The organism is Streptomyces daghestanicus, from assembly GCF_020521275.1.
Taxonomy (GTDB): domain Bacteria; phylum Actinomycetota; class Actinomycetes; order Streptomycetales; family Streptomycetaceae; genus Streptomyces; species Streptomyces griseoviridis.
Genome location: NZ_BNDX01000016.1, coordinates 173,015 through 230,685 on the forward strand (window position 1 = coordinate 173,015; position 57,671 = coordinate 230,685).

39 protein-coding genes and 2 rRNA genes (2 of these 41 running past the window's edge) are annotated in these 57,671 nt (G+C 72.8%); 17 read left to right on the forward strand and 24 right to left on the reverse strand.

Translation table 11 applies throughout. The annotated features are described in order from the left end of the window. Both Sdagh_RS27620 and rrf read left to right on the forward strand, forming a co-directional pair. Positions 1-2,601 (forward strand): 23S ribosomal RNA (locus tag Sdagh_RS27620) (it extends 520 nt beyond the left edge of the window). Positions 2,602-2,678: 77 nt separating this feature from the next. After that, positions 2,679-2,795 (forward strand): 5S ribosomal RNA (gene rrf / locus Sdagh_RS27625). Positions 2,796-2,890: 95 nt separating this feature from the next. Here the strand turns inward: rrf and Sdagh_RS27630 are convergent. The 5 genes from Sdagh_RS27630 to Sdagh_RS27650 are packed head-to-tail and all read right to left on the reverse strand — an operon-like array spanning position 2,891 to position 8,618. After that, entirely contained in the window at positions 2,891-4,201 is a 1,311-nt protein-coding gene (locus Sdagh_RS27630; RefSeq protein ID WP_190078460.1) for a DUF58 domain-containing protein, read from the reverse strand. Next, positions 4,201-5,190, reverse strand: a complete 990-nt coding sequence (locus Sdagh_RS27635) for an AAA family ATPase (RefSeq protein ID WP_190011999.1) — start codon at positions 5,188-5,190, stop codon at positions 4,201-4,203. The genes Sdagh_RS27630 and Sdagh_RS27635 overlap by 1 nt, the downstream gene beginning before the upstream one ends. After that, positions 5,190-6,446 (reverse strand): DUF4350 domain-containing protein, encoded by a 1,257-nt coding sequence (locus tag Sdagh_RS27640; RefSeq protein WP_190078459.1) that lies wholly within the window; start codon positions 6,444-6,446, stop codon positions 5,190-5,192. Before Sdagh_RS27640 ends, Sdagh_RS27635 begins: the two co-directional genes overlap by 1 nt. After that, positions 6,443-7,219: a DUF4129 domain-containing protein gene (locus Sdagh_RS27645; RefSeq protein WP_190078458.1), complete on the reverse strand. Its 777-nt coding sequence runs from the start codon at positions 7,217-7,219 to the stop codon at positions 6,443-6,445. Before Sdagh_RS27645 ends, Sdagh_RS27640 begins: the two co-directional genes overlap by 4 nt. A 4-nt stretch (positions 7,220-7,223) precedes the next feature. Continuing rightward, positions 7,224-8,618, reverse strand: coding sequence for a DUF7847 domain-containing protein (locus Sdagh_RS27650; RefSeq protein ID WP_189423199.1), 1,395 nt, complete (start codon positions 8,616-8,618; stop codon positions 7,224-7,226). A gap of 140 nt (positions 8,619-8,758) precedes the next feature. Here Sdagh_RS27650 and mtnA point away from each other — a divergent pair, with 140 nt between their 5' ends. From mtnA to Sdagh_RS27690, 8 genes are all read left to right on the forward strand, one after another. Continuing rightward, positions 8,759-9,904, forward strand: coding sequence for an S-methyl-5-thioribose-1-phosphate isomerase (gene mtnA, locus Sdagh_RS27655; RefSeq protein ID WP_189423202.1), 1,146 nt, complete (start codon positions 8,759-8,761; stop codon positions 9,902-9,904). Between the two features lie 458 nt (positions 9,905-10,362). After that, positions 10,363-10,746, forward strand: a complete 384-nt coding sequence (locus Sdagh_RS27660; RefSeq protein ID WP_226535890.1) for a DUF6083 domain-containing protein — start codon at positions 10,363-10,365, stop codon at positions 10,744-10,746. A gap of 117 nt (positions 10,747-10,863) precedes the next feature. After that, on the forward strand, positions 10,864-11,553 hold the full coding sequence (gene mtrA / locus Sdagh_RS27665) for a two-component system response regulator MtrA (RefSeq protein ID WP_003975799.1): 690 nt from the start codon (positions 10,864-10,866) through the stop codon (positions 11,551-11,553). Position 11,554: 1 nt separating this feature from the next. Next, positions 11,555-13,630 carry an MtrAB system histidine kinase MtrB gene (gene mtrB, locus Sdagh_RS27670; RefSeq protein WP_190078457.1) on the forward strand — a complete coding sequence of 692 codons (2,076 nt, stop codon included), beginning with the start codon at positions 11,555-11,557 and terminating at the stop codon, positions 13,628-13,630. Beyond that, positions 13,620-15,455: an LpqB family beta-propeller domain-containing protein gene (locus tag Sdagh_RS27675; RefSeq protein WP_190078456.1), complete on the forward strand. Its 1,836-nt coding sequence runs from the start codon at positions 13,620-13,622 to the stop codon at positions 15,453-15,455. The genes mtrB and Sdagh_RS27675 overlap by 11 nt, the downstream gene beginning before the upstream one ends. A 148-nt stretch (positions 15,456-15,603) precedes the next feature. Next, a complete protein-coding gene (locus Sdagh_RS27680) occupies positions 15,604-16,572 on the forward strand; it encodes a ComF family protein (protein WP_190078455.1) in 969 nt (322 codons plus the stop codon). 314 nt (positions 16,573-16,886) lie between these two features. Next, complete coding sequence (hpf, locus tag Sdagh_RS27685; protein WP_226535892.1) at positions 16,887-17,576, forward strand: ribosome hibernation-promoting factor, HPF/YfiA family; 690 nt, start codon at positions 16,887-16,889, stop codon at positions 17,574-17,576. A 204-nt stretch (positions 17,577-17,780) separates the two neighbouring features. Beyond that, positions 17,781-18,527 (forward strand): response regulator, encoded by a 747-nt coding sequence (locus Sdagh_RS27690; RefSeq protein WP_190078454.1) that lies wholly within the window; start codon positions 17,781-17,783, stop codon positions 18,525-18,527. Between the two features lie 34 nt (positions 18,528-18,561). On the opposite strand, the gene Sdagh_RS27695 is transcribed toward Sdagh_RS27690, so the two are convergent. Together Sdagh_RS27695 and Sdagh_RS27700 are read right to left on the reverse strand one after the other, a co-directional pair. Next, entirely contained in the window at positions 18,562-19,752 is a 1,191-nt protein-coding gene (locus Sdagh_RS27695) for a winged helix-turn-helix domain-containing protein (protein ID WP_190078453.1), read from the reverse strand. A gap of 45 nt (positions 19,753-19,797) precedes the next feature. Further along, complete coding sequence (locus tag Sdagh_RS27700; RefSeq protein WP_190078452.1) at positions 19,798-20,367, reverse strand: GNAT family N-acetyltransferase; 570 nt, start codon at positions 20,365-20,367, stop codon at positions 19,798-19,800. A 288-nt stretch (positions 20,368-20,655) separates the two neighbouring features. On the opposite strand from Sdagh_RS27700, the gene secA reads away from it, so the two are divergent. Further along, on the forward strand, positions 20,656-23,505 hold the full coding sequence (gene secA / locus Sdagh_RS27705; protein ID WP_190078451.1) for a preprotein translocase subunit SecA: 2,850 nt from the start codon (positions 20,656-20,658) through the stop codon (positions 23,503-23,505). Positions 23,506-23,612: 107 nt separating this feature from the next. On the opposite strand, the gene Sdagh_RS27710 is transcribed toward secA, so the two are convergent. Then, the gene (locus tag Sdagh_RS27710) at positions 23,613-24,233 is read right to left on the reverse strand and encodes an Rv3235 family protein (RefSeq protein ID WP_190078450.1); all 621 of its coding nucleotides are present in this window, start codon (positions 24,231-24,233) and stop codon (positions 23,613-23,615) included. 332 nt (positions 24,234-24,565) lie between these two features. On the opposite strand from Sdagh_RS27710, the gene Sdagh_RS27715 reads away from it, so the two are divergent. The 4 genes from Sdagh_RS27715 (at position 24,566) to Sdagh_RS27730 (ending at position 32,794) form a co-directional block, all read left to right on the forward strand. Further along, positions 24,566-25,081 carry a DUF6912 family protein gene (locus Sdagh_RS27715; protein WP_190078449.1) on the forward strand — a complete coding sequence of 172 codons (516 nt, stop codon included), beginning with the start codon at positions 24,566-24,568 and terminating at the stop codon, positions 25,079-25,081. An 82-nt stretch (positions 25,082-25,163) separates the two neighbouring features. Further along, positions 25,164-25,829, forward strand: coding sequence for an HAD family hydrolase (locus Sdagh_RS27720; RefSeq protein WP_190078462.1), 666 nt, complete (start codon positions 25,164-25,166; stop codon positions 25,827-25,829). 474 nt (positions 25,830-26,303) lie between these two features. Then, a complete protein-coding gene (locus Sdagh_RS27725) occupies positions 26,304-31,244 on the forward strand; it encodes an NAD-glutamate dehydrogenase (RefSeq protein ID WP_190078448.1) in 4,941 nt (1,646 codons plus the stop codon). A 56-nt stretch (positions 31,245-31,300) separates the two neighbouring features. After that, on the forward strand, positions 31,301-32,794 hold the full coding sequence (locus tag Sdagh_RS27730) for a hypothetical protein (protein WP_190078447.1): 1,494 nt from the start codon (positions 31,301-31,303) through the stop codon (positions 32,792-32,794). A gap of 193 nt (positions 32,795-32,987) precedes the next feature. On the opposite strand, the gene Sdagh_RS27735 is transcribed toward Sdagh_RS27730, so the two are convergent. The 4 genes from Sdagh_RS27735 to Sdagh_RS27750 all read right to left on the reverse strand — a co-directional run bounded on the left by Sdagh_RS27735 (position 32,988) and on the right by Sdagh_RS27750 (position 38,791). After that, complete coding sequence (locus Sdagh_RS27735) at positions 32,988-34,637, reverse strand: glycosyltransferase family 2 protein (protein WP_190078446.1); 1,650 nt, start codon at positions 34,635-34,637, stop codon at positions 32,988-32,990. Next, complete coding sequence (locus tag Sdagh_RS27740) at positions 34,634-36,832, reverse strand: CDP-glycerol glycerophosphotransferase family protein (RefSeq protein WP_190078445.1); 2,199 nt, start codon at positions 36,830-36,832, stop codon at positions 34,634-34,636. Before Sdagh_RS27740 ends, Sdagh_RS27735 begins: the two co-directional genes overlap by 4 nt. A gap of 92 nt (positions 36,833-36,924) precedes the next feature. After that, entirely contained in the window at positions 36,925-37,893 is a 969-nt protein-coding gene (locus tag Sdagh_RS27745; RefSeq protein WP_372478488.1) for an ABC transporter ATP-binding protein, read from the reverse strand. Next, positions 37,868-38,791 (reverse strand): ABC transporter permease, encoded by a 924-nt coding sequence (locus Sdagh_RS27750; RefSeq protein ID WP_189423255.1) that lies wholly within the window; start codon positions 38,789-38,791, stop codon positions 37,868-37,870. The genes Sdagh_RS27745 and Sdagh_RS27750 overlap by 26 nt, the downstream gene beginning before the upstream one ends. A gap of 422 nt (positions 38,792-39,213) precedes the next feature. On the opposite strand from Sdagh_RS27750, the gene Sdagh_RS27755 reads away from it, so the two are divergent. Next, positions 39,214-39,840 (forward strand): TetR/AcrR family transcriptional regulator, encoded by a 627-nt coding sequence (locus tag Sdagh_RS27755; protein ID WP_189423258.1) that lies wholly within the window; start codon positions 39,214-39,216, stop codon positions 39,838-39,840. Between the two features lie 29 nt (positions 39,841-39,869). Here the strand turns inward: Sdagh_RS27755 and galE are convergent, their stop codons facing one another. The 3 genes from galE to Sdagh_RS27770 form a co-directional block, all read right to left on the reverse strand. Then, a complete protein-coding gene (galE, locus tag Sdagh_RS27760) occupies positions 39,870-40,853 on the reverse strand; it encodes a UDP-glucose 4-epimerase GalE (protein WP_190078444.1) in 984 nt (327 codons plus the stop codon). Between the two features lie 60 nt (positions 40,854-40,913). Beyond that, on the reverse strand, positions 40,914-42,578 hold the full coding sequence (locus Sdagh_RS27765) for a glycosyltransferase family A protein (RefSeq protein ID WP_190078443.1): 1,665 nt from the start codon (positions 42,576-42,578) through the stop codon (positions 40,914-40,916). 119 nt (positions 42,579-42,697) lie between these two features. Further along, on the reverse strand, positions 42,698-43,153 hold the full coding sequence (locus Sdagh_RS27770) for a MarR family winged helix-turn-helix transcriptional regulator (protein ID WP_189423266.1): 456 nt from the start codon (positions 43,151-43,153) through the stop codon (positions 42,698-42,700). Between the two features lie 102 nt (positions 43,154-43,255). Here Sdagh_RS27770 and Sdagh_RS27775 point away from each other — a divergent pair, with 102 nt between their 5' ends. After that, on the forward strand, positions 43,256-43,669 hold the full coding sequence (locus Sdagh_RS27775) for an organic hydroperoxide resistance protein (RefSeq protein WP_189423269.1): 414 nt from the start codon (positions 43,256-43,258) through the stop codon (positions 43,667-43,669). Here Sdagh_RS27775 and Sdagh_RS27780 read toward each other — a convergent pair. The 9 genes from Sdagh_RS27780 to Sdagh_RS27820 all read right to left on the reverse strand — a co-directional run. Continuing rightward, positions 43,659-45,221, reverse strand: a complete 1,563-nt coding sequence (locus Sdagh_RS27780) for a hypothetical protein (RefSeq protein WP_190078442.1) — start codon at positions 45,219-45,221, stop codon at positions 43,659-43,661. The genes Sdagh_RS27775 and Sdagh_RS27780 overlap by 11 nt on opposite strands. Positions 45,222-45,406: 185 nt before the next feature. Beyond that, positions 45,407-46,699: a hypothetical protein gene (locus tag Sdagh_RS27785; RefSeq protein WP_190012015.1), complete on the reverse strand. Its 1,293-nt coding sequence runs from the start codon at positions 46,697-46,699 to the stop codon at positions 45,407-45,409. After that, positions 46,696-48,918 (reverse strand): bifunctional glycosyltransferase/CDP-glycerol:glycerophosphate glycerophosphotransferase, encoded by a 2,223-nt coding sequence (locus Sdagh_RS27790; protein WP_190078441.1) that lies wholly within the window; start codon positions 48,916-48,918, stop codon positions 46,696-46,698. Before Sdagh_RS27790 ends, Sdagh_RS27785 begins: the two co-directional genes overlap by 4 nt. A 2-nt stretch (positions 48,919-48,920) precedes the next feature. Beyond that, a complete protein-coding gene (locus Sdagh_RS27795) occupies positions 48,921-51,158 on the reverse strand; it encodes a bifunctional glycosyltransferase family 2 protein/CDP-glycerol:glycerophosphate glycerophosphotransferase (protein ID WP_190078440.1) in 2,238 nt (745 codons plus the stop codon). Positions 51,159-51,223: 65 nt separating this feature from the next. After that, positions 51,224-53,599: a bifunctional glycosyltransferase/CDP-glycerol:glycerophosphate glycerophosphotransferase gene (locus Sdagh_RS27800; RefSeq protein WP_190012018.1), complete on the reverse strand. Its 2,376-nt coding sequence runs from the start codon at positions 53,597-53,599 to the stop codon at positions 51,224-51,226. Between the two features lie 145 nt (positions 53,600-53,744). After that, complete coding sequence (locus Sdagh_RS27805; RefSeq protein ID WP_190012019.1) at positions 53,745-54,629, reverse strand: carbohydrate ABC transporter permease; 885 nt, start codon at positions 54,627-54,629, stop codon at positions 53,745-53,747. Beyond that, positions 54,626-55,972, reverse strand: coding sequence for a carbohydrate ABC transporter permease (locus Sdagh_RS27810; RefSeq protein ID WP_189423290.1), 1,347 nt, complete (start codon positions 55,970-55,972; stop codon positions 54,626-54,628). Before Sdagh_RS27810 ends, Sdagh_RS27805 begins: the two co-directional genes overlap by 4 nt. Before the next feature lie 4 nt (positions 55,973-55,976). Continuing rightward, a complete protein-coding gene (locus Sdagh_RS27815) occupies positions 55,977-57,356 on the reverse strand; it encodes an ABC transporter substrate-binding protein (RefSeq protein ID WP_190078439.1) in 1,380 nt (459 codons plus the stop codon). Positions 57,357-57,528: 172 nt separating this feature from the next. Continuing rightward, on the reverse strand, positions 57,529-57,671 hold the final stretch of the coding sequence (locus Sdagh_RS27820) for an FHA domain-containing protein (protein WP_190078461.1). 3,655 nt of this gene lie beyond the right edge of the window; the window shows 143 of its 3,798 coding nt (coding positions 3,656-3,798); the start codon falls outside the window, past its right edge; it ends in the stop codon at positions 57,529-57,531.

The window sequence follows — 57,671 nt, forward strand, 5'->3', positions numbered from 1 at the left end:
TTCCCTGGTGACCGATAGCGGATAGTACCGTGAGGGAATGGTGAAAAGTACCGCGGGAGCGGAGTGAAATAGTACCTGAAACCGTGTGCCTACAAGCCGTGGGAGCGTCGGGTGAGCACTTGTGCTTGCCTCGTGACTGCGTGCCTTTTGAAGAATGAGCCTGCGAGTTTGCGGTGTGTTGCGAGGTTAACCCGGGTGGGGTAGCCGTAGCGAAAGCGAGTCCGAACAGGGCGTTTGAGTAGCACGCTCAAGACCCGAAGCGGAGTGATCTAGCCATGGGCAGGTTGAAGCGGAGGTAAGACTTCGTGGAGGACCGAACCCACCAGGGTTGAAAACCTGGGGGATGACCTGTGGTTAGGGGTGAAAGGCCAATCAAACTCCGTGATAGCTGGTTCTCCCCGAAATGCATTTAGGTGCAGCGTCGTGTGTTTCTTGCCGGAGGTAGAGCACTGGATAGGCGATGGGCCCTACCGGGTTACTGACCTTAGCCAAACTCCGAATGCCGGTAAGTGAGAGCGCGGCAGTGAGACTGTGGGGGATAAGCTCCATGGTCGAGAGGGAAACAGCCCAGAGCATCGACTAAGGCCCCTAAGCGTACGCTAAGTGGGAAAGGATGTGGAGTCGCAGAGACAACCAGGAGGTTGGCTTAGAAGCAGCCACCCTTGAAAGAGTGCGTAATAGCTCACTGGTCTAGTGATTCCGCGCCGACAATGTAGCGGGGCTCAAGCGTACCGCCGAAGTCGTGTCATTGCAGCTATAGGGCCAACGCCTGCTGTGATGGGTAGGGGAGCGTCGTCTGCCGGGTGAAGCAGCCGTGTAAGCGAGTTGTGGACGGTTGACGAGTGAGAATGCAGGCATGAGTAGCGATACACACGTGGGAAACGTGTGCGCCGATTGACTAAGGGTTCCTGGGTCAAGCTGATCTGCCCAGGGTAAGTCGGGACCTAAGGCGAGGCCGACAGGCGTAGTCGATGGATAACCGGTTGATATTCCGGTACCCGCTGTGAAGCGTCAAACATCGAGCATCGTGATGCTAAGGCCGTGAAGCCGTTCCGGACCCTTCGGGGGATGGAAAGTGGTGGAGCCGCCGGCCCAAGCGGTTAGTAGGTGAGTGATGGGGTGACGCAGGAAGGTAGTCCATCCCGGGCGGTGGTTGTCCCGGGGTAAGGGTGTAGGACGTCAGGTAGGTAAATCCGCCTGGCAATAGTCTGAGACCTGATGCCGAGCCGATTGTGGTGAAGTGGATGATCCTATGCTGTCGAGAAAAGCCTCTAGCGAGTTTCATGGCGGCCCGTACCCTAAACCGACTCAGGTGGTCAGGTAGAGAATACCGAGGCGTTCGGGTGAACTATGGTTAAGGAACTCGGCAAAATGCCCCCGTAACTTCGGGAGAAGGGGGGCCACGTCTGGTGATGATCTTTACGGTCTGAGCTGGGTGTGGCCGCAGAGACCAGCGAGAAGCGACTGTTTACTAAAAACACAGGTCCGTGCGAAGCCGTAAGGCGATGTATACGGACTGACGCCTGCCCGGTGCTGGAACGTTAAGGGGACCGGTTAGCTCCATTTCGGTGGGGCGAAGCTGAGAACTTAAGCGCCAGTAAACGGCGGTGGTAACTATAACCATCCTAAGGTAGCGAAATTCCTTGTCGGGTAAGTTCCGACCTGCACGAATGGCGTAACGACTTCTCGACTGTCTCAACCATAGGCCCGGTGAAATTGCACTACGAGTAAAGATGCTCGTTTCGCGCAGCAGGACGGAAAGACCCCGGGACCTTTACTACAGTTTGATATTGGTGTTCGGTTCGGCTTGTGTAGGATAGCTGGGAGACTGTGAACTCTGGACGCCAGTTCAGGGGGAGTCGTCGTTGAAATACCAGTCTGGTCGTGCTGGATGTCTAACCTGGGTCCGTGATCCGGATCAGGGACAGTGTCTGATGGGTAGTTTAACTGGGGCGGTTGCCTCCTAAAGAGTAACGGAGGCGCCCAAAGGTTCCCTCAGCCTGGTTGGTAATCAGGTGTTGAGTGTAAGTGCACAAGGGAGCTTGACTGTGAGACCGACGGGTCGAGCAGGGACGAAAGTCGGGACTAGTGATCCGGCGGTGGCTTGTGGAAGCGCCGTCGCTCAACGGATAAAAGGTACCCCGGGGATAACAGGCTGATCTTCCCCAAGAGTCCATATCGACGGGATGGTTTGGCACCTCGATGTCGGCTCGTCGCATCCTGGGGCTGGAGTCGGTCCCAAGGGTTGGGCTGTTCGCCCATTAAAGCGGTACGCGAGCTGGGTTTAGAACGTCGTGAGACAGTTCGGTCCCTATCCGCTGTGCGCGTAGGAGTCTTGAGAAGGGCTGTCCCTAGTACGAGAGGACCGGGACGGACGAACCTCTGGTGTGCCAGTTGTTCTGCCAAGGGCATGGCTGGTTGGCTACGTTCGGGAGGGATAACCGCTGAAAGCATCTAAGCGGGAAGCCTGCTTCGAGATGAGGACTCCCACCCCCTTTGAGGGGTTAAGGCTCCCAGTAGACGACTGGGTTGATAGGCCAGATCTGGAAGCACCGTGAGGTGTGGAGGTGACTGGTACTAATAGGCCGAGGGCTTGTCCTCAGTTGCTCGCGTCCACTGTGTTGGTTCTGAAACCACGAACAGCCATGTAGTGCTGGTTGTTGTTTGTTTCATAGTGTTTCGGTGGTCATAGCGTTAGGGAAACGCCCGGTTACATTCCGAACCCGGAAGCTAAGCCTTTCAGCGCCGATGGTACTGCAGGGGGGACCCTGTGGGAGAGTAGGACACCGCCGAACAGTTTTTGTCGGGGAACCCCGCACCTTATGGTGCGGGGTTTTCTGCGTTCAGTGACGTGCGAAAGGAGGGGCCGTGAAGGCCCCTTTTTTGTTTTCTAGAGACGTCCCGCTGACTTCAGTGTGAGGTAGGCGTCGGAGAGGACCGGTGCGAGGCCCTCCGGGGTGGCATCCACGACAGTGACACCGTGGTGGCGGAGTCGGTCCGCGGTGCGCTCGCGTTCTTCCTGGGCCTGGGCTGCGGCTGCCGCCTCGTAGACGGAGTCGGTGGTGCCGCGAGAGGCGGACATTCGGGCGACGTGCGGGTCGGCAACGGCGGCCACGAGGACCGTATGACGCTGGGTGAGCTGGGGGAGTACGGGGAGCAGGCCCTCCTCGATGGGGGCCGCGTCGAGCGTGGTCAGCAGGACGACCAGGGAGCGGCGGGGGGCCGTACGGAGGACTGTGGCGGTCAGACCGCGCGCGTCGGTCTCCACGAGTTCGGGTTCCAGCGGTGCCATCGCGTTGACCAGGGAGGGGAGGAGGTCGACGGAAGTGCGGCCCTGGACCGAGGCGCGTACGCGACGGTCGTAGGCGAGGAGGTCCACGCGGTCGCCGGCGCGGGAGGCCAGGGCGGCGAGAAGCAGGGCCGCGTCCATGGCGGAATCCAGGCGGGGGGCGTCGCCCACGCGGCCGGCGGAGGTGCGGCCGGTGTCGAGGACGATCAGGATGTGACGGTCCCGTTCGGGGCGCCAGGTGCGTACCGCGACCGTGGTCTGGCGGGCGGTGGCGCGCCAGTCGATGGAACGGGTGTCGTCGCCGGGAACGTACTCGCGCAGGCTGTCGAATTCGGTGCCTTCGCCACGGGTGAGGACACTGGTGCGGCCGTCGAGTTCGCGCAGGCGGGCCAGCTTCGAGGGGAGGTGCTTACGGCTGGTGAACGGGGGGAGGACGCGCACCGTCCAGGGGACCTGGTGCGTCGCTTGGCGGGCGGCGAGGCCCAGAGGACCGTAGGAGCGGATCGTGACGCGGTCGGCCCGGCGGTCGCCGCGACGAGTGGGGCGGATGCGGGTGATGAGGCGTCGGCGTTCGCCGGGCGGGACGGTCAGCGAGTGGCGGGATGCCGTGGCTTCCGTGCCCGGCTGCCAGCTGCTGGGAGGCCAGGCGTCACGGAGGCGGGCACGCAGGGGACGGCGGGAAGGATTGGTGACCGTGAGGGTGACGTCCGCGGTTTCTCCCAGGCGTACGGAGGTGTCTCCGGAGCGGGAGAGGCGCAGACGGCGCACGGGAGCGGCCAGGGCGTAGTCGCAGGCGCAGGCGACGGCCAGGGCGCCGTCGACCGCGAGGACGCCGGTCCAGTCGGGGGCCCAGATGCCGACGGGGAGGGAGCCGAGGGCCGCGAGGAGCGCGGCGCGTCCGGTGAGTGCCATCAGCGGGGAACGGGGACGTGGGCGAGGATCGCGTTGATGACGGAGTCGGTGGTCACGCCCTCCATCTCGGCCTCCGGACGGAGCTGGACCCGGTGGCGGAGGGTGGGCAGGGCGAGGGCCTTCACGTCGTCCGGGGTGACGTAGTCGCGGCCGGTCAGCCAGGCCCAGGCGCGGGCCGTGGAAAGGAGGGCCGTGGCGCCACGCGGGGACACGCCGAGGTTGAGGGACGGGGACTCGCGGGTGGCGCGGCAGATGTCGACGACGTAGGCCGTGATCTCGGAGGAGACGGTGGTCCTGGCGACGGCGGAGCGGGCCGCTTCTATGTCGGCGGCGCTCGCGACCGGGCGGAGGCCGGCGGCGTGCAGGTCGCGCGGGTCGAAGCCCGCGGCGTGGCGGGTGAGGACGTCGATCTCGTCTTGGCGGCTGGGGAGGGGGACCGTCAGTTTCAGGAGGAAACGGTCCAGCTGGGCCTCGGGGAGAGGGTAGGTGCCCTCGTACTCGACCGGGTTCTGGGTGGCGGCGACCAGGAAGGGCTCGGGGAGGGGGCGGGGGGTGCCGTCGACGGTGACCTGGCGTTCCTCCATCGCCTCCAGGAGGGAGGACTGGGTCTTCGGCGGGGTGCGGTTGATCTCGTCGGCGAGCAGGAGGTGGGTGAAGACCGGGCCGGGCTGGAAGGAGAACTCGGCGGTGCGGGCGTCGTAGACGAGGGAGCCGGTGACGTCGCTCGGCATCAGGTCGGGGGTGAACTGCACGCGCTTCGTCTCCAGCCGGAGGCCGGCGGCGAGGGCGCGGACGAGGAGGGTCTTGGCGACTCCGGGGACGCCTTCGAGGAGGACGTGGCCGCGGCAGAGCAGGGCCACGACGAGGCCGGTCACGGCGGCGTCCTGGCCGACCACGGCCTTGGCGATCTCGGCGCGCAGGGCCTCCAGCGACGCGCGGGCGCCGCCCGGGCCCCCGGCCGGCCCGGCGTTGTCAGTGGTCGGGTCCATCATGGACGGCGTACCTGCCTTTCGAGTTGATCGAGGTGATCGGCGAGGGAGACGAGGGCCGCGTCGTCGCCGGGCGGCGGGCCGAAGAGGAGGGTGTGCAGGGACTGTCCGGTCTCGTGTCCGCCGGAAGCGTCGTGGAGGCGGGCGGACAGGGCGGGGAGCAGGGCCTCGGGCGTGTGGGCCTGGGGTACGGGGATGCCGACCACGGGGGCGAGGCGCGTGCGAGTGGTGGAGCGGAGAGCGGCGGCCGCGCGGTCGCGGGCGTTCGCCTTGCGGTAGAGGCGGGCGCGGCCTTCGACGGTCTCGGAGGCGCGGACGGCCACGGGGAGGTTCTCGGGCACCAGGGGGCCGAGTCGGCGTGCCCTCCACAGGGCGGTGACGGCTGCGGCGACGAAGAGCTGCAGGGTGCCCCAGAGCCAGCCGGAGGGGAGCAGGTCGAAGAGGGTGCGTTGGCCGTCGTCCGTCGTGGCGGTGTCGGAGAGCGAGGGGAGGTACCAGACCAGATGCGGGCGGGAACCGAGGAGTTGGAGGGCGAGCGAGGCGTTGCCGTGCTCGTCGAGGCGGTTGTTGAGGAGGATGTCGGGGGCGCCGAGGACGATCGTGTCGCCCGTCGGGGTCTGCGCGGACGGCGTTCCGGGGCGTTCCGCGGAAGGCTCGCCGGGCGCCTCCGGGATGCGCAGCAAGGTGGCCAGGCGCTGGCTGCGGTAGCAGGCGTCGGCGTCGGGGCGGAGGGCGGTGTAGCGCAGGCCGCCGGTGTCGGCGGTGCCCGCGCGCCGGGCGGCGGGGAGGGCGCAGCCGGGGGAGAGAGTGGAGTCGGCGCTGATCGCGGGGTCGGCGATGACGCCGGGGGCGAGGCCCTCGACGGAGGCGCTGCCGGGTGCCACGAGGACGGTGCGTCCGCCGGAGCCGGAGGTGGCCGCGTGCAGGCGGCGCTGCTGGGGCTCCGTCAGGAGATCGGGGACGGCGACCAGAAGGGTGGCGTCGGGACCGGTCGCGGCGCGGGCCTCGGCCAGGGTGGTGACCACGCGGGTGGACACCCCGCGGTCGGCGAGGAGTTCGGCGACGGCCCGGCTGCCGTAGGGGTCGGCCGAGCGCGGGTCGAGTTCGCCGTGCCGGGCGTCCGAGCGGACGACGGCGATCGCGACGGCTCCCGCGAGGAGCAGCAGCAGCGCGAGGGCGATGCCGCGCGTGCGGGACCACAGCCGGCGGACGGTGGGGGAGACCGAGGTGGACGGGAGCGTGGCCTCGGTGGTCATCCGGCGGCTCCCTGGCGGGTGTGGTCGTCCGCGCCGGCCGCCGCGATGCTGCTCGCCGTCGTCACGGGCCTGGTGCGGTCCAGGTCGCGGTCGAGGCCGGCGACGCGCCGGTACGACTCCCCGGTCGCCGTCCGGCCGCCGTATGTGACGTCGTCGAAGTCGCGGGCCGCGGCGCGCAGCCGGTCGCCGTGGGCGGGGAGGGCGCGGCTGGCCTCGATGGCCGCCTCGTCGGCGGTGCGGCCGGGACGGAGGTCGAGGAGAGCGCGTTCCTCCAGGGCCCGGACGATGGCGCGCATGCGTTCCTGGACGGCCTGGTTCCAGTGGCCCTGGGCGGCGTGCGCCTCCGCCGCCGAGCGGTGCTCGGCGGCGCTGCGGGGGCGGTCGTCGAACAGGGCGGCGGCGGTGGCGGGGTCCCGGCGGGGGGCGCCCAGCCGCCACCAGAGCGCGGCGACGACCAGCACGACGGCGACGATGACGACGACCAGGCCGAGCGTGCCTCCGGGAGTCGCCGTGGCGGCGGCGCCGAACAGGTCGGCGATCCAGTCCCAGAAGGCGTTCAGGGCACGCTGGTACCAGCTGGGGTCGTTCTCGTGGTACATCCCCTTGGTCAGTTCGCGCCGGGCCGCCTCCCGGGCGGGGTCGCGCGGGGTCGTCAGCGGCGGCTCCTCGCCGGAGTCCGCCAGCACCGGTGCCAGGTGGTGCCCGGCGCGCAGCAGTGACCGTACGGCGGTGTGCGGCAGCGCCTCGCAGAGCACTCCCCCCGTGCCTCTCACCGCATCAGCTCCCCGGGGTCGCGCCGGGGGCGCCGTAGCCCTGGACGCCGGCGGCGCGGGCCAGTTCGAGGTCGAGGGCCTCGCGGCGGATGCGCTGGTCGATGTAGAGGAGCACGGTGACGCCCGCGGTGATCGGGAAGGTGATCATGGAGCCGATCACCGAGCCGACGCCGCTGATGATCAGGAAGGTCCAGCCCAGGTCACCGCCGGCGTCGACCAGGCCGCTGACTCCGCCGCCGCTGAGGGCCGCGGCGAGGAACGTGAAGGGGATGACGACGATCGACGCGACGACGTTCGCGATGATCGTGGCCAGCAGCTGGATGCCGAAGACCCGCCACCAGGAGCCCTGGACGAGCTTGGTGGAGCGGCTCATCGCCTTCACGATGCCCTGCTTCTCCAGCATCAGCGCGGGAGAGGCCAGGGAGAAGCGGTTCATGAGCCACGCGGCGACGACGCCCGCGCCCAGGATGCCGAGGACGGTGAGCGCGACGGCCGCTCCGCCGCCCGCCGTGACGGCGACGACGATGCCGGGCAGGGCGCCGACCGCGACGATGCCGACGGCGATGAGCAGCAGCAGGAGGATCAGGCCGAAGAGTCTCAGCACCTGGGGGCGGGCGTCCCGCCACGCCTCCGAGGTGGTCACCGGCCGGCCGAGGACGGCACGGCTGGTGACGGTCGTGAGCAGGGCGGTCGCCATGACCGTGCCGACCAGGGAGACCACGAAGACGACACCCGAGCTGATCATGGTGCTCGCCATGGCGTCGCCCAGCTCGCTGAGGGTCGCGCTGGGGTCGCTGAGGGCGTCGGTGCTCGAGTCCAGGACGAGGCCCTGGAGGAGGACGACGATGATCTCCGTGACCACCGCGACGGTGAGCGAGATGCCGAGGACGGTGCGCCAGTAGGAGCGCATGGTCGAGACCGCGCCGTCGAGGATCTCGCCGATGCCGAGCGGGCGCAGCGGGATCACACCGGGCTTGGCGGCGGGCGGGGGGCCGCCCCAGCCGGCGCCCCAGCCGCCGTATCCCCCGGGGCCGCCGTAGCCGCGGGGACCTCCGGGGCCGCCGTGACCGGGTCCGCCCGGACCTGCCGGGCCGGTGCCCCAGCCGCCGGGGCCGCCTGGGCCCTGGGGGCCGCCGCCGGGAGGCGGGGTGCCCCAGCCGGGGCCGGGCGGAGGCGGGGGCGGCGGGGCCTGGCCGGGGCCCGCGGGGCCGGTGGGCGCGGACCACTGGCCGGGGGGCGGCTGCTCCTTGGACCACTTCGCGCCGGGGTCTGCCGGATCCGCGCCTGGCCGGTCCGCCGGCTGGTCGGTGCCGGGGCGGTCGGCGGGGCCGGACGCGCCGGGCCGCTGCCCGTCGGACGGGGCGGATCCGGGCGTGGCCCAGCCCGGAGTGTCGTTCATCGTCGCTCCTTCACGGTGCCCGTCCGCGGTCGCGGCGGCAGGTTGGCAGCCATCGTGCCATGGGGTGGTCGGACGGTGACCGGCCGCGGTAGGTGCTGCGCACCTTCAATTGTCCGGTGGACACGGGGCAGACTGAACGCATGGCTGATCAGTACGCGCAGACCGGCGAGGACAAGCGGCCGACGGACATACCGGCCCTCCGCTGGGAGGAACCCCCCGAAGGACCGGTCCTGGTCCTCCTGGACCAGACGAGGCTGCCGGCCGAGGAGGTCGAACTGGTCTGCACGGACGCGCCCGCGCTCGTGGAGGCGATCCGCTCGCTGGCCGTGCGCGGGGCACCGTTGCTCGGCATCGCGGGCGCGTACGGCGTCGCGCTCGCCGCCGTACGCGGCTACGACGTGGACGACGCCGCGAACGCGCTGGCGGGTGCCCGTCCCACCGCGGTGAACCTCGCCGTCGGCGTGCGCCGGGCGCACGCCGCCTATCGGGCCGCGCTCGCCGACGGCGGCGGGGCACCGCGGGCCGCCGAGGCGGCGCTGGCCGCGGCGCGGGCACTGCACCGGGAGGACGCCGAGGCCAGCGCCCGGATGGCGGCGCACGGGCTGGCACTGCTGGACGAACTGCTCCCCGGCGGCGGGCACCGCGTCCTCACCCACTGCAACACCGGGTCGCTGGTGTCCGGCGGGGAGGGGACGGCGTTCGCGGTGGCGCTCGCGGCGCACCGGGCGGGACGGTTGCGGCGGCTCTGGGTGGACGAGACGCGTCCGCTGCTGCAGGGCGCCCGGCTCACGGCGTACGAGGCGGCCCGCAACGGGATGGCGTACACCCTGCTCGCCGACAACGCGGCCGGGTCGCTGTTCGCGGCCGGTGAGGTGGACGCGGTGCTGATCGGGGCGGACCGGATCGCGGCCGACGGGTCGGTGGCGAACAAGGTGGGCAGCTATCCGCTGGCGGTGCTCGCCCGGTACCACCACGTGCCGTTCATCGTGGTGGCCCCGGTGACGACACTGGACCCGGACACCCCGGACGGGGCGGCCATCGAGGTCGAGCAGCGGCCCGGGTACGAGGTGACCGAGATCTCGGTGCCCCAGGTTCCCGTGACGGGTGCGGGCGGCGGGGTGCCGATCGCGCCGCTGGGCACGCAGGCGTACAACCCGGCGTTCGACGTGACGCCGCCCGAGCTGGTGACGGCGATCGTCACCGAGGAAGGCGTGGTCTCGCCCGTGACGGCGCAAGCGCTGGCCGGGCTCGGCGCGGGAGCGCCGCGCCGGGGCGCGGCCGGCTGAGAGGAGGCGGCCGCGGCCGCGGGGCGGGTGGCGGCTGGTCGCCCGGCGGGCTGCGGCTGCGGCTGCGGCCGCGTGGCTCGGGGCGGGGACGTTCCGTATGGCCACGTGGCCGCGTAGCTCCGGGAGGGGGGGGCGGTGCGTTCCGCGTGGCCGCGTGGCTCGGCGGCGGTGACGGTGCGCGAGGTCGTGGGGGCCGCGTGGTTCCGGGGTGGCTGTGATGCCGTGTGGTTCCGGGGTGGCTGGTGATGCCGTGCGGTCGCGCTGGGGCGGTCGTCGCCGTGGTGGGGGTGGCGCGGGTGAGATGAGAGGGGCGGATACGTAGGGGGCTGTCTTGTCCGAAAAGGGCGGTAAGGCCGGTTGGCGCTCTGTCGGAGGGCGGTCGGGGCATTCACCATCGGCGTATGGCGGTCGTGAGTGATCGATGCCTGTGCCGGCTCTGCCGGCGGTGGGACCCCACCGTGCGCAGTCGCGGTCATGTCGACCTCATGGCCGAGATGTGCGAGGAGTGCTGGCAGCGGCTCGCCAACGGTCTCGCGACGGTCGAGGGGGCGACGGCCCCGCCGCAGGACCCGGCGGGGAACGGGCCGCCGAGGTGCCGTGCGTGCCGCGGGGTGGTGCGCAGGTATCCGACGTACTACGAGCGGTGGGTGGATCTGGCGACCGTGGAGCTGCCGGCCGAAGAGGTCCCGCAGCGGTACCGCTGGCGGTTGATCAAGGCGCCGGCACCGCGCGCCCCGGTCGTCCTCGCCGTGCACATCCGCGTCGTCGATCCGCTGCCGCGCGACCCCGTCCTGCCCGCACACGCGTTCCTGTGTCCGGCCGGGCGGGCGGCGGACGCCTGAGATCCGGCCCTGACCGCGGCGCCGGGGACGGGGGCAGACAGTGACGGTTCCCTGCCACTAGGGTCACAGGGCAGTGACCTGCCTCACCTGCGCCTCTGTGTCCGTTATGAGAATGGGATGATGTCGTTTATGAAGGGACGAGTCCTTGTCGTCGACGACGACACCGCACTGGCCGAGATGCTCGGCATTGTGCTGCGTGGTGAGGGTTTTGAGCCGTCTTTCGTAGCCGACGGCGACAAGGCGCTGGCCGCCTTCCGGGAGACCAAGCCCGACCTGGTGCTGCTGGATCTGATGCTGCCGGGCCGGGACGGTATCGAGGTGTGCCGTCTGATCAGGGCGGAGTCCGGGGTGCCGATCGTGATGCTGACGGCCAAGAGCGACACCGTCGACGTGGTCGTGGGCCTGGAGTCCGGGGCCGACGACTACATCGTGAAGCCGTTCAAGCCCAAGGAGCTGGTGGCCCGTATCCGGGCACGGCTGCGCAGGTCGGAGGAGCCGGCGCCGGAGCAGCTCGCCATAGGTGACCTGGTCATCGATGTGGCCGGGCACTCCGTGAAGCGGGACGGGCAGTCGATCGCGCTGACGCCGCTGGAGTTCGACCTGCTGGTGGCGCTGGCCCGCAAGCCGTGGCAGGTGTTCACCCGCGAGGTGCTCCTGGAGCAGGTGTGGGGCTACCGGCACGCGGCGGACACCCGGCTGGTCAACGTGCATGTGCAGCGGCTGCGCAGCAAGGTCGAGAAGGACCCCGAGAAGCCGGAGATCGTGGTGACCGTCCGGGGCGTCGGTTACAAGGCGGGGCCGAGCTGACATGTCCGGGGACAGTGCCGCTTCGGCGCCCGGACGGTCCGGGGAGCCCGCCGGGCGGCCTGTCGGCCGGGAACCGGCGCGCTCCCGGTGGGGACGCCTGCTGGAGGACGGGCTGCTGCACGGCGGTGTGCAGGGCAGTCCCGTGCTCCGTCTGTTCATGCGCTGGGTACGGCGGCCGCTGCTGCCCGTGATGCGGCTGTGGCGGCGCAACATCCAGCTCAAGGTCGTCGTCACCACCCTGCTGATGTCGCTGGGCGTGGTCCTGCTGCTCGGTTTCGTCGTCATCGGGCAGGTCCGCAACGGCCTGCTGGACGCGAAGGTCAGGGCCTCGCAGTCGCAGGCCACCGGCGGGTTCGCGGTGGCCAAGCAGAAGGCCGAGGAGTCGGCGACCGTGACGGGCGACGACGTCACCGCGACGGACGGGCGGCCCGCGCAGAACGTCATCCAGTGGATGAGCGACCTGGTGAAGTCGCTCTCCAGCGGTGGCCAGGGCGCCTTCGACGTGGTCACGCTGCCGGTGGGCGGCGAGAGCGGCGGCGGACGCGGACCGCGTGCCTCCGGTCTGGTCGACCCGTCGTCCAGCGTGCCGGAGGAACTGCGCGAGCGGGTCGACGCCAGTACGGTCGCCGCGCAGAGCTACACCCGCATCGTCTACAACTCCGCCCAGGAGTCCCAGCCCGCGCTGGTCATCGGCAAGCAGGTCAACGACCCCAACGGTGCCCCGTACCAGCTGTACTACCTCTTCCCGCTGACGCAGGAGGAGAAGTCGCTGAGCCTGGTCAAGGGCACCCTGGCGACGGCGGGGCTGTTCGTCGTCGTGCTGCTCGGGGCGATCGCCTGGCTGGTCGTGCGGCAGGTGGTGACGCCCGTACGGATGGCGGCGAGCATCGCCGAGCGGCTGTCCGCCGGGAAGCTCCAGGAACGGATGAAGGTCACCGGCGAGGACGACATCGCGCGGCTCGGCGAGGCCTTCAACAAGATGGCGCAGAACCTCCAGCAGAAGATCAGCCAGCTGGAGGACCTGTCGCGGATGCAGCGGCGGTTCGTGTCCGACGTGTCGCACGAGCTGCGGACGCCGCTGACGACCGTACGGATGGCGGCCGACGTCATCCACGACGCGCGCGTGGACTTCGATCCGGTGACCGCGCGGTCGGCGGAACTGCTCGCCGACCAGCTGGACCGGTTCGAGACGCTGCTCGCGGATCTCCTGGAGATCAGCCGGTTCGACGCGGGCGCCGCGGCGCTGGAGGCGGAGCCGATCGACCTCCGGGAGGTCGTGCGGCGGGTGGTCAGCGGGGCCGAGCCGCTGGCGGAGCGCAAGGGGACGCGGATCCGCGTGGTCGGTGATCAGCAGCCCGTCGTCGCCGAGGCCGACGGCCGGCGGGTGGAGCGGGTGCTGCGCAACCTCGTGGTCAACGCCGTCGAACACGGCGAGGGCAGGGACGTGGTGGTGAGGCTCGCCGCCGCGGGCGGGGCCGTGGCGGTGGCGGTCCGCGACTACGGCGTCGGACTCAAGCCCGGCGAGGCGACCCGCGTCTTCAGCCGTTTCTGGCGGGCGGACCCGGCACGCGCGCGTACCACCGGCGGCACCGGCCTCGGGCTGTCCATCGCCCTGGAGGACGCGCGGCTGCACGGCGGCTGGCTCCAGGCGTGGGGCGAGCCGGGCGGCGGGTCGCAGTTCCGGCTGACGCTGCCCAGGACCGCCGACGAGCCGTTGCGGGGGTCGCCGATCCCGCTGGAACCCGGTGACTCACGGCGCAACCGCGGACCCGGCGGGACCGGCCCGGCACGGGCCGCGCTGCGCGGGGACGGCACGGGGCGCGCCGAGGGCGCGGACCGGGCGGTCACCGTACCGGCGCAGACGGCCGCCGCCACGGCCCGGGACGCCATACCGGCCCGGCCGGGTACGGCGGCTCCCACGGCCGATCCGACGGCGCTGCCCACGAGCGGCGCGCGGGTGGTGCCCCGGCCGGTGCCGGGCGCCCGGCAGGACGATCAGCCCGGCGCGGGGACGGGCCGTACGGCCGGCGGGCCCGAGGACGTGAACAGGCAAGGGGAGGGCAGGCGTGGGCACTGACCGCGAGGGGGGCCACCGGGTGCGGCCGGTGCGCGCGGTGGCGTACGCCGCCTGCGGTGTCGTACTGCTGGCCGGGTGCGCGTCGATGCCCGACCGCGGGGACCTGCGGGACGTGGCGTCGACGCCGCGGCAGGACACGCAGGTGCGGGTGTTCGCGATGCCGCCCGCGAAGGACGCCTCCGCCACGGACGTCGTGCAGGGCTTCCTGGAGGCGCTGACCAGCGACGACCCGGACTACGAGACGGCCCGCAAGTACCTGACCGCCAAGGCGGCCGAGAAGTGGCGTCCGGAGCGGTCCACGACGGTGCTCGCGGGCGGGCCGGGCACGGTGGTCGACCCCGCGCGCGGCCGTGACGAGGCCGGCGACTACTCCGTCACCCTCACCGGCACCAAGGTCGCCACCGTGGACGCGCAGCAGTCCTACGAGCCCGCCGAGGGGGAGTACCAGCAGCCGGTGCACCTGACGCGGAACAGCGAGACGGGGCAGTGGCGCATCGACGCCCCGCCGAACGGCGTCGTCATGGGCAAGTCGGACTTCCAGCGCAACTACGTGTCCGTCAACAAGTACTACTTCGCCTCGGACGGCGGCGCGGCCGAGGCGGCCGACGGGGCGGCGGAAGCCACCGCCGTCGCCGACCCGGTCTATGTGCGGCGGCGCGTGGAACCCCTGGCACAGGCCGTGCGTTCCCTCATCGACGGTCCGACGAGCCTGCTCGGGCCCGCCGTCAGGTCGAGCTTCCCCGCCGGCACGGCCCTGGCGAAGCACACCACGTCCCTGACCCCCGACGAACACAGCAAGCTGACGGTGCCGTTGAACGGCCGGGCCGCTCGCGCCGGTGCACAGGGGTGCGCCGAGATGGCGGCCCAGTTGCTCTACACGCTCCAGAGCCTCACGCCCGCCGTGGACGAGGTCGAACTGCGCTCCGGCGGCGAGCGGCTGTGCACGCTCACCGACGACGGGGCCGAGGCGATCGCGACCCGCGGCTCGGCCGAGCGCCCGGACTACCTGTACTTCGTGGACGGGAAGAAGCGGCTGGTACGGCTGCCCTCCGGAGGCAGCTCCACGGCCGTGGAGCCCGTCCCCGGGGCACTGGGCGAGGGCGGCACGGCGCTGCGGTCGGTGGCGGTCTCGCGCGACGAGCACACCGCCGCCGGGGTCGGCCTCGACGCCAGGTCGCTGTACGTCGGGTCGCTGGTGTCGAGCGGTTCGCTCGGAGACCCGGTGCTGGTCAGCGAGGGTGCCACGGAGGAGGAGCGGCTGACGCCGCCGAGCTGGGACACCCGGGGCGACCTGTGGATCGCCGACCGGAATCCCGACGATCCGCGGCTGCTGGTGCTGCGGGAGGGGTCCGGGGAGCCGGTCCAGGTGGGTACGCCGGGACTGGACGGGCGGGTCCAGGCGGTGCGGGTGGCCGCCGACGGGGTGCGGATCGCGCTGATCGTGGAGAAGGACGGCGACCGGTCGCTGCTCATCGGGCGGATCGATCGGGGCGCGAAGGCCGGCGACCCGCCGGCGGTACGGGACCTGCGGTCGGCGACGCCCGAGCTGGAGGAGGTCACGGCGATGTCCTGGGCCGGTGACAGCCGCCTGGTCGTCGTCGGCCGCGAACGCGGGGGCGTGCAGCAGGTCGGCTACGTCCAGGTCGACGGCTCCGCGCCGGAGGCCGCGGTGCCGGCCGCGCTCACCGGCGTCAAGGACATCGCCGCGTCCGAGGACGACCGGGTGCCGCTGGTGGCGTACTCGGAGGACGGGATCGTACGGCTGCCGTCCGGGACGCAGTGGCAGAAGGTCAGCACGGGGATGGCGCCGGTCTATCCGGGGTGAGGCGGCGGCCCTCGTCGGCGGCCCGCGCGGGCCGGGGCGCCGGGCGGTTCTCCACAGGCGGCCGGCCCGGGGGAGGGCGGGTTCTCCACAGGCCCGCTCTGTCCACAGGGCCCGGCAGGACCGTGCGCGGACCGGCACAGTGGTGGCCGTGCGGGGCTGGTGGCAGGACCTCACCGACCTGGTGCTGCCGACCGAGTGCGGGGGATGCGGCAGGCCGCGCTCGGTGCTGTGCCGGACGTGCCGGGCCGCTCTCGACGGGGACGGGCCGCGCCGGGTGCGGCCGGTGCCGGAGCCGGCCGGGCTGCCGGTGGTGTACGCGGCGGCGGCGTACGCCGACGAAGTACGGGCGGTGCTGCTCGCCCACAAGGAGCGCGGCGCGCTCGCACTGGCGGGGCCGCTCGGCGCGTCCCTGGCGGGCGCGGTGCGGGCGGCGCTGGGGCATGCGGAGGGGGCGGCAGCGGGGGCCCGGTGCGGGGCGGTGGACCGGGTGACGCCGGGGGCTGTGGACGGCGTGCCGGGTGGACCGGGCGGGGCGCGGCCCGTACTGCTGGTGCCGGTGCCGTCCGCGCGGCGGGCGGTGCGGGCCCGCGGGCACGATCCGGCGCGGCGGATCGCGCTGGCGGCGGCGGGCGAACTGCGGCGCGCCGGGGTGCCGGCCCGGGTGGCCGCCGTACTGCGGCAGCGGCGTGTTGTGGCCGACCAGTCGGGGCTCGGCTCCCGGCAGCGGTCGGCCAACCTCGCCGGGGCACTGGCCGTGGTCCCCGGCGCCGTGCGGCTGCTGGGCGGGGGCGGTCCGGTGGTGCTCGTGGACGACCTGGTGACGACCGGGGCGTCCCTCGCGGAGGCGGCGCGCGCGGTGCGGGAGGCGCCGGCCGTCACGGCTGAGCGCGGGACGGGGTCCCGTCCGGACAGAACGGTGCGGACGGCCGTGTATCCCGCAGCGGTGTGGGAAGGCAGAGAGGAACGGAGAGCCGGAGCGACGGAAGTGAGGGCGGACAAGGCGCCCGCCGGGCCGGGAACGACGGGCGGAATGGAAAGAGATGACGCCGTCCGCGGCGTGATCCGGGCGGCGGTGATCGCCGCACCACCAGACTCTTTCGAAATAAACCGGAACTGACTGAGGACTTACGTCGTTGCAGAGAATAAGCCGATCAATTCGTTTGAACGGAGGTACGCCGCAGTAGAGGGTGACGACATCCGTCCGGGCGAGATATGTTCGGTCGTGAGGGAAAGCCGCAGGCCACACCCCTCTTGTCCGAACGCCGCGGCGCGGGTCCCCGTCGACCATCACCCGCGCCGGTGGAGTGGATATCCCGCCCTCCGGGGAGGAGGTGGACGTCACCGAGTCCGAGGTTCCGGAGTTCACCGGAACCTGGTGCGAAAGGGAGATGCTCCGCGATCGAGCGGAGTGATCCGGGAACGGAGTTCTGCGTGGACATCGTCGTCAAGGGCCGCAAGACCGAGGTGCCCGAGCGGTTCCGGAAGCACGTGGCCGAGAAGCTGAAGCTGGAGAAGATCCAGAAGCTCGACGGCAAGGTGATCAGCCTCGACGTCGAGGTGTCCAAGGAGCCCAATCCCCGGCAGGCCGACCGCTGTGACCGAGTGGAGATCACGCTCCGCTCACGCGGTCCGGTGATCCGGGCGGAGGCGGCGGCGAGCGACCCGTACGCGGCGCTCGACCTCGCGGCGGAGAAGCTCGACGCCCGGCTGCGCAAGCAGCACGACAAGCGGTACTCGCGGCGCGGAGCGCGCCGCATCTCGGCCGCCGAGGTCCCGAACCACGTCCCGGGCGTGGCGACGCTCAACGGAAACGGCGCCGCGGGGGACCACGACCAGGACGGCGTGCCCACCAAGAAGGTCGGCTCGCTGGAGGTGCAGGGCGACGGGCCGCTCGTCGTGCGCGAGAAGACGCACGTGGCCGCCCCGATGAGCCTCGACCAGGCGCTCTACGAGATGGAGCTGGTCGGGCACGACTTCTACCTCTTCGTCGACGCCGAGACCAAGGAGCCCAGTGTCGTCTACCGGCGGCACGCGTACGACTACGGCGTGATCCACCTCCAGACGGACACCATGGTCACCCAGACGCCCTCTCCCGACGCGGGGGGCGCGCTCGGCGGCTGACCGGGCCCGCGCACGGCATGGCCGGTGCCCCTGGAGCGCGTGTGCGCCCCCAGGGGCACCGGTGTGCGACCCCGTTCGCGCCCCGCGCCGTCATCTCGATGTCGGCCGAGCATGGAATCATGGCCGCAACGGCCCAACAGGTGGGTCGTTGCCTTGGGTTGGCGCTGGCCGGGTTCCATGGCCACAGCCTTCAGGGGAGGAACGATGGCGGACAGCTTCGGACCGATGCGGGACGGGGATGCCCATGGCGGCGTCGTCGGCATGGGCCCGGAGGCGGGCACTTCACGCACGGAGCCGATCAGAGTCCTGGTCGTGGACGATCACGCCCTGTTCCGCCGCGGCCTGGAGATCGTGCTCGCCGCCGAGGAGGACATCCAGGTCGTCGGCGAGGCCGGGGACGGCGCCGAGGCCGTCGAGAAGGCCGCGGACCTGCTCCCCGACATCGTGCTGATGGATGTGCGGATGCCCAGGCGGGGCGGTATCGAGGCGTGCACCTCCATCAAGGAGGTCGCCCCCAGCGCCAAGATCATCATGCTGACGATAAGCGACGAGGAAGCCGACCTCTACGACGCGATCAAGGCGGGCGCGACCGGTTACCTCCTCAAGGAGATCTCCACGGACGAGGTGGCCACCGCCATCCGCGCGGTGGCCGACGGCCAGTCGCAGATCAGCCCGTCCATGGCGTCCAAGCTGCTCACCGAGTTCAAGTCGATGATCCAGCGGACCGACGAGCGCCAGCTGGTGCCCGCGCCCCGGCTCACCGACCGGGAACTGGAAGTCCTCAAGCTCGTCGCCACGGGGATGAACAACCGCGACATCGCCAAGGAACTGTTCATCTCCGAGAACACCGTGAAGAACCACGTGCGCAACATCCTGGAGAAGCTGCAACTGCACTCCCGGATGGAAGCGGTGGTCTACGCGATGCGGGAGAAGATCCTCGAGATCCGCTGACCGACGCTGCGGCCGGCGCCCGCCGCCGGGCGGCTCAGGCCAGCAGCCGGGCCAGTTCCCCGGCCAGGAGCGCCCGCATCTCCGGGGCGTCCACCCGCTCCACTCGTACGTCCGTGCAGTCCACCCAGCTCGCCGCCTCCACCAGCGCCTGGGCCACCGCCGGGACCGCCTTGGGGCCGTCCAGCGTGACCTGCCGGGCCACCAGCGTGCGGCCCTCCCGCCCCGGGTCCACCCGGCCGACCAGCCGGCCGCCGGCGAGGACGGGCATCGCGTAGTACCCGTGCACCCGCTTCGGCCGGGGGACGTACGCCTCCAGACGGTGGGTGAAGCCGAAGATCCGCTCCGTGCGCGCCCGCTCCCAGACCAGCGAGTCGAAGGGGGACAGCAGTGTCGTGCGGTGACGGCCGCGCGGCGGTGTCTCCAGCGCGGCCGGGTCGGCCCAGGCCGGCCGGCCCCAGCCCGCCACCGTCACCGGCACCAGACCCGAGTCGGCGATCACCGCGTCGACCTGCTCGGCCTTGAGGCGGTGGTAGTCGGCGAGGTCCGCGCGGGTGCCGACCCCCAGCGCCCGGCCGGCCAGGCGGACCAGGCGGCGCAGGCACTCGGTGTCGTCCAGCCGGTCGTGCAGCAGCGCCTCCGGGACGGCGCGCTCGGCCAGGTCGTAGACCCGCTTCCAGCCGCGCCGCTCGACGCACACCACCTCCCCGTACATCAGCGCCCGCTCCACGGCGACCTTGGTGCTCGACCAGTCCCACCACTCGCTGGTCCGCTTGGCGCCGCCCAGCTCGGTGGCGGTCAGCGGGCCCTCGGCGCGGAGCTGCTTGATCACCTGCTCGTAGGTGCCCTCGGGCAGCTCGTGATTCCAGTGCGGGCGGTCGCGGTAGGCGCGGCGGCGGAAGGCGAAGTGGGGCCACTCCTCGATGGGGAGGATGCAGGCCGCGTGCGACCAGTACTCGAAGGCGTGCGGCGCGCCGGTGCGGCCGGGTTTCCAGTAGGCGTCCTCGACCGTGTCGCGGCCCGTGGCGCCCAGCCGGGCGTACGGCACCAGCTCGTGGGAACGGGCGAGGACCGAGATGGTGTCCAGCTGGACCGCGCCCAGCCGACGCAGGACGCCGCGGACACCGGCGCGGCGGTCGGGGGCGCCCAGGAGACCCTGGGCCCGCAGGGCGATGCGGCGGGCCTCGTCCGCCGACAGTTCCGTCGCGGGGCGCGGGAAGCTCGTCATACGTCCGCACGATAGAGGGTGGCACTGACAACGGACCGGGCCGGGCTACGGCCGGGCGGGTATGTAGGGGGCCGTCGACGGCAGGCCCAGGTCGGAGGGGAGCAGGGAGCCGACCCAGCCGTCACGGCGGACGCCCTTGTTGTTGATCGAGGACCGCAGGGTGCCCTCCAGGGTGAAACCCGCGCGCCGCGCCACCGAGCGGGAGGCCGCGTTGCCGACCTCGGCGCGCCACTCCACGCGGTCGACCGACAGCCGGGTGAACGCCCACCGCGCGACGGCCACGGACGCCTCGGTGACGTAACCGTTGCCGCGGTGCTCCTCGGTGCCCCAGAAGCCGATCTCCGCCACGCCCGGGGACATCATCGTGAGCGCGACCATGCCGGTCAGGTCCCCGGCGGGCAGGAAGACGCCGAAGGTGAACATGGTGCCGTTCGCCCAGCCCGCCGGCACCACCTGCTCGGTGAAACTCCGCGCGTGTTCCGGCAGGTAGGGGGAGGGGACCGTGGTCCAGCGCTGGATGTCGGGGTCCTGGCAGGCGGCGAGGACGGCGTCGGCGTCCCGCGGGCCGACCGTCCGCAGCAGGAGACGGCCGGTGGTGAGCGTGTGGGGTTCCATCGGCCGATTCTGCTCCCCGCGCGCGCGGGCGCGCCATGCCTTTGCCGCGCGTACGCGGCCGGTCACGTTTCGCGCACATCGCCGGCGGCGCGCGGCACCATCCGCGGGGCCCGCACGTTGTCACGGGTGAGAACGGATCGGAGCGGACCCGGAGCGGACCGGAGGCGGGCGGCCGTCGTCGCGGCAGGCCTCCCGGCGTGACGGTGTCCTCGCTTACGATGGCCGTTGCTCAGTCACATCAACGGAAACCGACCGTCCCAGGCCCGACCGGCAAGGAGACCAACCCCCGTGTCCGTCCTCTCGAAGATCATGCGTGCAGGCGAAGGCAAGATCCTGCGCAAGCTGCACCGCATCGCGGACCAGGTCAACTCCATCGAAGAGGACTTCGTCGACCTCTCCGACGCCGAGCTGCGGGCCCTCACCGATGAGTACAAGCAGCGCTACGCCGACGGCGAGAGCCTCGACGACCTGCTGCCCGAGGCGTTCGCCACCGTCCGCGAGGCCGCCAAGCGCGTCCTCGGCCAGCGCCACTACGACGTGCAGATCATGGGCGGCGCCGCGCTGCACATGGGGTATGTGGCCGAGATGAAGACCGGTGAGGGCAAGACCCTCGTCGGCACCCTGCCCGCGTACCTCAACGCCCTGTCCGGCGACGGCGTCCACATCGTCACGGTCAACGACTACCTGGCCGAGCGCGACTCCGAGATGATGGGCCGCGTCCACAAGTTCCTCGGCCTCGAGGTCGGCTGCATCCTCGCCAACCAGACGCCGGCCCAGCGCCGCGAGATGTACGCCTGCGACATCACCTACGGCACGAACAACGAGTTCGGCTTCGACTACCTGCGCGACAACATGGCGTGGTCCAAGGACGAACTCGTCCAGCGCGGTCACAACTTCGCCATCGTCGACGAGGTCGACTCCATCCTCGTCGACGAGGCCCGTACGCCGCTGATCATCTCCGGTCCGGCCGACCAGGCCACCAAGTGGTACGGCGACTTCGCCAAGCTGGTCACCCGCCTGAAGAAGGGCGAGGCCGGCAACCCCCTCAAGGGCATCGAGGAGACCGGCGACTACGAGGTCGACGAGAAGAAGCGCACGGTCGCCATCCACGAGTCCGGCGTCGCCAAGGTCGAGGACTGGCTGGGCATCGACAACCTCTACGAGTCGGTCAACACCCCGCTCGTCGGTTATCTGAACAACGCCATCAAGGCGAAGGAACTGTTCAAGAAGGACAAGGACTACGTCGTCATCGACGGCGAGGTCATGATCGTCGACGAGCACACCGGCCGTATCCTCGCCGGCCGCCGCTACAACGAGGGCATGCACCAGGCGATCGAGGCGAAGGAAGGGGTGAAGATCAAGGACGAGAACCAGACCCTCGCCACGATCACCCTGCAGAACTTCTTCCGCCTCTACAAGCGCCACGGCCACGACGGCAAGGAACTGCCCGGCCTGTGCGGCATGACCGGTACGGCGATGACCGAGGCCGCCGAGTTCCACCAGATCTACAAGCTCGGTGTGGTCCCGATCCCCACCAACCGGCCGATGGTCCGCAAGGACCAGTCGGACCTGATCTACCGCACCGAGGTCGCCAAGTTCGAGGCGGTCGTCGACGACATCGCCGAGAAGCACGAGAAGGGCCAGCCGATCCTGGTCGGCACCACCTCGGTCGAGAAGTCCGAGTACCTCTCGCAGCAGCTCGCCAAGCGCGGCATCCAGCACGAGGTGCTCAACGCCAAGCAGCACGACCGGGAGGCGACGATCGTCGCCCAGGCCGGCCGGAAGGGCGCCGTCACGGTGGCCACCAACATGGCCGGCCGCGGTACGGACATCAAGCTCGGCGGCAACCCCGAGGACCTCGCGGAGGCGGAGCTGCGCCAGCGCGGCCTCGACCCCGAGGAGCACATCGAGGAGTGGGCCGCGGCCCTCCCCGCCGCCCTGGAGCGCGCCGAGCTGGCCGTCAAGGCGGAGAAGGAGGAGGTCGAGGCGCTCGGCGGTCTCTACGTCCTCGGCACCGAGCGGCACGAGTCGCGGCGCATCGACAACCAGCTGCGCGGTCGTTCCGGCCGTCAGGGCGACCCCGGCGAGTCCCGCTTCTACCTCTCCCTCGGCGACGACCTGATGCGCCTGTTCAAGGCCCAGATGGTCGAGCGCGTGATGTCCATGGCCAACGTGCCGGACGACGTGCCGATCGAGAACAAGATGGTCACCCGCGCGATCGCGTCCGCCCAGTCGCAGGTCGAGCAGCAGAACTTCGAGACGCGCAAGAACGTCCTGAAGTACGACGAGGTCCTCAACCGCCAGCGCGAGGTCATCTACGGCGAGCGCCGCCGCGTCCTGGAGGGCGAGGACCTGCACGAGCAGGTGCAGCACTTCATGGACGACACGATCGACGCCTACGTGCAGGCGGAGACCGCCGACGGCTTCCCGGAGGACTGGGACCTGGACCGGCTGTGGGGCGCCTTCCGGCAGCTCTACCCGGTGAAGGTCACCATCGAGGAGCTGGAGGAGGCGGCCGGCGACCGGGCCGGGCTGACCGCGGAGTACATCGCGGAGTCCGTCAAGGACGACATCCGCGAGCAGTACGAGGCGCGGGAGGCGCAGCTCGGCTCCGAGATCATGCGTGAGCTGGAGCGCCGGGTCGTCCTCTCCGTCCTGGACCGCAAGTGGCGCGAGCACCTCTACGAGATGGACTACCTCCAGGAGGGCATCGGCCTGCGCGCCATGGCGCAGAAGGACCCGCTGGTCGAGTACCAGCGCGAGGGCTTCGACATGTTCACCGCCATGATGGAGGGCATCAAGGAGGAGTCCGTCGGCTACCTGTTCAACCTGGAGGTCCAGGTCGAGCAGCAGGTCGAGGAGGTCCCGGTCGAGGACGCGAAGCCGTCCCTGGACAAGGGCGCGCAGGACGCGGTGCCCGCCCAGGCCGGTGCCTCGCGGCCCGAGATCCGCGCCAAGGGGCTGGACGCCCCCCAGCGGCGCAACCTCCACCTCTCCGCGCCGACCGTGGACGGCGAGGGCGGTGTCGTCGAGCGCGAGGAGCGCGCCGAGGACGAGGCGGTGAGTGCCGGGGGCGACGGCCTGACCCGCGCCGAGCGCCGCAAGCAGGCGAAGGGCGGGCGGCGCCGCAAGAAGTGACCGCGGCGGTCTCCGGGGCGGCGGCGAGCCCGTCTCCCCGGGGCCGGGCGGGGGCACGGGGCCGGGGCACCTGAGGGTGGCCCGGCCCCGCCGCGTTCCGGGCCGGTTCAGTCGTCGTCCCCGCGGGGCGGGCGCGGGCCGCCCAGTTCCACGGCGGTGCAGCGCCAGCGCAGGTCCGTCCCGTACTCCAGGCGGAACGCCATCGCGCGCAACTGCTCGCCCGCGCCGATGCGGGCGAAGACCTCCACGGCGCCGGGACGCGGTTCGAACCAGCCGATGTCGCGGACGACCGGGCGGGTGCCGCGGGCGCGCAGGGGGCCGTGCTCGGCCAGCCGGGCCAGGTCGTCGTAGGCCCGGCCGACGGTGTGGCGGAGCATGAAGTGCACCGGCCGCCGCCCGCTGAGCACCGCGAGGAGCCGCTCGGCGAACAGGTCGGTGAGCCGGGGCCGGGGTTCGGCACGGCGGGCCGGGACCGTCCGGGCGGCGGCGGACGCGGGGGTGCCGGCGGGGGCGCCGGACGGGCGGGTGTCCAGCGGGCGCGTACGGCGCTGCGCGGGGCGCGCGGGGGTGGCCGGGGGCCGGTCCCCGGGCACCGGTGTCCGCACGGCGGGGAAGGCCCCGGGACCGCGGGGCGGCGCCGCGGAAGGGCGGCGGGAGTCGTGGCGGCCGGGCGGGCGGGAGCCGGGGTGGCGGTGGCGGCGCTGTGCCCTGTTCATGACCTTGTTCATGGGGTCCCCGTTCGGCGGGCCCGAGCGATACCGGGCAGTAACTTGCTGTTGCGGACCTTGTACGGGGTGTGGCGGGCCGCTGGCAAGGGGGCGCGGACGGCCGGTCACGGCCTGGGCAATTCACCTATCCGGGGGACGGAATGGCGGCGGGGCCCGGTGCCGTGGGGCCGCGCCGGGTGAATATCCGGCGCGCGGTGGACGCCTCGGCCGGTGGACGGGAAACCCGATGGGGGAGTCCCGCGCGTATCCTGATGACTTCCCGACGACCTCCGACAAGCCCCCCGACTCCCCTCGCCGGCGGACCCCCGACCCGACCACGAAAGCGGCCAGCCATGCGCGTCTACGTTCCCCTGACCCTCCCCGGTCTCGCCGAGGCGCACCGGTCGGGACACCTGGGGAGCGGGCCGTTCACCGCCTACGCCGTCACGCCGGCGCTGCGCGAGTGGTACCTCTCGGACGACATCGAGGAACTGGAGTACGCCGCCCTCGGCCGGGCCGCCCTCGCGTCGCTGCGCCTGCTCGCCGGGGATCCCGGGGCCGCCCGCCGCCGGGTCGTGGTCGCCGTCGACGTGCCCGACGGCACCACCCAGGGCGACCCCGGCCGGGGCCTGGACCCGGCCGCGCTCGGCCAGGTCCGGGTGGCCGGGAGCGTGCCGCTGGCCAAGGCCGCGGCGGTGCACGTCGACTCCTCCGACGCGGAGGCCGACGTGGCCGCCGCGGCCGACGCGCTCGCGGCGGCGGACGGCGGGGACGACGACGCCCGGTTCGTGGTGGACGGCGCCGAGGACCACGAACTGCTGTGGTACGCGACGCAGGAGGTCCCCCACCTGGTCGGACCCGGGGACTGACCCGCGCTCCCGCCCCTGACCTGCACCGGAAGTGATCGGGACGTGACTGTCGGTGGTGGCGGGTACGTTTGTCGGCATGGGGATGCGAATGCGGACAGGGGCGCACATCGTCTGGGACTGGAACGGGACGCTGTTCCACGACAACGACGCGATCATCGAGGCGACGAACGCGGCCTTCGCCGAACTGGGCCTGGCCCCGATCACGCTGGAGCGGTACCGGGCGCTGTACTGCGTGCCGGTGCCGAAGTTCTACGAGCGGCTGCTGGGCAGGCTGCCCACCGACGCCGAGTGGCAGGTCATGGACGAGACCTTCCACCGCCACTACACCGAGCGCAGGGTGCGGTGCGGGCTCGCCGAGGGAGTGGCGGAGCTGCTCGCCGGGTGGCGGTCGGCGGGGCGCAGTCAGTCGATCCTCAGCATGTACGGCCATGAGGAACTGGTGCCGCTGGTGCGCCAATTCGGGATCGAGACGCACTTCATACGCGTCGACGGGCGGACCGGCCCCTCGGGCGGCGGCAAGGCCGAGCACATGGTCCGGCACCTGGGGGCGCTGACCGGCGTGGAGCCCGCCCGGACCGTCGTCATCGGGGACGCCGTCGACGACGCGACGGCCGCCCGGCACGCGGGAGCACGGGCGGTGCTGTACACGGGCGGCTCGCACAGCCGGAGCAGCCTGGAGCAGGCGGGCGTGCCCGTGGTGGACACGCTGGCGGAGGCGGTCGAGGAGGCCGAGCGCCTGGCGGCGTGAGGGGCCGGCACCGCCCGTCCCGTCCCCGCGTCCCGCCGGGCGCCCGTGGCTGTGCGGAACGGCGAAGTCACCTCCCGCTTTTGTACACCTACGGCTCATGACGGGTTCGGGGAGAGGAGCGATAGCCTTATGGCGTGATCAGCGCGATAGCTCGCGGGGACCTCCGTGTCCCTGCCCTGCGCCCGGAGAGCACGGACCACATCCGTGACCGGGCGGCGGTCGCTGGTCCTCGCGGGCGGGACGGGGCGTCGAGGAGCCCCGGTACGCCGGGCCTCCCCCGGACGATGACACCGACGAGAGCGGTATCACACCCGGCGGGCGCGTCCGACATGGCTGATATGCCCCCGCTCATCTCACCTTGCGGCATAGCGTCGGAACAGAACGGACACCCCGCGTCTGGGCGTTGCGTCGGAAGGCAGGAGACCGTACTTCCTTCTACGTCACGCAACGGCGCGCGACAGGAGCCAGAGGACAATGCAGACCAAGCTGGACGAAGCAAAGGCCGAGCTGCTCGACAGGGCCGCACGGGTAGCTGAGAACAGCCCGGTCGGGGGGTATCTACCGACTGGGACGACGGACGAGGACTCCCCGGACACCCCGGACCGTGAATCCGTGTTCGCGTTCCTCCGGCGCTACTACCGGCACACCGCCCCGGAGGACCTGAGCGACCGCGAACCGGTCGACGTCTTCGGCGCGGCCGTCTCGCACCACCGGCTGGCGGAGAACCGCCCGCAGGGCACGGCCAACGTCCGGGTGCACACCCCGACGGTCGAGGAGAACGGCTGGACGTGCAGCCACACCGTCGTCGAGGTGGTCACGGACGACATGCCCTTCCTCGTCGACTCCGTCACCAACGAGCTGACCCGGCAGGGACGCGGCATCCACGTCGTCGTCCACCCGCAGTTCGTGGTCCGGCGCGACGTCAGCGGCAAGCTGGTCGAGGTCCTCACCACCCCGCCCGGCCAGGACCTCCCGCACGACGCGCACGTCGAGTCCTGGATCCACGTCGAGATCGACCGTGAGACCGACCGCGCGGACCTGAAGCAGATCACCGCCGATCTGCTGCGGGTCCTGTCCGACGTCCGCGAGACCGTCGAGGACTGGGGCAAGATGCGCCAGGCGGCCGTCGCCCTCGCCGAGGACCTGCCCGCCGAGCCCGCCCCCGCCGACCTGGACCGGCAGGAGGTGGACGAGGCCCGTGAGCTGCTGCGCTGGCTGGCCGACGACCACTTCACCTTCCTCGGCTACCGCGAGTACGAGCTGCGCGGCGACGACTCCCTCGCCGCCGTCCCCGGCACCGGCCTGGGCATCCTGCGCGCCGACCCCCACCACGAGGCCGGCGAGGACCACCCCGTCAGCCCGTCCTTCGAGCGGCTGCCGGCCGACGCCCGCGCCAAGGCCCGCGAGCACAGGCTGCTGGTGCTGACCAAGGCCAACAGCCGGGCGACCGTGCACCGGCCGTCGTACCTGGACTACGTCGGCGTCAAGAAGTTCGACGCCGAGGGCAACGTCGTCGGGGAGCGCCGCTTCCTCGGGCTCTTCTCCTCCGCCGCGTACACCGAGTCCGTCCGCCGGGTGCCGGTCATCCGGCGCAAGGTGCAGGAGGTGCTGGAACGGGCCGGGTTCTCGCCCAACAGCCACGACGGCCGCGACCTGCTCCAGATCCTGGAGACCTACCCGCGCGACGAGCTGTTCCAGACGCCGGTCGGCGAACTGCAAACCATCGCCACCTCCGTGCTCTACCTCCAGGAGCGCCGGCGCCTGCGCCTCTACCTCCGCCAGGACGAGTACGGGCGCTACTACTCCGCGCTGGTCTACCTCCCCCGCGACCGCTACACCACCGGCGTCCGGCTGCGGATCATCGACATCCTCAAGGAGGAACTCGGCGGCATCAGCGTCGACTTCACCGCCTGGAACACCGAGTCGATCCTCTCCCGGCTGCACTTCGTCGTCCGCGTCCCGCAGGGCACCGAGCTGCCCGAGCTGTCCGACGCCGACAAGGACCGCATCGAGGCCCGGCTGGTGGAGGCCGCCCGCTCCTGGGCGGACGGCTTCGCCGAGGCGCTCACCGCCGAGTTCGGCGAGGAGCGCTCCGCCGAGCTGCTGCGCCGCTACGGCGGCGCCTTCCCCGAGGGCTACAAGGCCGACCACGGCCCCCGCTCGGCCGTCGCCGACCTCGGCCACCTGGAGGCGCTGGACGAGGAGCGCACCTTCGCGCTGAGCCTGTACGAGCCGGTCGGCGCCACGCCCGAGGAACGCCGGTTCAAGATCTACCAGAAGGGCGGCTCGGTCTCCCTGTCGGCCGTGCTGCCGGTGCTCAGCCGGCTCGGCGTCGAGGTCACCGACGAGCGGCCGTACGAGCTGCGCTGCGCCGACCGCACCACGGCCTGGATCTACGACTTCGGGCTGCGCATGCCCAAGGCGGTGGCCGGCGGCGCCGACTACCTCGGCGACGACGCCCGCGAGCGGTTCCAGGACGCGTTCGCCGCCGCCTGGAACGGCAAGGCGGAGAACGACGGCTTCAACGCCCTGGTGCTCAGCGCCGGGCTGACCTGGCGGCAGGCCATGGTGCTGCGCGCCTACGCCAAGTACCTGCGGCAGGCCGGGTCGACGTTCAGCCAGGACTACATGGAGGACACCCTCCGCAACAACGTCCACACCACCCGGCTGCTCGTCTCCCTGTTCGAGGCGCGGATGTCGCCCGACCGGCAGCGCGCCGGACACGAGATCGTCGACGCCCTCCTGGAGGAGCTGGAGGCCGCCCTCGACCAGGTGGCGAGCCTCGACGAGGACCGCATCCTGCGGTCCTTCCTCACCGTCATCAAGGCGACCCTGCGCACCAACTTCTTCCAGGAAGCGGAGCCGGGCCGGCCGCACGACTACGTCTCCATGAAGTTCGACCCGCAGGCCATCCCCGACCTGCCCGCGCCGCGCCCGGCGTTCGAGATCTGGGTGTACTCGCCGCGCGTCGAGGGCGTGCACCTGCGGTTCGGCAAGGTCGCGCGCGGCGGGCTGCGCTGGTCCGACCGCCGGGAGGACTTCCGCACCGAGATCCTCGGCCTGGTCAAGGCGCAGATGGTGAAGAACACCGTCATCGTCCCGGTCGGCGCCAAGGGCGGCTTCGTCGCCAAGCAGCTGCCCGACCCGAGCGCGGACCGGGACGCGTGGCTGGCGGAAGGTATCGCCAGCTACCGGACGTTCATCTCGGCGCTGCTCGACATCACCGACAACATGGTGGCCGGCGAGGTCGTGCCCCCGGCCGGTGTGGTCCGGCACGACGAGGACGACACCTACCTGGTCGTCGCCGCCGACAAGGGCACCGCCACCTTCTCCGACATCGCCAACGAGGTCGCCGAGAGCTACGACTTCTGGCTCGGGGACGCCTTCGCCTCCGGCGGCTCGGCCGGCTACGACCACAAGGGCATGGGCATCACCGCGCGCGGCGCCTGGGAGTCCGTCAAGCGGCACTTCCGGGAGCTGGGCACCGACACCCAGAGCGAGGACTTCACGGTCGTCGGCATCGGTGACATGTCCGGTGACGTGTTCGGCAACGGCATGCTGCTCAGCGAACACATCCGCCTGGTCGCCGCCTTCGATCACCGGCACATCTTCCTCGACCCGAAGCCCGACGCGGCCGTCTCCTACGCCGAGCGCCGCCGCCTCTTCGAGCTGCCCCGCTCCTCCTGGGCGGACTACAACAAGGAGCTGCTGTCGGCGGGCGGCGGCGTCTTCCCCCGGTCGGCCAAGTCGATCCCGGTCAACGCGCACGTCCGCGAGGCCCTGGGCATCGAGGGCAAGGTCTCCAAGATGACCCCGGCCGACCTGATGAAGGCGATCCTGCACGCACCGGTCGACCTGCTGTGGAACGGCGGCATCGGCACGTACGTCAAGGCGTCCACCGAGTCCAACGCCGACGTCGGTGACAAGGCCAACGACGCCATCCGGGTCGACGGCGCCGACCTGCGCGTCCAGGTCGTCGGCGAGGGCGGCAACCTGGGTCTGACCCAGCTCGGCCGGATCGAGTTCGCCGCGAAGGGCGGCCGGGTCAACACCGACGCCATCGACAACAGCGCGGGCGTGGACACCTCCGACCACGAGGTGAACATCAAGATCCTGCTCAACGGCCTGGTCGCGGACGGCGACATGACGGTCAAGCAGCGCAACAAGGTGCTCGCCGAGATGACCGACGAGGTCGGCCGGCTGGTGCTGCGCAACAACTACGCGCAGAACACGGCGATCGCCAACGCGCTGGCCCAGTCCAAGGACATGCTCCACGCGCAGCAGCGGTTCATGAAGCACCTGGTGCGCGAGGGGCACCTGGACCGGGCGCTGGAGTTCCTGCCCACCGACCGGCAGATCCGCGAGCGGCTCAGCAACGGGCGCGGGCTGACCGGCCCGGAGACGGCCGTGCTGCTGGCGTACACGAAGATCACGGTCGCCGAGGAACTGCTGCACACCTCGCTGCCCGACGACCCGTACCTCAAGGGCCTGCTGCACGCGTACTTCCCGGCCGCGCTGCGCGAAGGGTTCGCCGACCGGATCGACACGCACCCGCTGCGCCGCGAGATCACCACGACCGTGCTGGTCAACGACACGGTCAACACCGGCGGTACGACGTATCTGCACCGGCTGCGCGAGGAGACCGGCGCGTCGCTGGAGGAGATCGTGCGGGCGCAGACCGCGGCCCGCGCCATCTTCCGCTCCTACGACGTGTGGGACGCGGTGGAGGGGCTGGACAACAAGGTGGAGGCGGCCGTCCTGACCCGGATCAGGCTGCACTCGCGCCGGCTGGTCGAGCGCGGCACGCGCTGGCTGCTGAACAACCGGCCGCAGCCGCTCCAGCTCGCCGAGACGGTCGGTTTCTTCGCCGACCGGGTGGAGCAGGTCTGGTCGGAGCTGCCGAAGCTGCTGCGCGGCGCGGACGCGGACTGGTACCAGCGCATCCACGACGAGCTGACCGGCGCGGGCGTCCCGGACGAGGTGGCCACGCGGGTGGCCGGGTTCTCCTCGGCCTTCCCGACGCTGGACATCGTGTCGGTGGCCGACCGCACGGGCAAGGAGCCGCTGGACGTCGCGGAGGTCTACTACGACCTCGCGGACCGGCTGGGCATCACCCAGCTCATGGACCGGATCAGCGAGCTGCCGCGCGCGGACCGCTGGCAGTCCATGGCCCGCGCGTCGATCCGGGAGGACCTGTACGCGGCACACGCCTCGCTCACCGCCGATGTGCTGGCGGCGGGCAACGGGACGTCGACGCCGGAGCAGCGGTTCACGGTGTGGGAGGAGAAGAACACGGCGATCCTCGGGCGGGCGCGGGCCACGCTGGAGGAGATCCGCAGTTCGGACGCCTTCGATCTGGCCAATCTGTCGGTGGCGATGCGGACGATGAGGACGCTGCTGCGCACGCACTCGTAGGAGCCGACCCTCCCTGACCTTCCGGACATTCAGGTCATCACGGATAAAGTGGCCGGATGGCTGGGTGGTCGCGTTCCGAATCCGGGCCGAGCACGGCGGACGTCCCCTGGGCGGCCGCCGTGCTCGTGCTTTTCCTGCTGCTGCTGGTCGTGGTGCGGCTGCCGTGGGCCGGTGACCTCGGGCTGCACGCGGCCACCGTCGAACGGCTGCGGCACAGCCTGGCCGACCCCGGCAACCCGCTGGTCGACGCGGACACGCCGAGTCCGTACTACTCGCCGTGGACGGTCGTCCTCGGGGCGGTGGCGAAGGTCAGCGGGGCGCCGGTGTTCGTGGTGCTGCGCTGCGGCGCGCTGGCCGGGCTGGCGGTGCTGGTGACGGGGGTGTGGCGTTACGTCCGGACGCTGAGCGCGCACCGGGCGGCGCCGGCGGTGGTGCTGCTGTGCCTGCTGTTGCTGTGGGGGACGGACGCGTTCGCGTGGAGCGGGTTCGTCGGGCTGAACTCGCTGGCGCTGACGGTGGCGTATCCGAGTGTGGTCGCGCTGGGGCTGTCCTTCCACCTCTGGGCCGGGCTCGCGTCGGCGGCGGCACCGGGGGCGGGCCGGGGCGGGTGGGCGCGGTGGGCCGGGCTCGGGGTGCTGTGGGCGGTGGTGCTGCTGTGCCATCAGTTCACCGGGGTGGTGGCCTCGTTGGGGGCCGTCGCCACGGTGGTCGGGGCGCGGCCGGTGTGGCGGGCGGTGGGCCTGCGGCTGGTGGCAGCGGTGATCGTAGGGACCGCGGTGGTGTGGGCCTGGCCGTACTACGACTTCTTCGCGCTGGCCGGGGCCGGGGGCGGTCTTGAGGCGGTGCACCGGCCGCTGTACCGGGGGTGGGGCGGACGGTACTGGCTGCTGCTGCTCGGGTTGGTCGCGCTGGGGGCGCGGTGGCGGCGGGACCGGCGGGACGCGCTGGTGCTGTTCTTCCTGCTGGGGGCGGTCGTGGTGGGGGCGGGATGGGTGAGCGGGCACTGGTCGTGGGGGCGGGCGTTGCCGGCGGCGCTGATTCCCGCGCAGGTGGCGGCGGGGGTGGAGGCGTCGGCGGCCGGGCGGCGGCGGGTGGTGCGGGCGGGGTGGGCGGGTGCGCTGGGGTGCGCGTTGGTGGTGGGGGCGTGGGCGCAGTCGGGGACGCTCGGGTACGTCGTCGGGCGGGGGGTGCTGCCGGGGGTGATCGCGGGCAAGTACCGGGAGCCGTGGGAGGGGTACCACTGGATCACGCCGTGGGTGCGGTACGGGGACGTGGTGATGGCGCGGACGTTTCCGGCGCGGCAGATCCCGGCGTACGGGGCGTACACGGTGGCGCCCGGGTATCCCGACTTCTTCCTGCCGGACGAGCGGGCGCGGGGGGTGGCTGTCCGGCGGTACTTCGCGGCGGGGGCCGGGGCGGGGGAGCGGGTGGGGATCCTGCGGGAGTACGGGGTGCGGTGGGTGGTGGACGGGGTGGGGCGGGGATGGGAGGGGGTGCGGGAGGTGGCGCGGGGGCCTCGGGGGCAGGTGCTGTATGAGGTGGTGGGGTGAGGGGGCCGGGGCGCGGTGTGCGGAGGGGCGGTCCGGCGTTGAGGGCGCGGTGGGGGAGCGGTGCGCGGCGCGGCGCTGCGGGGCGCTGTCTGCGCCCAGCCGTGCCGCCCTGGGGACACCTCCCGGGACGTTCGCGCACGGGGAGAGGCACGACTGCCCGCAGGCGGCGGGTGTCCGTGGCCCGTACGTGGGGTCAGCGGAGGAAGGATCTGACGGCGCGGGCGGCGTGTCGGAGGCGGGGGCTGGTCAGCTGGTGGAGGGTGCGGGCGGGGCCCGCCGGAACCCAGCGGAGCTGGAGGCGGCCGGGGGCGTGAAGTTCCGGGGCCGCGGTGATCCGGTGGGGGGTGAGGCCGGCGCGGTAGGGGACCCGGGCCGTGCGGGGCGGGAAGGGCGGGGCCAGGAGGAGGCCCGTATGCGTGTGGCCCTCGTGGCGGAGGCGGAGCACCGGGTGCCGTACGCCCGCGAAGCCGTGCGGGGGGAGCCGGGCGGCTGCCAGGTCCAGGCGGACCCGGCCCTCGAAGACGCCGGGGCGGACGGGGGAGAGGCGGAACGGGACGGTCAGGCGCCGGGCGCCCGGGGAGAGGAGGAGGGCGGCGCGCCGCGGGCCCACGGGCAGGCGCAGCGCGGGGTCGTAGGTGCGGACCGCGAGGTCGAGGCAGGCGCCCGGCCCCGGCACCACCTCGGTGATCTCGTGGCGGAACCAGGCGCTGAAGAACGGGCGGGTGTCCAGTTCCAGGTCGGTCAGGTCGAGGTCGAGGCGGGCGGCGGGGGACTCGGGCACACGGTCGCCCCAGTACACCCTGCCGTCCCCGTCGGTCGCCGTCCACCGGGGTGCCACGCCGTGGCCCAGCCCCTGGGCCGCCAGGCGCGCGTCGCTCAGGCGGCGGTCGCGGACGAGCCGGGTGACGACCCGTTCGGCGCGCGGCAGCCGGGCGTACGCGCCCGGTGTGAGCGTGTCCAGATAGGGGACGACGAGGTCGGCGAAGGAGGCCAGCCACGCCTCGTCGCGGAACGGCAGGTCACCGGCGTACATCCGGAAGTCGTGCTTGAGGAACTTGTAGTCCTTGTCCTCGCGGAGCGACTCGTGCCCGCTCTCGGCGAGGAACGCGTCGATCAGGCGTTGTACGTGGACGCGGTCGGCGACGTTGCTCAGCCGGTCGCGCTGGTTGGAGATGGAGGCGGCGGCGGAGCCGGCGTACGGGGCGATGTACCAGAGGTAGACCGGCTCCGGGATGACGCTGAACGTCTTGGCCAGGCAGTACGCCTGCGCGGAGAAGAGCTGGTCCTCGTAGTGGATGCCCTCGGGGAAGCGCAGGGCGTGCCGGTCGAGGAAGGCGCGGGCGTACATCTTGCTGGTGGCGAGGTGCTCGAAGAGGAGGCGGGGGTCGGCCTCGATGCCGTCGAGGGTGCGGCGTTCGGCGACCAGGTGGGGCATCCAGGTCGAGCGGCGGCCGGTGTCGGCGCGGACCCGGCGCACCGCGCCCATCGCGAAGTCGAGGTCGCGGGCGCGGTGGGCGGCGAGGAGCAGTTCGACGGCGCGTTCAGGGAGTTCGTCGTCGCTGTCGAGGAACATCAGATAGGGGGCGCGGGAGAGCTCGATGCCCCGGTTGCGCGGGGCGCTGCACCCGCCGCTGTTCTCGGGCAGCCGGACGTAGACGATCCGGTGGTCCTCGGCGGCCAGGGCACGGGCGACGGCCGGGGTGTCGTCGGTCGAGGCGTCGTCGCTGATGACGATCTCGATGTTCGGGTGGGTCTGGCGGCGGACGGAGGCCACGGCGCGGGGCAGGCGCGCGGCGTCGTCGTGGACGATGACCGTGACCGTGACGTCGGGGGCGGTGGTCATGCGATCTCCTCCGGGGACGGGGCCGGGGTGCGGTCCTCCAGCGGGAGCACGGGGGGCAGCGACGGCTCGTCCTGGCCGAGGAAGACGCGGCGGACGACGCGTTCGGCGGCGCGGCCGTCGTCGTACTCGCAGAACCGGCGGCGGAAGGCGGCCCGTGCCTTCGCCGCCCGGTCGTCGCGCCAGGCGTCGGTGGTGAGGATCTCCGTCAGTTCGGCCTGGGTACGGGCGACCGGGCCGGGCGCGTCGGCCATCAGGTCGAAGTAGACGCCGCGGGTCTCGCGGTAGACCTCCCAGTCGTCGGCGTGGATGACGAGGGGGCGGTCCAGGTTGGCGTAGTCGAACATGATCGACGAGTAGTCCGTGACCAGGGCGTCGGCGGCCAGGCAGAGGTCCTCGACGGGGTCGTAGGCGGAGACGTCGATGACGCGGCCGGTGCGGCGCAGGCCGGTCAGCGGGGAGGGGCCGGTGTCGTAGAAGTAGTGCGCGCGCACCAGCAGAACCGTTTCCTCACCGAGCTGGTCGGCCAGGGCGGCGAGGTCCAGACGGGGTCTCCAGGCGGCCTCGTAGTCGCGGTGGGTGGGGGCGTAGAGGACGGCGCGGCGGCCGGGGGCGATGCCGAGGCGCTCGCGGACCGCGCGGACCTCGGCGGCGCCGGCGGTGTAGTAGACGTCGTTGCGCGGATAGCCGTGGTCGAGGGAGGTCCAGCGGGACGGGTAGGCCCGCCGCCACATGCGGGTGGAATGGCTGTTGGCGGAGACGCTGAAGTCCCATTTGTCGACGCGCTCGAGCAGGGCCTGGAAGTCCAGGCCCTTGGAGGCCGCCGGGTAGGGCAACTGGTCCAGGCCCATCCGCTTCAGGGGCGTGCCGTGGTGGGTCTGGAGGTGGACCGCGTCGGGGCGTTTGACGACCGCGTTGGGAAAGTTGACGTTGTTGACCAGGAACTTGGCGCGGGCCAGGACCTCCCCGTAGCGGCGGGTGCCGGGGACGACGTGGTCGGTGCCGGGCGGCAGGAGGGCGGCGTCGGCGGCGTTCACCACCCACACCGGGTGGATGTCCGGGGCGAGTTCGCCGAGTCTGGCGGCGATCGCGGCCGGGTTGCAGGCCACGCCGCGGTTCCAGTACGCGGAGAAGACGGCGAGGCGGGGCTCGACGGGGGCGGTCAGGGCGCGGCGGTACCGGTGGTCGCGGAGCCGGGCGGCGGCCTGGCGACGGCCGGCCCGTACCGTGCCGCGGACCGTGCGGCGGGCCTTGTTGGCGGCCTGGAAAGCCCGGTACCTGCCGTACGCGCCCTCCTCCAGCAGCGACCGGCGCACGCCCTCCGGACCGGCCGGGCGGGGGTGGCCCTCGGGGCGGCGGCGTACGGCGGCGAGCGAGGCGCGGCGGAAGAACTCCCGGGCGACCGGCTCGGGCATCCCCGCCCGCACGAAGGTGCGCAGACAGTCGCGGACCATGAGGTCGTACAGGACGGCGTACGGGGCCGGGCGCCCGCGGGCGAGGTCCAGGAGCCGTTCGTAGCGCTCGACCAGGGCGTAGCGCTGCTCGGCGGTGACCGGGGGCAGGCTCTCCGGACGCGGCCGGCGGTCCTCGTACGCGGGGCGGGGCAGGGCCGCCACCCGGTCGGCCAGCAGCAGCGCGGCGTACGCGGCGAACGGCTCGTCGCCGGCCGACAGGAACCGCTCGTGCGCCCGCCAGAACGCGGCCCGGACCACCCGCGTGCCGAGCAGCGGGGCCGTCCTCAGCAGGTACGCGCGGTCGTCGAGCGGCAGCGGGGCGCGGCCCGCGCGGGCCAGCGGGGGGCCGTCCGGGGAGGGCAGGGCGGAGGTCCGCCAGGTGGAGCGGACGTGGTCGAGGAGGAGGACGTCGACCGCGTCCGGGTCGGGCAGGGCGGCGGTGTGCTCCGCGACGGCGCGCGGGGTGCCGACGGGCAGGCCGTCCTCGGCGTGGACGAAGTGCAGCCAGCGGCCGGTCGCGCGGGCCGCCCCCGCCGACCGGGCCGCCGCCGCGCCGGTGCCGTCCGGCAGGGGCACCACCAGGCAGACGGCGGCGTGCCGCTCGGCCGCCTGCCGCGCCCAGTCGCCGACGGCGGCGACGACGACCTCGGTCTCCGGGCGCGGGTGGGCGGTGAGGGAGTCGAGGAGCCCGGTCAGGCGGTCCTGGGGGTCGGGCCCGTGGACGACGACACTGAGTTCGGGCATCTCGGTGGTCTCCTTCGCCTGCGACGCTCCCCGGCACACCTATGCGGACATGATGGCATCAAACCGACAAAAGGTGCGGCCGGGGCTGCGCCTCACGAGGGAACGCCGGCGGTCTTCCCGGCGGGGCCGGCCTTCGGAGCGGGTTCCGCCTGTCCGGTGGGGTCGGCCTTCGGAGCGGGTTCCGCCTGTCCGGTGGGGTCGGCCTTCGGGGTGGCGGGCGCGGCCTTCGGCTTCGGCTTGGGCTTCGGCCGTGCCTTGTCCGGGCCGCCGGTGAACGCCTCGTACTCCTTGAGCACCTCGTCCGTCGGGCCGTCCATGCGCAGCTCGCCGCGCTCCAGCCACAGCACCCGGTCGCAGGTGTCGCGGATGGACTTGTTGCTGTGGCTGACCAGGAACACCGTGCCCGCGTGCTTGCGCAGCTCGCGGATGCGGGCCTCGGAACGCTTCTGGAAGGAGCGGTCGCCGGTGGCCAGCGCCTCGTCGATGAGGAGCACGTCGTGGTCCTTGGCGGCGGCGATGGAGAAGCGCAGCCGGGCGGCCATGCCGGAGGAGTACGTGCGCATCGGGAGCGTGATGAAGTCGCCCTTCTCGTTGATGCCCGAGAAGTCGACGATCTCCTGGTAGCGCTCCTTGATCTGCTCGCGGGACATGCCCATGGCGAGGCCGCCGAGGTAGACGTTGCGCTCACCGGTCAGGTCGTTCATCAGCGCGGCGTTGACGCCGAGCAGGGACGGCTGGCCGTCGGTGTAGATCTTGCCGTTCTCCACCGGGAGCAGGCCGGCCACCGCCTTGAGCAGCGTCGACTTGCCGGAGCCGTTGGTGCCGATCAGTCCGATGGCCTCACCCCGGTACGCGGCGAAGGACACGTTCCGCACCGCGTGCACCTTGCGCACGCCGGCCGCCTTCTCCGCCTGCTTGCGGCGGAGCATGCGGTTGAGGGCGGCGGTCGCCGAGCCGCGTCCGGCGCCGGTGCCGTTGACCCGGTAGACGATGTCGACGCCGTCGGCGACGACGGTGGGGACCTTCTCGTTGCTGTCAGCCACGGCCGTACGTCTCCTCAGCCTTCCAGAAGTAGATGAAGCCGCCGATCCCGGCGAGCAGGGCCCAGCCCAGGGCGAGCAGCCACACGTGGGAGGGCAGCTGGCTCGCGTGGAAGGTGTCGATCAGGGCGAAGCGCATCAGGTCGATGTAGACGGCGGCGGGGTTGGCCTGGAGCACCGGGCCGACCCAGGACGGCAGGTCGCCGTGCTTGCTGATCAGGTGGTCGATGCTCCACATCACGCCGGAGACGTACATCCAGGTGCGCAGCGCGAACGGCATCAGCTGGGCGATGTCCGGGATCTTGGAACCCAGCCGGGCCATGATCATCGCCACACCGGCGTTGAAGGTGAACTGCAGCACCAGGGCCGGGATCGCCAGCACCCAGGACGGGGCCGGCGGCACACCGAACGCCAGCAGGATGACGACCAGCGCGGCCATGGAGTACAGCAACTGCTTGAGCTGCTGGAGGCAGAACGACACCGGCAGCGCGGCCCGCGGGAAGTGCAGGGCGCGGACCAGGCCGAGGTTGCCGGAGATCGCGCGGGTGCCCGACATGATCGAGCTCTGTGTGAAGGTCCAGATGAAGACGCCGGTGACGAGGAAGGGGACGTAGTCGGGCACGCCCTTCTTGGTCTGCAGCAGCACGCCGAAGATCAGGAAGTACACCGCCGCGTTCAGCAGTGGCGTCATGACCTGCCAGACCTGGCCCAGCTTGGCCTGGCTGTACTGGGCGGTCAGCTTGGCGGTGGAGAACGCGCCGATGAAGTGCCGGCGGGCCCACAGCTGACGCACGTACGCGGGCAGGGAGGGGCGGGCGCCGCTGACCGAGAGGCCGTGGCGGGCGGCGAGCGCCGCGAGGTCTTCGGCGGCCGGGGCGGCGGTCGTCGTCGGGGGCGGTGTGTGGAGGACCTGGCTCACATCCGCTGCTTTCACTCGGGGGAGGGACTCGGGGGGATGAGTCGCGGTGCCCGCGTCGGACGAGTGGCGGCTGCGTCGGGACGGGACTGCGGTGCTGTGTCGAGAACGGGACGGCGGTGCTGTGTCGAGAACGGGACTGCGGTGGTGGTGCGGTCGGGACGGGTCCGACCTGTGGGAACGGGACCGACCCGTCGGAACGGGACCGACCCGTCGAAACGGGGCTGGCCTGTCGAAACGGAACCGACTCGCCGGGACGGGACCGACCCGTCGGGACGGTAGCGGCCTGTTCCGCCGGATTCCGCCGGAACGGCGCGCGAGGAGCCCGCTACGTCGGGACGGGACCGTATCGTCGCAACGGAGCGTAGGCCGAATCGGCGTCGGAACGCAACCGTTTCGTCGTGACGCCCCTATGCTTGGGGCGCATGACGACCCACGCCGACGAGCCTCAGCCACGTCCGCGCCGCAGGGCCCCCGCCGGGGCCGCCGTCCTGCGGGCGGACGTCACGGAGGCGATCAGGGCGGCCGTCTTCGAGGAACTCGCGGCCGTCGGCTACGCGCGGATGTCCATCGAGGGGATCGCGCGCCGGGCGGGCGTCGGCAAGACGGCGGTGTATCGGCGCTGGCGCTCCAAGCTGCACCTGGTGCTGGACATCGTGTCGGCGCTGGCCGTGCAGGGGCTGCCCGCGCCCGACACGGGCTCCCTCGACACCGATCTGCGGATGCTGTACGAGGTGACCTCGCGGGCCCTGCGGCACCCGGTGGCCTCGCAGGTCATCCCCGACCTCCAGGCCGAGGCGGCCCGCAACCCGGAGATCGCCGAGGCGATGCAGAAGGCGGTGCGGGAAGGGCAGGACGGGGTCGCCAGCTCGATCCTGGCGGCGGCCGAGCGGCGCGGCGAGATCCGCGCCGGTTACGACCACGACCTGGCGCTGGACCTGATCTCCGGGCCGCTGTACTGGCGCTCGGTGGTGATCCGCGGCCCGAAGCCGCCGAAGGGATACCTGGCGGCGCTGACCCGGGCGACGGCGGCGGCGCTGAGGGCGCTGTAGCCCGCGGTCGCATCGGGCCCGGCCCCGGCTTAGCGGGCCGGTGCCGCCTCCGGGTGCAGCCGCACCCAGCCCTCCCAGGCCGACGTGATCATGTCCTGGACGTCGTACTTGGCCTTCCAGCCCAGGTCGGCGGTGGCGCGCTCGGCGGAGGCGACGACGCTCGCCGGGTCGCCGGGGCGGCGCGGGGCGACCGTCGGGGAGAGGTCATGGCCGGTGACCCTGGTGATCCGGTCGATCATCTCGCGGACCGAGACGCCCTCGCCCCGGCCGATGTTCACGGTGAGGTCGCGGCCGGGGGCGGACCGCAGCGCGCGGGCCGCGGCCACATGGGCCTCCGCCACGTCCGCCACGTGGATGTAGTCCCGTACGCAGGTGCCGTCGGGGGTGGCGTAGTCGTCGCCGAAGATCAGCGGGGGCGTGTGCCCGGTCAGCCGCTCGAAGACCATGGGGACGAGGTTGTGCACGCCGGTGTCGGCCAGCTCGGGGGCGCGGGCGCCGGCGACGTTGAAGTAGCGCAGCGACGCCGTCGACAGTCCCGTCGCCCGGCCCGTCGCCCGGACCAGCCACTCGCCGGCGAGCTTGGTCTCGCCGTACGGCGACAGGGGCACGCAGGGCGTTTCCTCGGTGACCAGGTCCACGTCGGGCGTCCCGTACACCGCCGCCGAGGAGGAGAAGACGAAGGACGGCACGCCCGTCTCCGTGACCGCCTCCAGCAGGACGCGCAGGCCCTCCACGTTCTCCCGGTAGTAGCGCAGCGGCAGCTCCACCGACTCGCCGACCTGCTTCTTCGCGGCCAGGTGGACGACGCCGGTGACCCGGTGGCCGGCCAGGGCCCGGCGGACGCGGTCGCCGTCCAGGACCGAGCCCTCGACCAGGGGCACGTCCTTCGGCACCCGGGCGGCGACGCCGGTGGACAGGTCGTCGTACACCACGGTCCTCTCACCCGCGTCGGTCATGGCCCGTACGACATGCGCTCCGATGTAGCCGGCGCCGCCGGTGATCAGCCAGGTCATGGTGGCCGTCCCCTCGTCAGTTGCCTGAGTGGCGGTGGTCGCCCCTCCGGTGGTCGCCTCTCAGTGAAGCAGGCGGCGGAGCCTGCCACGAACCACCGCCGCCGCGCCCCGCGCCCCGTGCGCCACCCGCAGGGCCAGCGCGCCGGAGTGCGTGGCGTACGGCTGGACGAGGACCACGCCGTGCCGGACGCTCGGCAGGGCGCGGCGGCGCGTGCGGCCGGTGTCCGTGCGGGCGTGCGCCGTCACCTCGCGTGTCGTGCCGTCCCGGAAGCGGAGGCGCAGCCGCAGTTCCCAGGTGCCGGGACCGAGGGCGGCCCGCCCGGTCAGGCCGACGGTGACCGCCGCCGGCCACACCGGCCCCCCGGAGGTCGGCGCGGACGGCGCGGGGGTCTCGAACAGCGCCGTCCGGCGTCCGCCGGCCAGCCCGTCCTCCCGCCGCCGCCACTCCGCGTCGACGGCTACGGGGCCGGCCCGCGCGATCCGGCCGTACAGCTCGTGCAGGCGCAGCCGCAGGACCCCGGCCGGGGCCAGCTCCGCGTCCACAGCCAGCGGCAGCAGCCGGAGCGGGCGGCTGAGCAGGGGCTCCAGCGTGACCTGCGGGAGCGACGGCGACCAGACGGGCGTGCCGCGGGGGCCCGTCGCGTACGGCGGGAGCAGCCGGGCCGGGCGGGCCGCCAGTTCCCGCAGCCGGGGCAGGTCGCGCGGCTCGGGGGAGGCCAGGACGACCCGCCCGATCAGACGGCCCGGCGCGGTCGGGGAGCGGGCCCAGTCGGCGGCGTCGTACTCCGCGAGGTACGCCCGCGTGTGCGCCCACCATGCGCGCCGGTAGTGCGCGTCGTGCAGGCCCAGTTCACGGACGTACATCCGCAGCTCGTGGTCGAGGAACTTGGCGCGGGCGGCGCGCGCGAGCCCCTTCTCCCCGGCGGCCAGCAGGATGTCGTGCGCCGTCCGGCAGGCGTGCAGGCGGGCCCGCCAGTTGCCCACGTCGGCGCGGTCCAGGGAGATCGACAGGCGCGCGGCGGACCGGCGTACGTGCCAGACGTAGACCCGGTCCGGGACGAGGGCCGTCCGGGGGCCGGCGGCCAGGACGCGTGCGGTGAAGACGAAGTCCTCGTAGGGGAAGCGGCCGTCGGGGAAGCGGATGCCGTGCTCGCGCAGGAAGGCGGTGCGGTAGAGCTTGTTGACGCAGAGGGTGTCGTGGACCAGGCGGGGGTGCCGGGCGGGGTGGGCGACGACCGCGCGCGTCGCGTACAGCGGCGCCTGCCACGCCACCTCGCGCCCGGCGGGCAGCTCCCGGCGCACGCACAGCCCGGCCGCCACCTGCGCGCGCTCCTCGACGGCCGCCGCCAGCAGCGCGTCCACCGCGCCCGGCGGGAGGACGTCGTCGCTGTCCAGGAACATCACGTACGGCGCGGTCACCGCCGCCAGGCCGGTGTTGCGCGGGGTGCCGCAGCCGCCGCTGTTGGCCGGCAGCCGGACCACCCGCAGCCGGGGCTCGCGCGCGGCGAGCCGGGCGAGCAGCTCCGCGCTGCCGTCGGTCGAGCAGTCGTCGACCGCGACGACCTCGCGCACGGCGTCGCCCTGCGCCAGCGCGGACCGCACGGCGTCGGTCACATGGGCGGCGTCCTGGTAGCCGATGACGACGACGGCGACCTGACGGGACCGTGCGCGGGCGGGAACGGCAGGGTGGTCGGGAGCGGAGGAGCGGGCCGGACGAGCGGGCATGCTTCAGTAAAACGCCCGGTATGCCGGACGGGCGGCTTTTGCTCGCCGGGGTGGGTCGGCGGCCCCGCCGGGCGGGGCGGGGCCCGCCGGAACGGGCCGGCGGCCCTCGCCGGCACGGCTCAGCCCTCGGCCGCCGCCCTGTCCAGCGCCGACGTCAGGCGGTCCAGGCGGGCCCGCAGCTCCTCGATCTCCGCCAGCTCGAAGCCGGTGGCCGCGGCGATCCGGCGCGGCACCTCCACGGCCCGCTCCCGCAGTGCCAGGCCCTCCTCGGTGGGCCGCACCTGCACCGACCGCTCGTCCCGGGCGCTGCGCTCGCGCCGGACCAGGCCGGCCGCCTCCAGTCGCTTGAGCAGCGGCGAGAGGGTGCCCGAGTCGAGCCGCAGCCGCTCGCCCAGCCGCTTGACCGGCAGCTCGCCGTCCTCCCACAGCACCAGCATCACCAGGTACTGCGGGTAGGTGAGCCCGAGATCCTTGAGGACCACCCGGTACACGCCGCCGAAGGCGCGCGAGGCGGCGTTCAGCGAGAAGCAGATCTGCTGGTCGAGGCGGAGCCAGTCCGCTGTGGGCGTGCTCATGCCTCCAGGGTACCCGGTGCGCGGCATTAGATTGTGCACAACTGAATTGTGTGCTTCACTGTGGAGCGTAAGCCCCCGACCCACCGAGAGGGATGGTTCTCCATGGACCCGCTCTACACCGCCGTCGCCACCGCCACCCACGGCCGGGACGGCCGCGCCGTCAGCTCCGACGGCAAGCTGGACCTCGCGCTCGGCTTCCCGGTCGAGATGGGCGGCGACGGCCGGGGCACCAACCCCGAGCAGCTCTTCGCCGCCGGGTACGCCGCCTGCTTCGGCAGCGCCCTCGGTGCCGTGGGCCGTGCCGCCAAGGTGGACGTCAGCGACGCCGCGGTGACCGCCGAGGTCGGCATCGGCAAGGAGGGCGAGGGCTTCGCGCTCGCCGTCACCCTCCGCGTCGAGCTGCCCGACAGCCTCGACGAGGAGACCGGCCGCAAGCTGGTCGAGCAGGCCCACCAGGTCTGCCCCTACTCCAACGCCACCCGGGGCAACATCCCGGTCGAGCTGGTCATCGAGTAGCCGCCGCGGCGGTCCCGACCCGCGCCAGCACCTCGCCGGTCCGCTCGCTCCACGCCACCACCACCGCCTCCTCGGGCACCGGCCGCCAGCGGGTCAGCAGCAGCCAGCGGACGTGGTAGCGGCGGACCACGGCGGCGCGCTCGGCGCGGGTGGCGTCCGGGGCCAGATAACCCTTGACGTCCGCCTCGCGCCGCCGCCGCTCCCGTTCGTCCAGGGAGGGGTCCGGCCAGGCGGGCGCGGCCAGGTTCGGCCCGTACCCGGCGATGGCGTGACCGGCGTAGTACCCGTCGGTGATCACCACCTCGCCGGGGCCGATGTGCCGGGCCGCCCAGGTGTACTCCGGCCAGCGCGGCGGCTGCGGGAAACCGGCCGGCACCAGCGCCCCCGCGTGCACGGTGAGCAGCCCGAGCAGGGCTCCGCCGCCCGCCGCCCACCCCAGCACCCGGCGCGCCGCGCGCCACGGCCGGGGCGCCGCCAGCTCCACGGCCAGGGAGAACTGCAACGGCACCAGGGTCAGGCCCAGGATGCGGCCGTAGGTGTAGTGCCCGCTGACCCAGCCGTACGCCACCACCAGGCAGTCAAGGACGAACATCAGCACCAGCGGGTCCCGGCGCGACCGGCGCCCGCGCGGCCACAGCGCGGGCAGCCCCACCACCACGGCCAGCCAGAACTCCCCGGGCAGGTGCCGGTACAGCGTGCGGTGCATCGCGTCCACGCTGTCGTCGCCGGCCAGCGCGAACACGTCGAAGTACGGCCACACCGCCGCCGTCAGCAGGGCCGTCCCGCCGGTCAGCGCCCAGCGGCCCAGCACCGCCCGCCGCCAGCGCGTCTGCCACCCCGCGACCAGGGCCACCGCGCCCAGCGCCGCCGCCACCGAGGTGATCGGGTGGATCAGCAGGACCAGTCCGTAGAGCACGCCGAGCGCGGCGTACCCGGGCAGCCCGCGCAGCCCGCCGGGGCCGACCCAGCGCACCCGGCGCGGGTCCCGGGCGCGGGTCCCGGTCAGCGCCCAGGCCCAGAAGGCCAGGCCGATCGCGAACGTCGACGGGTAGCCGAGGTTGCCCGTCATCGACATCAGCCCGAGGTAGCCGCTCCACCAGGCCCGCTCGGTGCCCCAGAGCAGCGTCATCGCGCCCAGCGCCAGCACCGGCGCCCACGGGCGGGCGGTCAGCATCCGGACGAAGCGGTTGACGCCGGTCAGCAGCACCAGCAGGTTCAGCGGCCCGGCGAGCCGCACCACCTCCCAGCCGCCCAGCCCGGTCAGCCGCGCGAAGACGCCCTCGGCCAGGGCGTACGGGGAGTAGTAGGCGCTGCCCGCGCCGGGCAGGTCGGCCATCGGGTGCCGGGGGTGGAGGAGGTCGGCCTTGAGGCGCTCGACGACGGCCGCGTGCTGCCCGGCGTCGCAGCACAGCGGCACCCGCCAGTAGGCCACCGTCATCACCAGCCAGAACAGCAGGCCGGCCGCCTGGTAGGGGGTGGGGCGCCAGAACCGGCCGCCGCGCAGCGCCGTGGCACCGTGGACGGCCCGCCGGACGAGGACTCCGGCGCTCACCGGGCGAACGAGGGGGGCGAGGGGGCGGGGAGCGTCTGGGGCATTTGCCGTATGTTCCCGGCCGCGTCAACGGCATGACATCACATCACCGTATCGAGTGATGATCTCTCTGTACGGAGATCGAACGATACGGGGACCGGTCGATACGGGAACGAGCCGGTGTCCGGAACGATCCGGTACGGCGATCAGCTCACCGCGCCCGCCCGGTCCGGGTGCCCCTGCGCGGGCAGCGGCACCCGGCCGCCCCGCACCACCGGTTCCAGGAGCAGCGGCACCCCCACGACCGGCAGCAGCCAGGCCAGGACGATCAGCCGTTCGCCCCAGATGCCGATGTCCGGGTGCCCGGCCTGGGTGAGGATGCCGGTGGCACCCGCCGCGACCAGGAACGCGCCGAACGCGGGCCGCCGCAGCGCGCCCCACACCCCGGCCGCCAGCGCCGCCGCGAACAGCGGTTCCCGCAGCTGCCGCCGCGACCACTCCGTCCAGAAGTTGCCCTGCAACTGCAGGAACTCCGGCCACGGGTCCGCCCGGTCCGGCCGGGCGAAGTGGCCGGTGAGCAGGTCCTGGAGGCTCTCCGACTCGGAGGGGTAGTGCAGCAGCCGGGCCAGCACCGAGGTCAGCAGGGCCGCCGCGAGGCCCAGCCCGGCCAGCCGCGGCACCGCCCGGCCGGGCGGCGTGCCCCGGCGCCGGCGCACCAGCGCGACCGCCGCGCCCGCCGCCGCCAGGCACACCCCGAGGAACAGCGCCTGCGAGTGCTTCACCGTGAACAGCAGCGCCAGCGCCCCGCCGACCAGCCAGTACCCCCGCCGGACGGACCGCCGCCCCTCCCGTCCGCCGCGCAGTGCCAGCGCGCAGCCCCAGACGGCCGCCAGGGTCAGCGCCATCAGCAGGCCCTCGGTCATCGGCCGCATGGCGGTCGTCCCGCACGGCAGCACGTAGTACAGCGCCTGACCGGTCAGCGCGAGCGGCACCGGGACCGCGAGGGTGCGCAGCACCACGAAGACCAGGACGCCGCCGGCCGCCGCGACCAGCACGCTCGCCGTCCACACCCCCCAGGTCACGCCGAGCAGCGCCACGAACGGCACCAGGAACACCGGATAGCCGGGCCGCGCCTCGAAGATCCGCATGAAGCGCTCCGGCATGAACGGCGCGGTGTGCCCGCCGGTCTGCCCGGCCCGCAGCCGCCGCTCCACGTTCGCCCACTCCCGTTCCCGGCAGCCGGCCGTCACCCGGGCGGTCGGGTCGGCCCGGTGGAAGCGGATCACGTGCACGCTCTGCGCCCGCTTCGCGGCGGCCGCCCGGCTCGCGCAGTAGTGCTCGATGGCGCCCGCCGCCGCGCCCCGCTTGCCCTCGCCGGACAGGCTCAGGGCGTACGAGAGGTAGTTCTTGGTGTCCGGGGTGTCCCGGCCGGTGACGTTCGCGAGCTGGAGGACCGCGAAGACGGCCGCCAGGACCAGCACCCAGGTGCGCGGCCTCACGAGGAGGGCAGCAGATCGCGGCCGGACGCGGCGCGGGCCCCCGGCACGGGCGCCGGCTCCGGCATGTCCTCGCCCAGCATCAGCGTGCGCACCACCCGCTCCGCCGCCCGCCCGTCGTCGAATGCGCAGAACCGCGACCGGAACACCGACCGCAGCCGGGCCGCCTCCGCGTCCCGCCAGGTCCCCGACGCCAGCAGCCACGCCAGCTCCCGGTAGGAGCGCGCCACATGGCCCGGCGGTTCCGCGGTGATGTCGAAGTAGGCGCCCCGGCTCGCCGCGTACGCCGCCCAGTCGTCGGCGTGCACCACGATCGGCCGGTCCAGGTTGGCGTAGTCGAACATCAGGGCCGAGTAGTCGGTGACCAGGATGTCGGCGGCGAGCAGCACGTCCTCGACGTGCGGTTCGTCGGTGGCGTCGACCAGTACGCCCCGCCGGTGCAGCTCGGACAGGCCCAGGCCGCGCGCCGGGCCGGAGGCCAGGGACGGATGGAGGCGGACCACGAGGGTGTGGCCCTCGCCGAGGTCGGCGGCGAGGCGGGCCGGGTCGATCCGGTCGACGTGCCCGCCCCGCCGGTAGTCCCTGCGGGTCGGCGCGTACAGCACGACCGTGTGCCCGGCCGGGATGCCGTGCCGCAGCCGGAACCCCTCCCCGGCGGCCTGGTCGCCGCGCGCCCGGACCAGCACGTCGTTGCGGGGGCTGCCGGTGCGGGCCGAGGCGAAGTGGCAGGGGTAGGCCCGCTCCCACACCAGCTCCGAGTGGAGGTTGGCGACCAGGCTGTGGTCCCAGCGGTCGGCGCGGCGCAGCATCTGCGGCACGTCCAGACCGTGCCGGGCGCCCGGCTTGCCCAGCAGGTCGACGCCCATGTACTTCAGCGGGGTGCCCTGGTGGGTGTGGATGTGGACGCTGCCGGGCCGCTTGCGCAGCGTGCCGGGCCAGTTGACGTTGTTGACGAAGAACGTGGCCCGCTCGGTGACCCGGCGGTACGCCGCGCTGCCGAGGACCACGTGCTCGGTGTCCGGCGGCAGTCCGGCGGCCAGCTCCTCGTCGCGCACCACCCACACGCCGCGCAGGTGCGGGGCGATCCGCCGGGCCTCCCGGTGGATGGCGGCGGGGTCGCCGAGCACACCCCGGTGGGAGAACGCCGAGTACACGGCGAGGTCCGGGTCCAGGGGCAGCCGGGAGCGCAGCGCAGCCGAGGCCCGGTGCGCGCGCCCGGCCGCCGCCGTACGGACCCGCCCGGCGCGCCGGGCCAGCGCCCGCCCGGCCCGCGCGCCCTGGCTGCGCGCCACGTACGCCGGGTAGCCCCGCTCCAGCACCCGCAGCTCCGGCGGGGTCCGGACGCCCTCCGGGCGGTGGGTACGGAACAGCTCGGCGGTCCGGCGGAAGAACTCGGCCTTGTCCGACGGGGGCAGCCGGTCCGGCTTGCCGAGGATGTCCAGGCAGTGCTCGCCCATCTTGGCGTGCAGGAACGGCCGCCAGGAGGCCAGCTCCGGCCGGTCCGCGACGTACGCGAAGACCCGCTCGTACTGGGCGTGCACGTCGAAGTGCTTGCGGCTGGTGGTGGAGAGGATGTTGCCCTGGCGGCGCTGGCGGTAGTTCAGGCAGATCCGGTCCAGCGTGGCGATCCGCCCGGCGCTCAGCAGCACCGGGAAGGTCCAGGGCGTGTCCTCGTAGTAGCCGGGCGGGAAGGCGAAGCCCTCGCGTTCGATGTAGTCGCGCCGGTAGACCTTGTTCCACACGACCATCAGCAGGTCGAGGATCTCCGGCCGTTCGGCGGCCGTGAAGACGGACCCGGCGGACTCGGCGAGGACGTGCGCGAGGACGTTGCGGCGGGTGCCGCCCCACCAGTAGGTGCGGGCGTAGTCGAAGACCAGGACGTCCGGTTCGGCCGTCTCGGCCAGCCGGTCGGCCAGCGCGCGCAGCGCCCCCGGGGTGAGGGTGTCGTCGCTGTCCAGGAAGAACAGGTAGTCGCCGCGCGCGTGCGGCAGACCGGCGTTGCGGGCCCGGCCCAGGCCCACGTTCTCCGGCAGGTGCAGCACCCGCACCCGGTCGTCGCGGGCGGCGTACGCGTCGAGGATCGCGCCGCAGCCGTCCGGCGAGCGGTCGTCCACGGCGATCACCTCGATGTCCCGGTAGGACTGCTCCAGGACCGAGTCGAGGCACTCGCGCAGGAAACCCTGCACCTTGTAGCAGGGGATGATGACACTGAAGCGGGGCACGGTCACTGGCTCCTCACAAGCGGGGTGGCGGCGGGGGCGGGCACGCGCTCGGCGAGCGGCGTCACGGGCGCGATCGCCTCCGGCGGCTCGCCCAGCAGCACCCGGCGCACCACGCGCTCGGCGGCCCGGCCGTCGTCGAACTCGCAGAACCGCTCCCGGAACGCGGCCCGCCGCGCCGACGACTCCGCGCCCGCGTACGCGCCGTCGCGGAAGACCCGCGCCAGCTCCTCGGGTGTCCGGGCGACCGGGCCGGGCGGCTCGGCCAGCAGGTCGAAGTAGACGCCGCGGGTCTCCCGGTAGACCTCCCAGTCGTCGGCGTACACCACGATCGGCCGGTCCAGGTTGGCGTAGTCGAACATGATCGACGAGTAGTCCGTGACCAGCGCGTCGGCGGCCAGGCAGACGTCCTCGGAGGATCGGTGCCCGGTCACGTCGATGACCCGGCCGGTGCGGCCGCGCGCCCCGCCCCGGTCGTAGAAGTAGTGGGCGCGCAGCAGCACCACCACGTCCTCGCCGGCCGCCTCGCAGAACGCCTCCAGATCCAGGCCGCCGGCGTCGAAGCCGGTCTCCCAGTCCCGGTGGGTGGGGGCGTACAGCACGGCCGTCGCGCCCTCGGGGACGCCCAGTTCGGCGCGGACGCGGGCCACGTCGGCGGCGGTCGCCGTGCAGTAGACGTCGTTGCGCGGATAGCCGTACTCCAGGTGCTCGTAGGAGCCGGGGAAGGCGCGCTCCCACATCTGGGTGGAGTGGCGGTTGGAGGAGAGGTTGAAGTCCCAGCGGTCCACCCGGCCCAGGAGCTTGCCGAAGCTGCCGGTGGCCGCGGCCACCACCGGGTACGCCGACTGGTCGACGCCCATCTTCTTCAGCGGTGTGCCGTGCTGCGTCTGGAGGTGGACGCTGCCGGGGCGCTTGACCACGCCCTCCGCGAAGTTGGCGTTGTTGACCAGGTACTTGGCGCGGGCCAGCACCTCCCAGGAGCGGCGGCTGCCGAGGACCGCGTGCTCGACGCCGGGCGGCAACGTCCGCTCCTGCCCGGCCTCCACCAGGAACACCGAGCGCAGGTGCGGGGCGAGTTCGCGGGCCTTGGCGTGGATCGCGGCCGGGTTGCAGGCGTAGCCGCGGCCCCAGTACGCGCAGTACACGACGAGGTTCTCGTCCAGCGGGCGGCGCAGCTGCACCCGGTACAGCAGACGGGTGCGCAGCCCGCGCGGGTACGGCACCGCGCCGCGCGCCGCCGTCACCGCCCGGTTGGCGCCCCGCAGCGCGCGGAACATCGCGTACGCCCCCCGGGCCAGCAGCCGGTGCTGCACGCCGAGGCTGCCGCCGGGCGGGCGGAAGCCGGCGGGGCGGTGGGCGGCGTACAGCGCGCTCGCCCGGCGGAAGAAGGCGCGGCGCGGGGAGCCCTTGCCGGGGCCGGTGCGCCGGGACGGCAGCCGGCGCGGATGGGCGGCCGTCTTCAGGACCGCCGCGAACACCTGCTCGAACAGGGCTTCGCGCCGCGCGTCGGACAGTTGCAGCGCGGCGGCCTCGGTGAGCACCAGCTCCGCCTGGTCCAGCAGGTCGGCGTGGTGCGCGCCCTGCTGGTTCAGCCGGCTGCCCTGGCGCCGCACCAGATGCCGTACGACGACCGAGCGGAGCACCGCCATCCGGCCGGCCGCCGCCGCGACCCGGCCGCCGAAGCCGACGTCCGTGAAGTGCCCGTCGGGGAAGGCCAGTCCGTGTTCGGCGAGGAAGACCCGGCGGTAGGCCGCGCTCCAGGCCGGGAGCTGGACGCCGGTCAGGCGGGGCGCGGCGTCCGGGGCGAAGGCACCGTCCGGGGCGCCGGCCAGCAGCGGGGCGGCCGGGTTGGCCGGCTCGCCCTCCCACCAGGGGGTGCGCTCGTGCTCGAAGTACAGCACGTCGACCTCGCCGGTGCGGGCCAGCCGGGCGTCCAGTGCCGTGAGCGCCCCGGGGGCAAGGGTGTCGTCGCCGTCGAGGAACAGCAGGTAGGTGCCGGTGGCCGCGCGGGCGCCGGTGTTGCGCGCCCCGGACAGGCCGGCCTCCGGCGGGGAGTGCACGGGCGCCACCCGGGTGTCGCGGGCGGCACGGGCGGCGGCGACATCGGCGGCGGGGCAGTCCGGCGTGCGGCAGACCGAGATCAGCTCGAAGTCGCCGAAGGACTGGGTGAGCACCGAGTCGAGGGCCTGGGACAGCCGCCCCGCCACCCCATGGGACGGGACGATGATGCTGAAGCGGGGCATGCGGTTCTTCCTGTGGGTACGGGTCGTGCGACGCGGTCCGGGACGTCCGGCGCGGTCAGGGGCGGTCAGGGGCGGTCGGGGACGATCGGGCGCGGTCGCAGCGCGTGGGGGACGGGACCGGCGGGCGCGTCCACGGCGGCGGCGCCGCGCGGCGGGGCGGGCGCCGTGCCCACCGGGAGCGGGGTGCCCGTCGGCGGGCCGAGCGTGGCCGGGGCCGGCACCGTGACCTGGAGCGCGCGCGGGGTCGCGGCGGGCGCCGGGCGGCGCCGGGCGAGCGGCGTCACCGGCAGCGGCTCGCTCTCGCCGAGGACGATCCGGCGGACGGCGCGCTCGGCGGCCCGGCCGTCGTCCCAGGGACAGAACCGCTCCCGGAACGCCGCCCGCAGCCCGGCGGCGTGCGTGTCGCACCACCGCCCGGAGGCGAAGAGGCCGACCAGCTCGTCCTCGTCCCGCGCGGCCGGCCCCGGCGCGACGGCCCGCAGGTCGACGTAGAGGCCGCGGGCCGCCTCGTACGCCTGGTGGTCTCCGGTGTGCAGCACGATCGGCCGGTCCAGGACCGCGTAGTCCACCATCAGCGGCGCGTAGTCGGTGACCAGGACGTCGGAGGCGAGGCAGAGCCCCGGCAGGTTCGGGTGTGCGGTGACGTCGACGACCCGGGCGGCGCGCGGGACGGTCCAGTCGCCCGGCCGGACGCCGGCCCCGGTGTCGCCGCGGGCCAGCACCACGAAGCGCGGGCCGAGGCGGCGCGCCAGGCGCTCCAGGTCGAGCGGGAAGCGCTGGCCGCGCCGGTGGTCGCGGCGGGCCGGGGCGTACAGGATCGCCACCGAGTCCGCGGGCACGCCGAGCAGCTCCCGCTGCCGTACCGTGTCCGCCGCCGTCGCCCGCAGGAAGACGTCCGTACGGGGCTGCCCGCACTCCACCACCGAGTAGGTGCCGGGGTGCACCCGAAGCCAGGTCAGGGTCGAGTGGCGGTTGGCGGAGAGCACATGGTCCCAGCGGTCGACGTCGCGCAGCAGGGCCGCGAAGTCCGTGTCCCCGGCGGCGGCCGGACGCTCCTGGAGGTCCAGGCCCGCGTGGCCCAGCGGGGTGCCGCCCTGGGTCTGCACCAGCACCTGGCCCCGGCGCTTGACCAGCCGGGGGTCGAACGGCGCGTCGCGCACCAGGTACTTGGCGCGGGCCAGCTCGGTGAACCAGGCGGCCGTGCCCGGCACCACCCGGCGCGGCCCCGGCGGTACCGCGTGCCGCAGCCCGGGGGCGACGGCCCAGGCCGTGCGGATGTGCGGCACCACCGAGCGGAACGCCTCCTCCAGCGCCCCCGGGTCACCGCCGTGCCCCCGGTCGTGGCGGACGGCGAAGAGGGCGCGGTCGGCGCGGACCGGCAGCAGGCGCTGGGTGCGGTAGTGCAGGCGGAGCACGCCGGAGCGCACGGCGCGCAGCATCCCGGCGGTGAGCCCGAGGAGACGGCGGCAGCCGGCCGAGGCGAGCCGCAGCACCCGGTAGGTGCGGTGCAGGCCGAGGCGGATCAGGCCGTGCCGCAGCCGGACGGGCAGCGGGGCGCGGGCGCCGGGGACGCGGTGGCGGCGCAGCTGGGTGCGGGCCCGGCGCAGGAACTCGGCGCGGACGCCGCGCGGCAGGCGGTCCCGCCGGGAGAACACCACCGCCAGATGGTCCGCCATCCGCCGGTACAGCACCGGCCGCCAGCGGTCCAGTTCCGGGTCGGAGTCGAGGAACGCGAAGACCCGGTCGTACTGGGCGAAGACGTCGAGGTGGCCCTCGCCGGGGGTGCCGAGGATGGAGCCGCGGCGGCGCTGCCGGTAGTGCACGCAGACCCGGTCCAGGGTGGCGATCGACTCCGCCCGCATCAGCACCGGGTAGGTCCACGGCGTGTCCTCGTACAGGCCCGGCGGGAAGGTGAAGCCGTGGCGCTCGACGAACTCCCGGCGGCAGGTCTTGTTCCAGGCCACCATCAGCAGGTGCAGCAGCTCGGGCCGGTCGGCCAGCCGGAACGGCGCCGGGCCCTCCTCGGCGAGCCGGGCGGCGGCCTGGTTGCGGACGGTGTCGCCGGTCCAGTAGGTGCGGGCGTAGTCGTAGACCAGGACGTCCGGGCCGCCGGTCTCCTTCAGCCGGTCGGCGACGGTCCGCAGCGCGTCGGGGGTGAGGGTGTCGTCGCCGTCGAGGAAGACCAGGTAGTCGCCGGTGGCCCGGCTCATCCCGGCGTTGCGGGCCGGGCCCAGGCCCCGGTTGGCGGGGAGGTGCACGGGCCGTACGCGCGCGTCGCGGGCGGCGAACTCGTCGATGATGTCACCGCAGGCGTCCGGCGAGGCGTCGTCGACCGCGATCAGTTCGAGGTCCGGGAAGGACTGGGACAGCACCGACTCCAGGCACTCGTGCAGATACGCCTGGACCTGGTACGCGGGGACGATGACACTGAACCGGGGCACGGGACATCCATGGGTCGGCGCGGGCGTTCGGCCCGGCAACGGCCAATGGAGTGACTTGGTTACGGCCGCTACGGCATATGGGGGACCCCGGTGAACGACAGAGGGGCGGACCGGTGAGGCCCGCCCGCCGCCCGCCGCCCGCCGCCTATTTGACGGCGCCGGCCATCACCCCGGACACGAACTGCCGCTGGAACGCGAAGAACACGGCCAGCGGGACCACCATGGAGATGAACGCGCCGGGCGCCAGCACGTCCACGTTGTTGCCGAACTGCCGTACCTGGGTCTGCAACGCGACCGTGACCGGCTGGTTCCCGGAGTCGGTGAAGATCAGCGCGACCAGCATGTCGTTCCACACCCACAGGAACTGGAAGATGCCGAGGCTCGCGATGGCCGGCCCGCCCAGCGGCATCACCACCCGCGCGAACAGCCGCAGTTCACCCGCGCCGTCCAGCCGGGCCGCCTCCAGCAGCTCGCGCGGGATCTCGGCGAAGAAGTTCCGCAGCAGGAACACCGCGAACGGCAGTCCGAAACCGACATGGAAGAGGATCACCCCGAGCAGCGACCCGAACAGGCCGACCTTCCCGAACAGTTCGGCGATCGGGATGAGTGCCACCTGCACCGGCACCACCAGCAGCCCCACCACGCCCAGGAACCACCAGTCCCGCCCCGGGAACTCCATCCAGGCGAACGCGTACCCGGCGAGCGACCCGATGACGACCACCAGGACCGTCGCCGGGACCGTGATCAGCACGGTGTTGACGAGCGAGTCGGTGATGTCGCCGTTGGCCAGGAGGTCGGAGTAGGCGGAGAAGGTGAGCCGCGACGGCTCGGTGAGCACGTTCCACCAGCCGTCCGCCGCCATGTCCTCCGGGCTGCGCAGCGACGACAGCAGCAACCCGACCGTCGGCACCAGCCAGAACAGTCCTACGACGATCAGCACCACCCGCACCAGGCCGCCGCCGGCGCGCTCGGCGAGCCGCGAGGCCAGCGACCGCCGGGGCTTCGCGTGGGAACCGGCTTCCGCGCTCATCGCCGCACCTCCCGCCGCAGCCGCCGGACGTTGAACCACATCACCGGGATGACCAGGAGCAGCAGGAACACCGAGATAGCGCTGGCGATGCCCGGCTGGTCCTCGGAGAAGCCCTTGCGGTACAGCTCCAGCGCCAGCACGTTCGCGTCGTCCTGCGAGGAGCCCGGCGCGATGATGAAGACCAGGTCGAAGACCTTCAGCACGTTGATCATCAGGGTGACGGTGACGACGGCGAGGACCGGCGCCAGCATCGGCACCGTGATCCGGCGGAACACCTGCCACTCGCCGGCCCCGTCCACCCGGGCCGCCTCGAGGAGTTCCCGGGGCACGCCCGCGAGTCCGGCCGCGATCAGCACCATGGCGAAACCGGCCCACATCCACACGTACGAGCCGATGACGGCCGGGGTGACCAGGGCCGGGCCGAGCCAGTCCAGGCCGTTGTACGCCTCCTCGAAGTTGTCGCCGGGCAGCCGCAGCAGCGCCCCGTCCGCCTCGGCCGGCAGCGTGAAGGTGCCGTCGCCCGCGGCGGTGGCCGACGCGACGACCTTGCCGTCCTTGACGGCCTCGATCCGCATCCCGCCGTAGCCCACCTCGGTCCCGTCGACGCCGTTGAGGGTGCCGACGCCCTTGCCGCGGGTGAAGTCCTGCCAGGTGGTGCCGGTGACCTTCCCCGGCTCGGCCTTCGGCGCCGCCGCCTTCCCGGCGCCGTCCGGCAGCTGGTCGGGGGCCACACCGACGAGCGGCAGCGCGACCGGCGTGCCGGCCCGGACCGGCTCCTTGGTGACGAACGCGCCCCCGCCGGCCGCCCGGAGCGGCGACTCGCGCCCCGGATGCGCCTTGGGGAACGCCGACGACTGGGCGAAGGTGTCGTGCACCCCGACCCACACCGCGTTGGCGACGCCCTTCTCCGGATCCTGGTCGTACACCAGCCGGAAGATGATCCCGGCCGCCAGCATCGAGATCGCCATCGGCATGAAGACGACCAGCTTGAACGCCGTGCCCCAGCGCACCCGTTCGGTCAGGACGGCGAAGACCAGACCGAGCGCGGTGGCGACCGTGGGCGCGAACACCACCCAGATGATGTTGTTCTTCAGCGCGGTGCGGATGCCGTCGTCGGTGAACAGCGCCTCGTAGTTGTCGAATCCGGCGAAGCCGTCGCCGGACTGGTCGTAGAAGCTGCGGATCACCGAGTACCCGATCGGGTAGACCACGAGCGCGCCGAGCAGGACGAGGGCGGGCAGCAGGAACAGCGCCGCCACCGCCCTGCGGGTGCCGGTGACGCTCTTGCGCGACCTGGGGGCGGCGGGGCCCGGTGGGGTCCCCGCCGCTGCCGTCGACGCCATCGCGTCAGTCCCCGTAGGCGGCCGCCGCGTCCGCCTCCAGCTTCGCCTGGGTGCCCGCGACGTCCCTCGGGTCGTTCAGGAAGTCCTGGAGCGCCTTCCACTCGCCCTTGCCGGGCGTGCCGCCGAACGCCTGCGGGGCCTGGTCGGACATGTCGAAGCGGAAGTCGTCACCGGCCTCGATCAGGGCCTGGGCCATCTCGCGCTGCACGTCGTTCGGGTACGCCGACATCTCGACGGCCTTGTTCGGCGAGAGGTACCCGCCGAGCCGCGCGTGGACCGTCGCCGCGTCCGGCGAGGCCAGGAAGGTCGCCAGCGCCTGCGCGGCCTTCGAGTCGTTCAGGATCACGGCCGCGTCGCCGCCGGAGACCACGGGCGCGCTGTCGCCCACCGCCGGGAACGGGAACACCTTGGCGTCCGTGCCCACCTCCGCCTTGGTCTCCCCGATGTTGACCTGCACGAAGTCGCCCTCGTAGACCATGCCGGCCTTGGGCTGGTCGCCGCCGGTGAAGGTCTGCGTCACCGAGGCCGGGAACTCCGTCTGCAGCGCGCCCTTGGCGCCGCCCGCGAGGTACTCCTGTTTGCCCCAGATCTCCGCGAGGGTGGTCAGGGCCTCCTTCACGGACCGGTCCGTCCACTTGATCTCGTGCGCGGCGAGCTGGTCGTACTTCTCCGGGCCGGCCTGGGAGAGGTAGATGTTCTCGAACCAGTCGGTGAGGGTCCAGCCGTCGGCGCCGCCGATCGAGAACGGCGTGACCCCGGAGTCGTAGACGGTCCGCGCGGCGGTCAGCAGCTCGTCCCAGGTCTTCGGCTCGGCGGCGCCCGCGTTCTCGAAGACCTGGTTGTTGTACCAGATCAGCGACTTGTTGGCGGCCTTGTAGTAGACGCCGTAGCTCTTGCCGTCGACCTTGCCGATGTCCTGCCAGCCCTGTGAGTAGTTCTCGGCCAGCTCCTTGGCGGCCGCGGCGCCCAGCGGCTTGGCCCAGCCCTTCTCCACGGCCTGCTTGACGGCCCCGGGCTGGGGGAGCAGGGCGAGGTCCGGCGGCTTGCCGCCCGCGATCTTCGACCCGAGGAAGTTGATGATCGGGTCCTGGGCGGGTACGAAGGTCACCTTGGCGCCGGTGCGCTTCTCGAACTCCGCGAGGACCTGCTTGAAGTTCTTCTGCTCCGCGCCGGTCCAGACCGCCGCGATCTCCAGGGTCTCGCCGTCCAGCTTCGGGAGGTCGACGGTGACGGGTTTCTCGTCGGGCACGGTCTCCGCGCCGCCGCCGTCATCGTCGCCGCCGCATCCGCCGAGCGTCAGGGCGAGCCCCGTCGCGACGACGGCCGCTGCGGCTCTCACGGTCCTGCGTGTCCGGATGGTGCCGGTGGTGCTGCCTGTGCGCATCACTGCCCCGTTCTTCGGCCTCGTCGAACGCCGTGCGCTGTCCCGTGCGCTCTGGTGTACGCCAGGGGGGTGAGGGCGGCAAGACCGCGTCCCTTGTCAAGTGGGCGATCGTGACCGCGTCGTGACGGTACGACAGGTCCGGGGCGCGCGGGTCGGAGCAGCGGTGCGCGGGTCAGAGCAGCGACGGCACCTCCGCCGCCGACACCTGGCGGGCCGCCCGCTCCAGCGCGCTGGCGAGCAGGGCCAGGTCGGTCGGGCCGTTGCCCAGTTCGCGCACGGGGCGGCGGGCCGGGGGGTCGCCCATGCGGTGCCACT

Excerpts from the sequence above, each read along its gene's own strand:
- Sdagh_RS27775 (WP_189423269.1), top strand. The coding sequence starts at position 43,256 with ATGGACCCGCTCTACACCGCCGTCGCCACCGCCACCCACGGCCGGGAC.
- Sdagh_RS27740 (WP_190078445.1), bottom strand. The coding sequence starts at position 36,832 with ATGCCCGAACTCAGTGTCGTCGTCCACGGGCCCGACCCCCAGGACCGC.
- galE (WP_190078444.1), bottom strand. The coding sequence starts at position 40,853 with ATGACCTGGCTGATCACCGGCGGCGCCGGCTACATCGGAGCGCATGTC.
- Sdagh_RS27650 (WP_189423199.1), bottom strand. The coding sequence starts at position 8,618 with ATGAACGACACTCCGGGCTGGGCCACGCCCGGATCCGCCCCGTCCGAC.
- Sdagh_RS27700 (WP_190078452.1), bottom strand. The coding sequence starts at position 20,367 with ATGGAACCCCACACGCTCACCACCGGCCGTCTCCTGCTGCGGACGGTC.
- Sdagh_RS27640 (WP_190078459.1), bottom strand. The coding sequence starts at position 6,446 with ATGACCACCGAGGCCACGCTCCCGTCCACCTCGGTCTCCCCCACCGTC.
- mtrA (WP_003975799.1), top strand. The coding sequence starts at position 10,864 with ATGATGTCGTTTATGAAGGGACGAGTCCTTGTCGTCGACGACGACACC.
- Sdagh_RS27730 (WP_190078447.1), top strand. The coding sequence starts at position 31,301 with ATGGCTGGGTGGTCGCGTTCCGAATCCGGGCCGAGCACGGCGGACGTC.
- Sdagh_RS27695 (WP_190078453.1), bottom strand. The coding sequence starts at position 19,752 with ATGACGAGCTTCCCGCGCCCCGCGACGGAACTGTCGGCGGACGAGGCC.
- Sdagh_RS27715 (WP_190078449.1), top strand. The coding sequence starts at position 24,566 with ATGCGCGTCTACGTTCCCCTGACCCTCCCCGGTCTCGCCGAGGCGCAC.
- Sdagh_RS27630 (WP_190078460.1), bottom strand. The coding sequence starts at position 4,201 with ATGGCACTCACCGGACGCGCCGCGCTCCTCGCGGCCCTCGGCTCCCTC.
- mtnA (WP_189423202.1), top strand. The coding sequence starts at position 8,759 with ATGGCTGATCAGTACGCGCAGACCGGCGAGGACAAGCGGCCGACGGAC.
- Sdagh_RS27710 (WP_190078450.1), bottom strand. The coding sequence starts at position 24,233 with ATGAACAAGGTCATGAACAGGGCACAGCGCCGCCACCGCCACCCCGGC.
- Sdagh_RS27805 (WP_190012019.1), bottom strand. The coding sequence starts at position 54,629 with ATGAGCGCGGAAGCCGGTTCCCACGCGAAGCCCCGGCGGTCGCTGGCC.
- Sdagh_RS27720 (WP_190078462.1), top strand. The coding sequence starts at position 25,164 with ATGCGAATGCGGACAGGGGCGCACATCGTCTGGGACTGGAACGGGACG.
- Sdagh_RS27725 (WP_190078448.1), top strand. The coding sequence starts at position 26,304 with ATGCAGACCAAGCTGGACGAAGCAAAGGCCGAGCTGCTCGACAGGGCC.
- Sdagh_RS27735 (WP_190078446.1), bottom strand. The coding sequence starts at position 34,637 with ATGACCACCGCCCCCGACGTCACGGTCACGGTCATCGTCCACGACGAC.
- Sdagh_RS27815 (WP_190078439.1), bottom strand. The coding sequence starts at position 57,356 with ATGCGCACAGGCAGCACCACCGGCACCATCCGGACACGCAGGACCGTG.
- mtrB (WP_190078457.1), top strand. The coding sequence starts at position 11,555 with ATGTCCGGGGACAGTGCCGCTTCGGCGCCCGGACGGTCCGGGGAGCCC.
- Sdagh_RS27770 (WP_189423266.1), bottom strand. The coding sequence starts at position 43,153 with ATGAGCACGCCCACAGCGGACTGGCTCCGCCTCGACCAGCAGATCTGC.
- Sdagh_RS27635 (WP_190011999.1), bottom strand. The coding sequence starts at position 5,190 with ATGGACCCGACCACTGACAACGCCGGGCCGGCCGGGGGCCCGGGCGGC.
- Sdagh_RS27810 (WP_189423290.1), bottom strand. The coding sequence starts at position 55,972 with ATGGCGTCGACGGCAGCGGCGGGGACCCCACCGGGCCCCGCCGCCCCC.
- Sdagh_RS27690 (WP_190078454.1), top strand. The coding sequence starts at position 17,781 with ATGGCGGACAGCTTCGGACCGATGCGGGACGGGGATGCCCATGGCGGC.
- Sdagh_RS27795 (WP_190078440.1), bottom strand. The coding sequence starts at position 51,158 with ATGCCCCGCTTCAGCATCATCGTCCCGTCCCATGGGGTGGCGGGGCGG.
- Sdagh_RS27765 (WP_190078443.1), bottom strand. The coding sequence starts at position 42,578 with ATGCCCGCTCGTCCGGCCCGCTCCTCCGCTCCCGACCACCCTGCCGTT.
- Sdagh_RS27755 (WP_189423258.1), top strand. The coding sequence starts at position 39,214 with ATGACGACCCACGCCGACGAGCCTCAGCCACGTCCGCGCCGCAGGGCC.